The 55,266-nt window shown below is 67.9% G+C and carries 58 protein-coding genes (1 of these 58 only partly in view); 20 read left to right on the top strand and 38 right to left on the bottom strand.

Annotation, left to right across the window (positions count from 1 at the left end; all coding sequences use genetic code 11):
* On the bottom strand, window positions 1–882 hold the 5' portion of the coding sequence (gene hemB / locus ACFWF1_RS18430) for a porphobilinogen synthase (protein WP_379291163.1). The gene continues 96 nt to the left of window position 1, outside the view; the window shows 882 of its 978 coding nt (coding positions 1–882); its start codon is at window positions 880–882; its stop codon lies beyond the left edge, outside the window.
* Between the two features lie 245 nt (window positions 883–1,127).
* On the opposite strand from hemB, the gene ACFWF1_RS18425 reads away from it, so the two are divergent.
* Together ACFWF1_RS18425 and ACFWF1_RS18420 are read left to right on the top strand one after the other, a co-directional pair.
* On the top strand, window positions 1,128–1,937 hold the full coding sequence (locus ACFWF1_RS18425) for a hypothetical protein (RefSeq protein WP_379291164.1): 810 nt from the start codon (window positions 1,128–1,130) through the stop codon (window positions 1,935–1,937).
* 6 nt (window positions 1,938–1,943) lie between these two features.
* Window positions 1,944–3,026, top strand: a complete 1,083-nt coding sequence (locus ACFWF1_RS18420) for a tetratricopeptide repeat protein (protein WP_379291166.1) — start codon at window positions 1,944–1,946, stop codon at window positions 3,024–3,026.
* 34 nt (window positions 3,027–3,060) lie between these two features.
* On the opposite strand, the gene ACFWF1_RS18415 is transcribed toward ACFWF1_RS18420, so the two are convergent.
* Complete coding sequence (locus ACFWF1_RS18415) at window positions 3,061–3,795, bottom strand: 14-3-3 family protein (RefSeq protein ID WP_379291167.1); 735 nt, start codon at window positions 3,793–3,795, stop codon at window positions 3,061–3,063.
* 189 nt (window positions 3,796–3,984) lie between these two features.
* On the opposite strand from ACFWF1_RS18415, the gene ACFWF1_RS18410 reads away from it, so the two are divergent.
* Window positions 3,985–4,869 (top strand): Hsp70 family protein, encoded by an 885-nt coding sequence (locus ACFWF1_RS18410; protein WP_379291169.1) that lies wholly within the window; start codon window positions 3,985–3,987, stop codon window positions 4,867–4,869.
* 116 nt (window positions 4,870–4,985) lie between these two features.
* Window positions 4,986–5,258 carry a hypothetical protein gene (locus ACFWF1_RS18405; RefSeq protein ID WP_379291171.1) on the top strand — a complete coding sequence of 91 codons (273 nt, stop codon included), beginning with the start codon at window positions 4,986–4,988 and terminating at the stop codon, window positions 5,256–5,258.
* Between the two features lie 70 nt (window positions 5,259–5,328).
* On the opposite strand, the gene ACFWF1_RS18400 is transcribed toward ACFWF1_RS18405, so the two are convergent.
* The 6 genes from ACFWF1_RS18400 to ACFWF1_RS18375 all read right to left on the bottom strand — a co-directional run bounded on the left by ACFWF1_RS18400 (window position 5,329) and on the right by ACFWF1_RS18375 (window position 11,281).
* Window positions 5,329–5,571, bottom strand: coding sequence for a hypothetical protein (locus ACFWF1_RS18400; RefSeq protein ID WP_379291173.1), 243 nt, complete (start codon window positions 5,569–5,571; stop codon window positions 5,329–5,331).
* Window positions 5,572–5,780: 209 nt separating this feature from the next.
* A complete protein-coding gene (locus ACFWF1_RS18395; RefSeq protein WP_379291175.1) occupies window positions 5,781–7,346 on the bottom strand; it encodes a uroporphyrinogen-III synthase in 1,566 nt (521 codons plus the stop codon).
* Window positions 7,343–8,422, bottom strand: a complete 1,080-nt coding sequence (hemC, locus tag ACFWF1_RS18390) for a hydroxymethylbilane synthase (protein WP_379291177.1) — start codon at window positions 8,420–8,422, stop codon at window positions 7,343–7,345. The genes ACFWF1_RS18395 and hemC overlap by 4 nt, the downstream gene beginning before the upstream one ends.
* 49 nt (window positions 8,423–8,471) lie before the next feature.
* Window positions 8,472–9,911, bottom strand: coding sequence for a glutamyl-tRNA reductase (locus ACFWF1_RS18385; RefSeq protein WP_379291179.1), 1,440 nt, complete (start codon window positions 9,909–9,911; stop codon window positions 8,472–8,474).
* A complete protein-coding gene (locus ACFWF1_RS18380) occupies window positions 9,908–10,768 on the bottom strand; it encodes a redox-sensing transcriptional repressor Rex (protein ID WP_379291181.1) in 861 nt (286 codons plus the stop codon). Before ACFWF1_RS18380 ends, ACFWF1_RS18385 begins: the two co-directional genes overlap by 4 nt.
* Before the next feature lie 252 nt (window positions 10,769–11,020).
* Window positions 11,021–11,281: a glutaredoxin family protein gene (locus ACFWF1_RS18375; RefSeq protein ID WP_357385432.1), complete on the bottom strand. Its 261-nt coding sequence runs from the start codon at window positions 11,279–11,281 to the stop codon at window positions 11,021–11,023.
* Window positions 11,282–11,467: 186 nt separating this feature from the next.
* On the opposite strand from ACFWF1_RS18375, the gene ACFWF1_RS18370 reads away from it, so the two are divergent.
* The gene (locus tag ACFWF1_RS18370; protein WP_357385888.1) at window positions 11,468–12,421 is read left to right on the top strand and encodes an HAD-IB family hydrolase; all 954 of its coding nucleotides are present in this window, start codon (window positions 11,468–11,470) and stop codon (window positions 12,419–12,421) included.
* Window positions 12,422–12,574: 153 nt separating this feature from the next.
* Here ACFWF1_RS18370 and ACFWF1_RS18365 read toward each other — a convergent pair whose 3' ends face one another.
* The 9 genes from ACFWF1_RS18365 to ACFWF1_RS18325 all read right to left on the bottom strand — a co-directional run bounded on the left by ACFWF1_RS18365 (window position 12,575) and on the right by ACFWF1_RS18325 (window position 21,235).
* Entirely contained in the window at window positions 12,575–13,600 is a 1,026-nt protein-coding gene (locus ACFWF1_RS18365; RefSeq protein WP_379291183.1) for a lysophospholipid acyltransferase family protein, read from the bottom strand.
* Complete coding sequence (locus ACFWF1_RS18360; protein WP_379291185.1) at window positions 13,597–14,670, bottom strand: NAD-dependent epimerase/dehydratase family protein; 1,074 nt, start codon at window positions 14,668–14,670, stop codon at window positions 13,597–13,599. The genes ACFWF1_RS18365 and ACFWF1_RS18360 overlap by 4 nt, the downstream gene beginning before the upstream one ends.
* A gap of 202 nt (window positions 14,671–14,872) precedes the next feature.
* Entirely contained in the window at window positions 14,873–14,974 is a 102-nt protein-coding gene (locus ACFWF1_RS18355) for a 30S ribosomal protein bS22 (RefSeq protein WP_003402602.1), read from the bottom strand.
* Window positions 14,975–15,236: 262 nt separating this feature from the next.
* Window positions 15,237–15,521 carry a helix-turn-helix domain-containing protein gene (locus ACFWF1_RS18350; RefSeq protein ID WP_375911616.1) on the bottom strand — a complete coding sequence of 95 codons (285 nt, stop codon included), beginning with the start codon at window positions 15,519–15,521 and terminating at the stop codon, window positions 15,237–15,239.
* A gap of 236 nt (window positions 15,522–15,757) precedes the next feature.
* Entirely contained in the window at window positions 15,758–16,618 is an 861-nt protein-coding gene (gene proC, locus ACFWF1_RS18345) for a pyrroline-5-carboxylate reductase (RefSeq protein ID WP_379291187.1), read from the bottom strand.
* A 22-nt stretch (window positions 16,619–16,640) separates the two neighbouring features.
* The gene (locus tag ACFWF1_RS18340) at window positions 16,641–17,522 is read right to left on the bottom strand and encodes a thioesterase family protein (protein ID WP_379291189.1); all 882 of its coding nucleotides are present in this window, start codon (window positions 17,520–17,522) and stop codon (window positions 16,641–16,643) included.
* Between the two features lie 161 nt (window positions 17,523–17,683).
* A complete protein-coding gene (locus ACFWF1_RS18335; protein WP_379291191.1) occupies window positions 17,684–18,568 on the bottom strand; it encodes a sugar phosphate isomerase/epimerase family protein in 885 nt (294 codons plus the stop codon).
* 14 nt (window positions 18,569–18,582) lie between these two features.
* Window positions 18,583–20,136 carry a hypothetical protein gene (locus tag ACFWF1_RS18330; protein ID WP_379291193.1) on the bottom strand — a complete coding sequence of 518 codons (1,554 nt, stop codon included), beginning with the start codon at window positions 20,134–20,136 and terminating at the stop codon, window positions 18,583–18,585.
* Between the two features lie 64 nt (window positions 20,137–20,200).
* Window positions 20,201–21,235: a hypothetical protein gene (locus ACFWF1_RS18325; protein WP_379291195.1), complete on the bottom strand. Its 1,035-nt coding sequence runs from the start codon at window positions 21,233–21,235 to the stop codon at window positions 20,201–20,203.
* A gap of 143 nt (window positions 21,236–21,378) precedes the next feature.
* On the opposite strand from ACFWF1_RS18325, the gene ACFWF1_RS18320 reads away from it, so the two are divergent.
* Both ACFWF1_RS18320 and ACFWF1_RS18315 read left to right on the top strand, forming a co-directional pair.
* Window positions 21,379–22,176: a hypothetical protein gene (locus tag ACFWF1_RS18320; RefSeq protein WP_379291254.1), complete on the top strand. Its 798-nt coding sequence runs from the start codon at window positions 21,379–21,381 to the stop codon at window positions 22,174–22,176.
* A 79-nt stretch (window positions 22,177–22,255) separates the two neighbouring features.
* On the top strand, window positions 22,256–22,588 hold the full coding sequence (locus ACFWF1_RS18315) for a hypothetical protein (RefSeq protein ID WP_379291196.1): 333 nt from the start codon (window positions 22,256–22,258) through the stop codon (window positions 22,586–22,588).
* Between the two features lie 139 nt (window positions 22,589–22,727).
* Here ACFWF1_RS18315 and ACFWF1_RS18310 read toward each other — a convergent pair whose 3' ends face one another.
* From ACFWF1_RS18310 to ACFWF1_RS18300, 3 genes are all read right to left on the bottom strand, one after another.
* A complete protein-coding gene (locus ACFWF1_RS18310; RefSeq protein ID WP_069160635.1) occupies window positions 22,728–23,417 on the bottom strand; it encodes a response regulator transcription factor in 690 nt (229 codons plus the stop codon).
* A complete protein-coding gene (locus ACFWF1_RS18305) occupies window positions 23,414–24,649 on the bottom strand; it encodes a cell wall metabolism sensor histidine kinase WalK (RefSeq protein ID WP_135233643.1) in 1,236 nt (411 codons plus the stop codon). The genes ACFWF1_RS18310 and ACFWF1_RS18305 overlap by 4 nt, the downstream gene beginning before the upstream one ends.
* A 114-nt stretch (window positions 24,650–24,763) precedes the next feature.
* The gene (locus ACFWF1_RS18300; RefSeq protein WP_379291198.1) at window positions 24,764–25,237 is read right to left on the bottom strand and encodes a winged helix-turn-helix transcriptional regulator; all 474 of its coding nucleotides are present in this window, start codon (window positions 25,235–25,237) and stop codon (window positions 24,764–24,766) included.
* A 62-nt stretch (window positions 25,238–25,299) separates the two neighbouring features.
* Here ACFWF1_RS18300 and ACFWF1_RS18295 point away from each other — a divergent pair, with 62 nt between their 5' ends.
* Entirely contained in the window at window positions 25,300–25,959 is a 660-nt protein-coding gene (locus ACFWF1_RS18295; protein ID WP_379291200.1) for an NADPH-dependent F420 reductase, read from the top strand.
* 94 nt (window positions 25,960–26,053) lie between these two features.
* Here the strand turns inward: ACFWF1_RS18295 and ACFWF1_RS18290 are convergent, their stop codons facing one another.
* The 7 genes from ACFWF1_RS18290 to ACFWF1_RS18260 form a co-directional block, all read right to left on the bottom strand.
* Complete coding sequence (locus ACFWF1_RS18290) at window positions 26,054–28,084, bottom strand: CocE/NonD family hydrolase (RefSeq protein WP_379291202.1); 2,031 nt, start codon at window positions 28,082–28,084, stop codon at window positions 26,054–26,056.
* A gap of 204 nt (window positions 28,085–28,288) precedes the next feature.
* Window positions 28,289–30,346, bottom strand: coding sequence for a CocE/NonD family hydrolase (locus ACFWF1_RS18285; RefSeq protein ID WP_379291203.1), 2,058 nt, complete (start codon window positions 30,344–30,346; stop codon window positions 28,289–28,291).
* A gap of 511 nt (window positions 30,347–30,857) precedes the next feature.
* Window positions 30,858–31,595: a phosphoglyceromutase gene (locus tag ACFWF1_RS18280; RefSeq protein WP_379291205.1), complete on the bottom strand. Its 738-nt coding sequence runs from the start codon at window positions 31,593–31,595 to the stop codon at window positions 30,858–30,860.
* Window positions 31,596–31,647: 52 nt separating this feature from the next.
* A complete protein-coding gene (locus tag ACFWF1_RS18275) occupies window positions 31,648–32,556 on the bottom strand; it encodes an ROK family protein (protein WP_379291207.1) in 909 nt (302 codons plus the stop codon).
* Between the two features lie 10 nt (window positions 32,557–32,566).
* Complete coding sequence (locus ACFWF1_RS18270) at window positions 32,567–33,043, bottom strand: YbjN domain-containing protein (protein ID WP_379291256.1); 477 nt, start codon at window positions 33,041–33,043, stop codon at window positions 32,567–32,569.
* Between the two features lie 23 nt (window positions 33,044–33,066).
* Window positions 33,067–34,488: a D-inositol-3-phosphate glycosyltransferase gene (gene mshA / locus ACFWF1_RS18265; protein WP_379291209.1), complete on the bottom strand. Its 1,422-nt coding sequence runs from the start codon at window positions 34,486–34,488 to the stop codon at window positions 33,067–33,069.
* A gap of 126 nt (window positions 34,489–34,614) precedes the next feature.
* Complete coding sequence (locus tag ACFWF1_RS18260) at window positions 34,615–35,436, bottom strand: alpha/beta fold hydrolase (protein WP_379291211.1); 822 nt, start codon at window positions 35,434–35,436, stop codon at window positions 34,615–34,617.
* 73 nt (window positions 35,437–35,509) lie between these two features.
* Here ACFWF1_RS18260 and ACFWF1_RS18255 point away from each other — a divergent pair, with 73 nt between their 5' ends.
* Together ACFWF1_RS18255 and mscL are read left to right on the top strand one after the other, a co-directional pair.
* Window positions 35,510–36,244, top strand: a complete 735-nt coding sequence (locus ACFWF1_RS18255; protein WP_379291212.1) for an SDR family NAD(P)-dependent oxidoreductase — start codon at window positions 35,510–35,512, stop codon at window positions 36,242–36,244.
* A 165-nt stretch (window positions 36,245–36,409) separates the two neighbouring features.
* Complete coding sequence (gene mscL, locus ACFWF1_RS18250) at window positions 36,410–36,865, top strand: large conductance mechanosensitive channel protein MscL (protein WP_379291214.1); 456 nt, start codon at window positions 36,410–36,412, stop codon at window positions 36,863–36,865.
* Here mscL and ACFWF1_RS18245 read toward each other — a convergent pair whose 3' ends face one another.
* From ACFWF1_RS18245 to ACFWF1_RS18235, 3 genes are all read right to left on the bottom strand, one after another.
* Window positions 36,866–37,672, bottom strand: coding sequence for a patatin-like phospholipase family protein (locus ACFWF1_RS18245; RefSeq protein WP_379291216.1), 807 nt, complete (start codon window positions 37,670–37,672; stop codon window positions 36,866–36,868).
* A gap of 36 nt (window positions 37,673–37,708) precedes the next feature.
* A complete protein-coding gene (locus ACFWF1_RS18240; protein WP_379291218.1) occupies window positions 37,709–38,941 on the bottom strand; it encodes an Ig-like domain-containing protein in 1,233 nt (410 codons plus the stop codon).
* A gap of 68 nt (window positions 38,942–39,009) precedes the next feature.
* Window positions 39,010–40,104 (bottom strand): UDP-N-acetylmuramate dehydrogenase, encoded by a 1,095-nt coding sequence (locus ACFWF1_RS18235; protein ID WP_379291220.1) that lies wholly within the window; start codon window positions 40,102–40,104, stop codon window positions 39,010–39,012.
* A gap of 24 nt (window positions 40,105–40,128) precedes the next feature.
* Between ACFWF1_RS18235 and ACFWF1_RS18230 the strand changes: the two genes are divergently transcribed.
* From ACFWF1_RS18230 to ACFWF1_RS18220, 3 genes are all read left to right on the top strand, one after another.
* The gene (locus ACFWF1_RS18230) at window positions 40,129–40,614 is read left to right on the top strand and encodes a DUF2505 domain-containing protein (protein WP_379291222.1); all 486 of its coding nucleotides are present in this window, start codon (window positions 40,129–40,131) and stop codon (window positions 40,612–40,614) included.
* A gap of 112 nt (window positions 40,615–40,726) precedes the next feature.
* Entirely contained in the window at window positions 40,727–41,248 is a 522-nt protein-coding gene (locus ACFWF1_RS18225) for a DUF2505 domain-containing protein (RefSeq protein ID WP_379291223.1), read from the top strand.
* The gene (locus tag ACFWF1_RS18220) at window positions 41,218–42,036 is read left to right on the top strand and encodes a class I SAM-dependent methyltransferase (RefSeq protein ID WP_379291224.1); all 819 of its coding nucleotides are present in this window, start codon (window positions 41,218–41,220) and stop codon (window positions 42,034–42,036) included. Before ACFWF1_RS18225 ends, ACFWF1_RS18220 begins: the two co-directional genes overlap by 31 nt.
* Before the next feature lie 43 nt (window positions 42,037–42,079).
* Here ACFWF1_RS18220 and ACFWF1_RS18215 read toward each other — a convergent pair whose 3' ends face one another.
* A complete protein-coding gene (locus tag ACFWF1_RS18215) occupies window positions 42,080–42,688 on the bottom strand; it encodes a hypothetical protein (protein WP_379291225.1) in 609 nt (202 codons plus the stop codon).
* Between the two features lie 99 nt (window positions 42,689–42,787).
* Between ACFWF1_RS18215 and ACFWF1_RS18210 the strand changes: the two genes are divergently transcribed.
* Window positions 42,788–43,519: a DUF2993 domain-containing protein gene (locus tag ACFWF1_RS18210; protein WP_379291227.1), complete on the top strand. Its 732-nt coding sequence runs from the start codon at window positions 42,788–42,790 to the stop codon at window positions 43,517–43,519.
* 81 nt (window positions 43,520–43,600) lie between these two features.
* On the opposite strand, the gene deoC is transcribed toward ACFWF1_RS18210, so the two are convergent.
* Complete coding sequence (deoC, locus tag ACFWF1_RS18205; protein ID WP_379291229.1) at window positions 43,601–44,269, bottom strand: deoxyribose-phosphate aldolase; 669 nt, start codon at window positions 44,267–44,269, stop codon at window positions 43,601–43,603.
* A 158-nt stretch (window positions 44,270–44,427) separates the two neighbouring features.
* On the opposite strand from deoC, the gene ACFWF1_RS18200 reads away from it, so the two are divergent.
* On the top strand, window positions 44,428–44,988 hold the full coding sequence (locus tag ACFWF1_RS18200) for a GNAT family N-acetyltransferase (protein WP_379291231.1): 561 nt from the start codon (window positions 44,428–44,430) through the stop codon (window positions 44,986–44,988).
* Here the strand turns inward: ACFWF1_RS18200 and ACFWF1_RS18195 are convergent.
* A complete protein-coding gene (locus ACFWF1_RS18195; RefSeq protein WP_379291233.1) occupies window positions 44,976–45,257 on the bottom strand; it encodes a hypothetical protein in 282 nt (93 codons plus the stop codon). The two genes, ACFWF1_RS18200 and ACFWF1_RS18195, sit on opposite strands and share 13 nt — an antisense overlap.
* Window positions 45,258–45,412: 155 nt before the next feature.
* On the opposite strand from ACFWF1_RS18195, the gene purU reads away from it, so the two are divergent.
* Window positions 45,413–46,303, top strand: coding sequence for a formyltetrahydrofolate deformylase (gene purU, locus ACFWF1_RS18190; protein ID WP_379291235.1), 891 nt, complete (start codon window positions 45,413–45,415; stop codon window positions 46,301–46,303).
* Window positions 46,304–46,375: 72 nt separating this feature from the next.
* Here the strand turns inward: purU and ACFWF1_RS18185 are convergent, their stop codons facing one another.
* From ACFWF1_RS18185 to ACFWF1_RS18165, 5 genes are all read right to left on the bottom strand, one after another.
* On the bottom strand, window positions 46,376–47,413 hold the full coding sequence (locus ACFWF1_RS18185) for an alpha/beta fold hydrolase (protein WP_379291236.1): 1,038 nt from the start codon (window positions 47,411–47,413) through the stop codon (window positions 46,376–46,378).
* Between the two features lie 138 nt (window positions 47,414–47,551).
* Window positions 47,552–47,842, bottom strand: coding sequence for a DUF2516 family protein (locus ACFWF1_RS18180; protein ID WP_379291257.1), 291 nt, complete (start codon window positions 47,840–47,842; stop codon window positions 47,552–47,554).
* Between the two features lie 129 nt (window positions 47,843–47,971).
* Window positions 47,972–48,637: a heparin-binding hemagglutinin gene (locus ACFWF1_RS18175; protein WP_379291238.1), complete on the bottom strand. Its 666-nt coding sequence runs from the start codon at window positions 48,635–48,637 to the stop codon at window positions 47,972–47,974.
* Window positions 48,634–49,137 (bottom strand): helix-turn-helix domain-containing protein, encoded by a 504-nt coding sequence (locus tag ACFWF1_RS18170; protein ID WP_379291240.1) that lies wholly within the window; start codon window positions 49,135–49,137, stop codon window positions 48,634–48,636. The genes ACFWF1_RS18175 and ACFWF1_RS18170 overlap by 4 nt, the downstream gene beginning before the upstream one ends.
* Window positions 49,138–49,241: 104 nt before the next feature.
* Entirely contained in the window at window positions 49,242–50,579 is a 1,338-nt protein-coding gene (locus tag ACFWF1_RS18165; protein WP_379291241.1) for a DUF445 domain-containing protein, read from the bottom strand.
* A 236-nt stretch (window positions 50,580–50,815) separates the two neighbouring features.
* On the opposite strand from ACFWF1_RS18165, the gene ACFWF1_RS18160 reads away from it, so the two are divergent.
* The 4 genes from ACFWF1_RS18160 (at window position 50,816) to ACFWF1_RS18145 (ending at window position 55,066) form a co-directional block, all read left to right on the top strand.
* Window positions 50,816–51,499, top strand: a complete 684-nt coding sequence (locus ACFWF1_RS18160) for a TetR/AcrR family transcriptional regulator (RefSeq protein ID WP_379291243.1) — start codon at window positions 50,816–50,818, stop codon at window positions 51,497–51,499.
* A gap of 154 nt (window positions 51,500–51,653) precedes the next feature.
* Entirely contained in the window at window positions 51,654–53,090 is a 1,437-nt protein-coding gene (locus ACFWF1_RS18155; RefSeq protein WP_379291245.1) for an ABC1 kinase family protein, read from the top strand.
* Window positions 53,091–53,108: 18 nt separating this feature from the next.
* Window positions 53,109–54,359, top strand: a complete 1,251-nt coding sequence (locus tag ACFWF1_RS18150) for a saccharopine dehydrogenase family protein (protein WP_379291246.1) — start codon at window positions 53,109–53,111, stop codon at window positions 54,357–54,359.
* Between the two features lie 74 nt (window positions 54,360–54,433).
* Entirely contained in the window at window positions 54,434–55,066 is a 633-nt protein-coding gene (locus tag ACFWF1_RS18145; RefSeq protein ID WP_379291248.1) for a class I SAM-dependent methyltransferase, read from the top strand.
* Window positions 55,067–55,266: the final 200 nt, after the last annotated feature.

The raw sequence follows: 55,266 nt of genomic DNA, 5'->3' as shown, positions 1-55,266 counted from the left end.
GCGGCGGTCGATCCAGCCGCGCTCGGCGGCGGCGGTGATCATCGCGTACTCGCCGGAGATCTGATAGGCCGCGACCGGGACGGTCGAGTGGTCGGCGACGTCGCGCAGGATGTCCAGGTAGGACATGGCCGGCTTGACCATGACGATGTCCGCGCCCTCGGCCAGGTCCAGCTCGAGTTCGCGGATCGCCTCCCGGCGGTTCGCCGGATCCTGCTGGTAGCTGCGCCGGTCGCCCTCCAGCGACGAGGCGACGGCCTCGCGGAACGGGCCGTAGAACGCCGAGGCGTACTTGGCGGCGTAGGCGAGGATGCCGGTGTCGGTGCGGCCGACCGCGTCCAGGCCGCGCCGGACCGCGCCGACCTGGCCGTCCATCATGCCGCTGGTGCCGAGCAGGTCGGCGCCCGAGGCGGCCTGGGCCAGCGCCATGTCGACGTAGCGGTGCAGGGTGGCGTCGTTGTCGACGGAACCGTCGGCGGCGAGCACGCCGCAGTGCCCGTGGTCGGTGAATTCGTCGAGACAGGTGTCGGCCATGATCACCGTCGACTCGCCGACCTCGTCGGCCAGCGCGCGCAGGCCGCGGTTGAGGATGCCGTCCGGGTCGCTGGCCTGGCTGCCGGTGGCGTCCTTGTCCTCGTGGCGCGGCACGCCGAACAACATCAGGCCGCCGACACCCGCGGTCACCGCCTCGACGGCCGCTTTGCGTAGCGAGTCCATCGAATGCTGCTGCACGCCGGGCATCGAGCTGATCTCGCGCGGCTCGTCCAGGCCGTCGGCCACGAACATCGGCAACACCAATTGCCGTGGCTCCAGGGTGGTTTCGGCCACGAGACGACGCAGCGCGGGGGTACGGCGCAACCGCCGTGGGCGGTCCAATCCGGTCATAACCGCACGATACGCCCGGCGCCGAGCGGTGTCGCGAGCACCCGTCGGCTCGCGCGGAGGGCGCTTCGGCGCCGACGCGGCAGAGCTGGGCGTTTCGCGACGACAGTAGCTCGATGTGATTGGACAGCATGCACAAAATGGGCCGATCGGCCCTGGATCGACGGTAACGGTGTGTGAAATCACACCTGCCGCGCAGGCCGATGGCGCATACTCCGACAGGAGGGCGAGACCCCCTGGGGGACAGCATGACCGAACCGCACACCGAAATTTCGCTGGCCAGAGCCGCCGACTTCGAGTCGTGGGTCGCGGTACTCCTTTCGGACTGGTGGCCGGTGCTCACCGGTGGACTCACACCACCGGAGACGACCCTGCGCGCGTGGCGGGCCGCCGGCGGCAGCGGGCAGATCTTTCGCGTCGAGTTCATCGCCCGGCAACTGGCCGAGCCCGAGCTGATGGCGGTGGCGCGGCGCGCCTTCGACGACCTCGGCATGGACCCGGACGAGCGCGAGATGACACAGAGCCTGGGCAGGCACCTGGTCGGCCACACCGAGGACGCCACCGTGCAGCTGCGTTTCTCCGATACCGCGCACACCATCTTCCTGCGTCTGCAAAGCAGGCCGTGTCAGGTTTCGGTGGCCGCCGGCCGGCAACTGAGCGCGATGCCCGACGCGACACTTCCGTTCCCGAACACCACGACCGGGCCGATGGACATCCGGGTCGCGCGCAACAGCGCCCGGCACCTGCTCACTCAGCACAGCGCGCGCTTCGCCATTCCGGTCGACCCGTTCCAGCTCGGGCCGCAGGGGCACGTCTCCGATGTGGGCTGGGCGTTCGTCTTCCCCTGGTCGACCACGTCCTGGTACTCCGACGGCACCTCCCCGGTATTGGCACCGGGCACCAAAGGGCCGATCGTGGTGGTGAAGGACACTGGTGACACCTGGTTGCTCGACAGCCTGAGCAGTTACGAATCCCAACTCGCCGCGTACGCCGACACGCACGGTTACCAGCACGGCACGCCCGACCCAGCCGGAAAGGTGCGCGATGACCCGCGCTGATGCCGCATGACCCAGCCCGCTTCGGGTGCCCGCCGGCTGGCCGACGGGCGGCTGCTGATTCCGTGGCAGGGCAAACAGCCGGACGGCACCATCGCCAACGGGATGGTCGAAATCGGGCCGGACGACGACCGATTCGCCGAGTGGAACGCGTCCATCGCCAGCCGGGAACGCGGCGAGCTGCCCGACGACGAGCACCCGGTGGACCCGTTCGGCCTGCAGTTGTTCCGCGACCCGCGCCCCGATCCGGCGCCGACCGCGCACCAGCGCAGGCTCGACACGCTGCGCGCCCTCGCCGAGCGCGGCGACCTCGGCGCCATGGAACAGCTCGCGCAGCTGCTGCGCGACGCGAACGAGCTGACCGAAACCGAGCACTGGTTCCGCCGGGCCGCCGAGCGCGGCAGCGCGACCGCGATGGCCGACCTCGGCCTTTTGCTCGGCACGCACGGCCGGATCGCCGAGGCGGTGCGCTGGCTGGAGTCGGCGATCGCCGCGGGCTGCGCGGGCGCGGACCTGCAACTCGGCCTGCTGCATCTGGAGCGCGGCAAGCTCGACGAGGCCGAGCGGTGGCTGCGGCCCGCGGCCGAGGCGGGCTCGCCGGAGGCGCTGTGCAACATGGGCGTTGTCGCCAATCGGCGCGGCAGCAACGACGAGGCCGAGGAGTGGTACGAGCGCGCGGCCCGCGCCGGAAACCCAACGGCCATGCGCACTTTGGGCCTCTATGTGGCCAGGCGCGGCGACATCCAGCGGGCCGTCGAGCTGCTCACCGAGGCGGTCCGGCGCGGCCGCACCGACGCCATGGCGATCCTCGGCTCGCTGCACCTCGACCACGACGACACCGCGGCGGGTGAGTATTGGCTGCGGCGCGGAGCCGAGGCGGGTGATCCCGACTCGATGTTCCATCTGGCCTTGTTCCTACGCGAGCAAGATGCCTATCCGCTCACCGGCGACCTGACCGAGCCCGGCGTGCTGCGCGCCGCCGCGGCGATCGCGACCGGCCGGACGCCGGCCCAGCAGGAAGCCAGGCACCTACTGGAACGCGCGGCCGCACTGGGCCATCCGCAGTCGCTGAAACTGTTGCACGACCTCTGAGTTCCGACGAGATCAGCGGCGGTCCAATGGCTTATCAACCGAGGGCGGCTTCGTCTCGCCAGCGTTCCGCATTCTCCCGCAGGAGTTGCATGGTCAGGGACGAATACTGGTAGTGATGCTCGGACACGCCGTCCCAATCGGCGACGGCCTTATCGAACGCAGCCGTGGCCATGGCGCACGCCTTCGAGGTGTCCCCGAGTACATCGTGGTAGAAGACAGCGTGATTCAGTGCGATGCCTAGTTTGATCGGATGTGTTGCATCTAGCGATTCGGCGACTTCGGTCGCATTCACGTACCAGTGCGACGCGACGCCCGATGCCTCCTCGCGGGCCGGACCGGTCAGCACCCCGGCTTTGTATCCGCAGTAGTCTCCCTTCATTTTCAGGACGAAAGCCTGCAGCACTTCATCGTCCCTGTAACTCTCCCTGCTGGTGAGGTAGCGATCGATGACCGCCAAGGATTCGTCGCACAGATCGATCAGCTCTCGGCCGATCACGCTGATTTTCTCCTCGATGATGGCAACTTTTTCCGGTGCACCGAGCTGCTTGTGCTTCTCGGCCAGCAGGGTCTGCCAGGAAGTGCGCCTGGCCGCCATCAGCTTGTCGTAGGCGAGCTGGAAAAGCCTTGGCAACTGGGCGTCCAGCGGGAGCCGGTCTTCGTACGCGATCCGTAGGGCGGCCGCCACTTCCGTCACCATGTCGTCGTACCGTTCCGCCCGCTCGCTCAGCTGCGCCCGGTACAACGCATCCTGATACCCCTCGTCCGCCATGTCACTCTTCTCGTCGTGATTGCGGCGTTCCGAATACGAACAGCCACTTGTAACGCCGTCCAGACCCCAATGCCGTTCCGGGACTTGACTATCCAGTGTAGGACCGAGCCCGTGCGACGATCCTGGTTTCGGCGGTCGGGGCCAGCCCCACAGGTCTTATCTGTCACCAGCCGCAGCCACGGGCAGAATGTGTCGTTCGGTGAGTGGAGCGCGGGCTCGAGTCTCAGACTGTTCTATGGCGGATGGCTGTCGATCACCCACACCCAGGAGGACCGTATTATGCCCGAGTCACAAGCTGAGGCCAAAGACCCTGTGCCGGTGTCGATTCCGTCGACCACGCCGTCGGATGACGTCGCGACGCTCTCGATCCGATACACCGAGACCGGCCCCGTGCTGGTGGTGACCGGAGGTAGCCGTATCCCGCGCAGCCTCCCCCTCGTGAACGAAGCAGGGGCCCAGTTGACCCGTCGCGCCGGCCAGGTGTGGCGGTTCGAGGTCCTCGATTTCGACGTGCTGCCGAAGGACGACCCGGCAGGTTTCCTCGACGTCGACGTCGATAGCTTCGTGCTCAGATCTTCTCGGCAATTGCCCGCGGACACGCTGCCGGCACCTCGAGTAACCGTTGCACTCGACAAAGTACCCGCACGCTTGCATCGGGCAGCGGGGCTCATTGTGCGTATTCCCGGATACGTCCACAATCCCGAGGGCGACAACTTGACCTTGTCCTGGGCCGGCGGGACTGAGCAATTCCGAGTGACGTTCGACAGCACCAGGCTGGACGAGGGGGTGACTCTCGGCATTCCGGTCTGGCAGGCGCTTGCCGGGCCGATCGGCTACACCGTTCAGGACGTGGCGGGTGCACGTTCGCCGGCGTCGGCGACGATCGCCGTTCGGACCAAACGAGTCGAAGACCAGGTCGCAATCATCGTTTTCGATCTAGGCGGTGGAACCTTCGACGTCTCCACCCTCGACTTCGAGCACGGCGCATCAGACGGGTTGAACCCGTCCGATGTTGGAAGTTTCCTGGGCGGAGACGATTTCAGCGAAGTCTCCGTCGAATTGGGTCAGCGCTGATCGCGAGCGTCATCAAACCCCTTGCGGCCAGCGGTTTTTGTCGGTGCCCTGCGATATAATCGAAACAGTGTTCGAGGGGATTCGCCGAGTCCCCGATCGCAACGGGAGGGAAGCCTGTGCCCGCGACGAAGACCGTTCTCATCGACCGGCCCTACACACCGCTGGAGAAGCAGCGACTACCCGCGGGGCGTCCGCGGTCGTGGTATGTGCGCCACAATCGGAAACTCAAGGCGATGCGCCTGACCATCGCACTGCTCGACTCGGGGGTCTACAACCCGAGCTCGGCGAACAACAAGTGCATCCGGCACACCGCCGAGGTCATCGGCATTCACCCGCCGTCCGACCTCACCTGCACCATGGTGCGCACGCTGCTGCGTAAGCGGTACTGAGGCACCGCCTTAAACCGGATCGGTGGGGTATCGCATGCGGTACGCCACCGATCCGGAACTACTACTTGCGCTATACGGTGCAAATCTGGCCGGTACCGCCGGACAACGTCTTGAGTAGACAGGCGAAGCCGCGCGCGATCGCGGGCAACCCCTGTAGCGAACCGGTCGAGCTGCCCGTCGACGCGTCGATATCAGCGGGCGCGGCGGCAGGCAGCGCGGGCGCGGGCGCCGCCAATGCCGAAGCGCCGCCGGACAATACGATGACCACGGTGGCGAACGTTGCCGCGCCGATGTGCACTATCGATCGTTTCATCTAAACCAACTCTCTCTTGTGATCGCGCTAACACGCCAGGACAAACTAGCCCGATCCCAGGAGATGAGATGCCCATATTTCCACGGGCATCGCCCAGCAATGGCGTCGAATCCACTGCCGGACAACAGATATCGATACCGCCGGAAAACTACGAACGAAATGCACACTGCCCGTACCGAACTCGGCACGGGCAGTGGGTACAGCGTGGATCAGCGGCTGCGGCGACTCTTCTTGCGCGGCGGCGGCAGCAGGCCCTCGGCGCGCAGCCGGGCGGCGTGCTCGGCGAGCGCCTCGACCAACGGACCGACCTGAGCGACCTCGGGCTGCACATCGACGCGCAGACCGAATTCGATGGCGGTCTCGGCAGTCTTCGGGCCGATGCACGCGACGATGGTGCGCGCGTGCGGCTTGCCCGCGATGCCGACCAGGTTGCGCACCGTGGAGGACGAGGTGAACAGGACCGCGTCGAAACCGCCGGTCTTGATCATCTCGCGGGTCTCCGCGGGCGGCGGCGAGGCGCGCACCGTGCGGTAGGCGGTGACGTCGTCGATCTCCCAGCCACGATCGCGCAGGCCCTCGGCCAGCGTCTCGGTGGCAATGTCGGCGCGCGGCAACAGGACTCGGTTCACCGGGTCGAAAACGTCGTCGTAGGGCGGGAAGTCGGCGAGCAGGCCCTCGGAGGACTGTTCACCGCTGGGCACCAGCTCGGGGTTGATGCCGAACGAACGGACCCGGTCCGCCGTGGCCTCGCCGACGCAGGCGATCTTCACACCGGAGAAAGCCCGTGCGTCCAAACCGAATTCGGCGAACTTCTCCCACACCGCGCGCACCGCGTTGGTGGAGGTGAACACCACCCACTGGTAGCGGCCGTCGACCAGACCCTTGACCGCGCGCTCCATCTGCGCCGGGCTGCGCGGCGGCTCGACCGCGATCGTCGGCACCTCCATCGGAATGGCGCCGTGCGTGACCAGCCGCTCGCTCATCTCGCCCGCCTGATCCTTGGTGCGCGGCACCAGCACGGTCCAGCCGTACAACGCGCGCGACTCCCACCAGGACATCTTCGAGCGCGACGCGACCACCTTGCCGATGGTCACCACCAGCGGGCCGACCAGCTCGGAGGCGGCGCTGTTCAGCGTGGCCAGGGTGGCCTCGATGGTGCGCTGCTGGCGGGTGGTGCCGCGCACGGTCACCGCGACCGGGGTCTGCGGCGCCATGCCGTGTTCCACCAGGGCGCTTGCGGTTTCGGCCAGGTGACCCGAGGTCGCGTGCAGCACCAGCGGTCCGGGGGCGGCGGCCAGCGCGGCCCAGTCGACCTCGCCGCGCACGTCGGCCTCGGTGTGCCCGGAGCCGAGCGCGATGCCCGCGTAGCTGGGCACCGCCGAGCCGTTGGGCAGACCGGGCAGCACCTCGAACACCATGTGCGAGCGGGTCACCGCGTTGACCTCGGCGATCACCGAGTCGGTGGTCAGCGGGTCACCGGCGACGACGCGCACCACGTCGTGGCCGTTGCGGGCCTCGGCGATCAACGTCTTGGCCACCTCGGCGGGTTCACCGAGGGCGGGCCGCACGTCCACCGGACGCTCGCCGTCCTCGGCGGGCTCGACCGCGGTCCCGATCAGGGCGAGCACACCTTTGTCGACATCGGGATCGGTGAACGCGAGCGTCGCGCGACCGATCACCTCACGGGCGCGCACGGTGAGCAACGCCGGGTCGCCGGGTCCTGATCCGACGAAAAGGATCCGACCTGGCTGCTTCTTGGTAGCTCGACCGCTCATTGGTTGTTCTCCATTGGGCTGGGTTGGGTGAAGTCTGAGGCGGGCGCATTCACCGCCTGTGAATTCGAACCGTCGTCCGGTTCGGGGGCATGGGCCCCTGGTTCGGCGACGCTGAGCAATTCGCGCGCGCCCATGTCGAGGAGTTCGCGGGCCAGTGCCCGGCCGAGCTCATCCGCATTCGCCGGTGCTCCGACCACCGAGGCACGGACCACATCCGAACCGTCGACGGCCGCCGCGCAACCGCGCAGCGAGAGCTCGTCGAAGATCCGTCCGTCTTCATCGATGGACTCGACTACCTCCGCGAGCGCGCCGATCGGCGCGGTGCAGCCTGCCTCGAGTTCGGCGAGCAAGGCCCGCTCGGCGATGATCGACGCACGGGTCGCGGCGTCGTCCAGCGCGGTGAGCGCCTCGATGAGTTCGGTGTCGTCGCAGCGACATTCGACGGCCAGCGCACCCTGGCCCGGCGCGGGCAGCATCTGCACCGGCTCCAGGGCCTCGGTCACCGCGTCGAGTCTGCCGATTCGGGCCAGGCCCGCTCTGGCGACCACGACCGCGTCGAGGTGACCGTCGCTGACCTTGCGCAGCCGGGTGTCCAGGTTGCCGCGCAACGGCACGATGTCCAGGCCGAGGCCGAGCGCCCGCAGCTGCGAGGCCCGCCGCGGCGCGGAGGTACCGACCTTGGCGCCCGCGGGGAGTTCGCCGAGCACCAGACCGTCACGAGCGACGAGTGCGTCGCGCGGATCCTGCCGGGGCGGGATGGCGGCGATGGTGAAGCGCGGGTCCTGCGCGGTCGGCAGGTCCTTGTAGGAGTGCACCGCGATGTCGATATTGCCCGCGGCCAGCTCGTCACGCAGGGCGGAGGTGAACACGCCGACGCCGATCTGCTGCACCGGCTCGGACGAGAGATCACCGAGCGTCTTGACGACGACCAGCTCGGCCTCGTGTCCCGCGGCGACCAGCGCGTCGCGGATGGTGCCCGACTGGGTGAGGGCCAGCAGGCTGCCGCGCGTGCCGATCCGCCACGGCGCGCGCGTGCTTGCTGCCGTCACGTTGTCCTCTTCCTGCACGAGTGTCATGCCGGCACCTCGCGGGTGCGTGGCGCGGCCTTACCGATCCGGTGCGCCGTCATGCCGGCTGCCCCTGTTCGTCGCCGCGATGGCCGGTGGTGAAGTCGTCGGCGAGCGCGATGTCGGCGTCGGTGAGCAACATGCCCGCGCGCTCGCCGATCGCGGAGATCTCCATCGGCGCGGCAACCGCCTGCGCCGCACCTGGTTTCAGCTCGAACAGCTCGCGCAGCGCCTCGGCGTAGCTGTCGCCGCCCGGCGTGGAGGCCAGCTGCTTGACCCGCACCGTCGGCGCGTGCAGCAACTTGTCGACCACCCGGCGCACCGTGCGGGCCACCTCGTCACGCTCCGGATCGGCCAGGCTCGGCAGCCGCGAATCCAGCCGCAGCAGTTCGGCTTCCACCACCTCGGCGGCGCGCTGGCGCAGCGCGGCCACGGTCGGGGTGACCTCGGCCATCCGCTGGCCGGTCAGGTACTTGGCGAGCTCGTCGGCCACGATCGCGCGGGCCGCGGCGGTGTCGTCGGCGGCCGCGCCCGCCGCCGGATCGCGTTGCAGCGTCTCGATGTCGATGACCGTCACGCCGGGCAGTCCGGCGACCGCGTGCTCGACGTCGCGGGGCAGGCCGAGGTCGCAGAACACCAACGGCCGTTCCGTGGTGGCGAATTCGGTGCCGCGCTCGCGCTCGGTCAGCGCCCGGTGGGTGTCGGCCAGTGTCACCACGTTGCCGACCGCGCCGGTGCACGTGATGACCACATCGGCGACGGCCATCGCCTCGGTGAGCCGGGAAAGTTCCATCGCCTCGGCGGCGACCCCGTAGCCGCCCGCGGTCTCGGCCAGCCGCGCGGCCCGCCCGATGGTGCGGTTCACCACGATGATCCGGCCGATGCCCGCCCGCGAAAGGTGCGCCACCGCAAGGCTGCCCATCGCGCCGGCGCCCACCACAACCGCGGTCCGTCCGGTCAGCGAGCCGACGACATGCTGCGCCCGATCCAGCGCGACCGACACGACGGACGCGCCGGCCCGGTCGATTCCGGTCTCCGAATGCACCCGCTTGCCGACCCGCAGCGCGTGCTGGGCCAGCTCGTGCAGGGTGCGCCCGACCGCCTGCTGCGCGTCGGCGGAGGCGTAGGCGCCACGGATCTGGCTGAGCACCTGCTGCTCGCCGATCACCATCGAGTCCAGCCCGCTGGCCACCGCGAACAGGTGCTCGGCGGCGGCCTCGCTGTAGCGCACGTAGGCGTGCTTGGTCAGGTCGGGCAGCGGCAGCCCGGAATGCTTGGTGAGCAGGTCGCCCACCTCGGCGAGACCACCGTGGAACGCGTCGACTACGGCGTAGACCTCGACCCGGTTGCAGGTGGAGACGATCATCGCCTCGGAAACATGGCTCGAGGTGAGCATGCGGTCGATCAGCTTGGGACGGTCGGCGTCGGCGATGGCCACCTTCTCCAGCACCGAAACGGGCGCACTCCTGTGCGAAATCCCGACCAGAAGAACACTCATGGACTGACCACCGATCCCTTGCTGCTTGGCTCCGTTGCCGTGTGCGAGGACGCCGTGTGCGCGGCTGCCGAATGCTTGAGGGCCTGATGTACGGCCGAGGTATGTGCGGTGGGGGCGCGGTGGCTGATCCGGCTCGACGCGGGCCGCGGCGGCCCCATCGGCGCGGCCACGGCCGCAGTGGCGTTGTCCGCGTTGCGGACTCGCTCGAACGACAGCATCTGCAGTTCGACCGCGAGGTCGACCCGGCGCAGCTCGACGGTGGCCGGCGCGATCAGCGCACAGGGCGCGAAGCTCAGAATGGATTGCAGCCCGGCCGCGACCAGCCGGTCGCAGGCGTCCTGAGCCGCGTCGTCGGGCACGGTGATGACCGCGATGGTCGGCTCGAGCGCGGCGACCGCCTCGGCCAGCCCGGCGACATCGCACACCACCAGACCGGCGACCGGCAGGCCGATCACCTCGGGATGATTGTCGAAGATGCCGACCACGGTGAAGCCACGCCGCTGGAACCCGCCGTAGCCGACCAGGGCACGGCCGAGATTCCCGGCGCCGACGAGCACCACGCGGTGTCCCTGCGACAGGCCGAGCACATCCTCGATCCTCGTCCTCAGCCTGGCTACGTCATAGCCGACACCCCGTACGCCATTGGGTCCGAGGAAGGAAAGGTCCTTGCGCAATTTGGCCGAATTGACACCCGCCGCGACAGCGAGTTCCTCACTCGATACGATGGCAACACCCTCGTCGGCCAACGTGGCGAGGACCCGGAGATAGGTCGCCAAACGCGCGACGGTGGCCTGCGGGATGTCCTTCTGCAGAGCCCTGCCGGAGACGCCGCCCGGCGCCTCATGCTGCTCTGTCACGTCGTCGGCTCCTCGTTCCGGCCCGCATCGGGTACCGGTTCGTCGCTGGACCTCTGGCCCGGGACGGTCCGGTGCCATGGTCGAAGTGTCGGAATGCTGGGTGTCTTTACGCGGTGGGCCCGCAGCCTCGGCAAGCGGGTCCGCGTGCCACCACCGTAACTGCTTGTGCAGCCCTTCACAAAGTCGGTGAAATTGGCCTCATTTTCCGTTGCGACCAGCGCTGCGGCCGAGGAGAACTATCATCGCTACCCCTCAGCGGCTCAGGTCGGCCCGCAATCTGGCCTCGTCCACGTCGAAATAGCTGTGCTCACGACCGTTGAGCAGCACCACCGGCAACCGGTCGCCGAACTCCGCGCGCAGGCCGGGATCGGTGGCGGCGGCCTCGTCGACATCCAGCGTCGCGGGCTCGATGCCGAAATCGGCGCAGATCACTCGCAGCTGGTCCAGCGCGATTGCGCACATGCCGCAGCCGGATCTGGTCAACAGGGTCACCGAATGTGTGGGATTGGTCATGGCGGATATTAAATCCCCTCGCCACGCCCGAATCGGTCTGCCAGGTACTGCGATGACTGTCGGTCGGCCCAGTTACTGTGGACATGGTTCGCGCGACGGGCGGAGGTATCGGTGCCGGAACGATCGAAGGTGGCAAGGGCCGGATTCATCGCGGGACGATTCGGCGAGTTTCCGGCGCGGTGGAATCTGGGCGCGATCGGTGAGGGCCTGCAGGATCAGCTGGCCCGTATCCCGCGCAGCCCCTTCGGCCCCAGCGAGGAAGAGCTGCGGGCCAACCTGGCCGGCGAGGCAAGTGCGGATGCCGCATTGTCTTTGCACGACGCGGAATTGGCGCTCGCGCAGCGCGATCTCACCGGCCCCGAGGTGCCGCGCGACCTGACCGCGGCGGCGTTCTTCGACGTGGACAACACCATGGTGCAGGGCGCGTCGATCGTGCACTTCGCCCGAGGTCTGGCCGCGCGCAAGTACTTCAAGACCTCCGACCTGGTCGACGTGGCCTGGAAGCAGGTCAAGTTCCGGGTTACCGGGCGGGAGAACAGCTCCGACATGGCCAGCGGCAAGGAGAAGGCGCTGGAGTTCATCGCCGGACGCCCCACCGCCGAGCTGGCCGCGCTCGGCGAGGAGATCTACGACGAGATCATCGCCGACAAGATCTGGCCGGGCACAAGGGCTCTCGCGCAGATGCACCTGGACGCGGGCCAGCAGGTGTGGCTGGTCACCGCGACGCCGGTCGAGCTGGCCCAGGTGATCGCCAAGCGGCTCGGGCTCACCGGCGCGCTCGGCACGGTGGCCGAGAGCGTGGACGGCAAGTTCACCGGGCGGCTGGTCGGCGACATCCTGCACGGGCTCGGCAAGGCGCACGCGGTGCGCACGCTGGCGATCCGAGAAGGGTTGAACCTCAAGCGCTGTACCGCGTACTCGGACAGTCACAACGACGTGCCGATGCTGTCGCTGGTCGGCACCGCGGTCGCGATCAACCCGGATTCGGACCTGCGCGAGGTGGCGAAGAACCGGGGCTGGGAGATCCGCGACTTCCGCACCGGTCGCAAGGCCGCGAAGATCGGCGTGCCAACGGCGCTGGCGCTGGGGGCCGCGGGCGGCGCGGTCGCCGCGGCGGTGACCCGCAAGCGCGATCACTGAGCCGCGACGCGGTCCAGGGAACGATACGAGCACCCGTCGGTCCGGCGAACGCCGGAAACCAGTGCGGCCGAGGGGTTTACCGACTGGTGCCCGGCGTTCGCCGGGTCGACGGGCAGCTGCGGGCGGTACGGCTCAGCCCGTAATTGGTGCGACTCAGCCCGTAAAAGGGTTGCGGCGCTTGGTGAGCAGCTTGTAGAGCGTCGACTGAATGGTTTCGCGGACCTGGTCGGTCACCTCGAACATGGTCATCGGATCGTCGGCCGCCTCCGGCTCGTAACCGGTGGTCGGGATCGGCGCACCGAATTCGATGTACCACTTCGACGGCAGCGGCAGCGCGCCCAGCGGACCGAGCAGCGGGAACAGCGGCGTCACCGGGAAGTACGGCAGGCCGAGCAGTCGCGCGAGCGGCTGCAGGTCGGCGAGCTTCGGGTAGATCTCCTCGGAGCCGACGATGGAGCACGGGATGATCGGCACGCCGGCCCGCACCGCCGCGGCCACGAAACCGCCGCGGCCGAACCGCTGCAGCTTGTAGCGATCGGCGTACTGCTTGCCGACGCCCTTGAAGCCTTCCGGGAAGACACCGGTGAGTTCGCCTGCGCGCAGCAACCGTTCGGCGTCCTCGCGGCAGGCGAGGGTGTGCCCGGCCTTCCGCGCGAGCGCGCCGAGCAGTGGCGTTTCGAAGATCAGGTCGGCGGCCAGCAGGCGCAGCGCCCGCTGCTTCGGGTGCCGGTCGTGCACGGCCAGCTGCAGCATCAGCCCGTCCAGCGGAATGGTGCCCGCGTGGTTGGCCACGATCAGCGCGCCACCCGCCTCCGGGATGTTCTCCATCCCGCTGACCTGTACCCGGAACCACAGTTCCGACATCGGGCGCAGCGCGGGCAGGAGCACCGACTCGAGCAGGTGCTCGTCGAAACCGAACTCGTCCACCTGGTAGTCGCCGGTTATCCGGCGGCGGGCGAAGTCGGCGGTCTTGCCGATCTGCTTGCCGAGCGCGCCGCGCACCAGCTCCGAGAGCGACTGCGGCGCAGGCGGTTCGGTGGCCGCCAGGCGTTCGGTCAGCGAGGTCACCGGGCTGGGCGCTTCGCCCTGCGCATGCTCCGGCCAGCGCCGGGCGGTCGGGCGCGAGCGCGCCTCGTCCTGCATATCGTGGAGTTGAATGACTTTCGCTACGTCGTTCATTGCTGTGCTCCCGTACCGGCCCCGAGCAGGCCGAGCAGTTTGTTTTCTGCGGCATCGATCCACGCGGGATCGATTACGGGCCGCAACGCTGCGCCCCCGATGAAGTCGTCGAAGGCCTGCATGGTCGTCCAGCGCGGCACGAAGCCGAGTTCGGCACGCATCCGGGTGGTATCGAGGCCACAGCCGAAATGGAAATAGTCGAGCTGTTCGCCGGAGAATTCGCGCATCACCGGGCCCATCAGCACCCGGCCCGCGGTCCGGAACAGCGCGAACGGCACCGGCAGTTCGATCCGGCCCGCGCGCCGCACCGCCTGTGACAGCGCGAGCGCGCCGTCACCGGCGATGTTGTAGGTGCCCGCACGGGCGGTCAGCGCGGCGTGCGCGAGCGCGGCGACCGCGTCCTCCTCGTGCAGCAGCTGCAGCCGCGCGTCGCGGCCGAACACCGTCGGCGTGATCGGTGAACGGAGATACTGCATGCCCCGGCTCGCCAGCCGCGGTCCGACAATCGGTGCGAAACGCAGAATAGAGGTGGCGATATCCGGCCGCCGTCGCGCGAGTCCGCGCACAAAACCTTCGATGTCGATCACGTCGCGGGCGAACTCACCGCGCGGCGGCGTGCGCGCGCTCATTTCCTCGGTGAATTTCGCGGGGTCCTTCGCGCTGCAGCCGTACACCGCCGAGGAGGACCGCACGACGACCCGGCGCACCGTCGGCGCCTTCTGACACACCGCGAGCAACTGCATCGCGCCGAGCACGTTGAGGTCCTTCATCACCGCGCGCCCGGCCCCGGCGGGTGACCTGGCCAGCACCGCGGCGTGCACCACGGTATCCACCGCGCCACCATCGATCACCTTACGGATCAACGGATTTCGGATATCGGCGCGCACGAATTCGGCACGGCCCATGCGCCGCTGCAATTCCCGGCTCGGGGTCATCGTGTCGACGGCGATGATGCGGTCGATGTCGGGGTCCTGCGCGAGACGCGCGACCACGTTGCCGCCGAAGAAGCGACTCGCACCGGTCACCAACACGACTTTCGGGGTGTGTCCGTCTCGAGCGTCAGAAGCCACCGCATCCCACCTTGGCAAGCCCCCGTTTCACTTATTCCCCGGTTCCTAGGGTAGCCGCTGCGTTCACGGGTTCTGTTGGTATTTACCAGGTTCTAACGATGACTTCAGTCACCTGAAACACGCCGTGGTTTCAAAATTCGGTATTTCAAACAAAAAGGCCCGTCACCTGAGGGTGACGGGCCTTCGAGCTGACGCGCAGCGCTTACTTGCCGAGTTTGCGCCGCTGCACACGTGTGCGGCGAAGCAGCTTGCGGTGCTTCTTCTTCGACATGCGCTTGCGGCGCTTCTTGATCACAGAACCCATAGGGTTGTTCCTCGCGTTCTCTCTACTCGGCGCGCACGCTACACACGTACGCCAACTGACCGGTCGTTCGGCAAGCCTCACGTCCAGTGTCCGCGCCGCCGGGTACCACCGGACACCACAAGTGATGCCACCGGCGGGCGAACACGAACCGAGGGTCCATCGTACCGGCACGTCCGGTCAGCCTCGAAACCGCCTGATCCAACGCCGCCGGACCAGGTCCGTCGGCGTCCCGCGCTCGGCTGAGCGCGGACGGATCAGGCGTTCATCCGGCGTCGAAGTAGGACGTTTCCAGATAGTCGTGCACCGCTTTGGCGTGCACCCGGAACGAACGACCCACCCGCACCGCGGGCAGCTCACCGGAATGCACCAGCCGGTACACCGTCATCTTGGACACTCGCATCAGGCTCGCCACCTCGGCGACCGTGAGGAACTGAGTGCCGCCGAGCATGGGTTGCCCCTGCGACCCGGAACCACCTTGCGTCCGGGAACCAGCCCGGGCGCCTGAGGGACCTGGGCCACTCGAACTTCCTGAGCTACTTGCAGACATCTTGTTAGACATCATTGCACCATTGACCTCCGGCACGCCCGCGCCGCCGGCTTCCCCACCGGCGGAACAGACACGCACGTGCTGCTTGAAGCTTAGCGGGACCAGTGGTGTTACTGCGACGGGAGTGAGAAATCAGCTTTTCCCATTCGGAACCGACCGGTTGCGTGCTTCCGAACGGCAAGTGTCCGGGAAGCGCATCGGGGCCCCCGAACGCCGAATGCCGGTGACCGCGGTGGTCACATCGCGCTGCCGGCTCCGGAGCCGTCGCTGATGCCGCCCTGCTCGGCGGAGCGTTGCTTCGCGGCATGCAAGGCCTCAAGGAAGGCCGAGCGGACCCCGCCGCGCTCGAGCTCACGCACCGCGGCGGCCGTGGTGCCCGCCGGCGAGGTGACCGCGGCGCGCAGTTCCACCGCGCTCTGATCGGACTCGACGAGCAGGGCCGCCGAGCCGACCATGGTCTGCACCACCAGCTCGGTGGCCACCTCGCGGGTCAGCCCGAGGCCGACGCCCGCGTCCACCATGGCCTCGACGATCAGGAAGAAGTAGGCGGGCCCGGAGCCGGAGACCGCGGTGACCGCGTCCATCTGCGCCTCCGCGACGGTCACCACCTTGCCGACCGCGCCGAGCACCTCGGTCACCAGCTCCAACTGCGGCGGACGCGCGTGCCTGCCCGGCGCGAGCACGCTCATGCCCTGGCCGACCAGCATCGGGGTATTCGGCATCACCCGCACCACCGGGAAACCGGCGGGCAGTTTCGCCTCCAGCCGCGCGGTCGGCACGCCCGCGGCCAGCGAAACCAGGATCTGGTCGCGATCGTTGCCGACGCTCGCGTTGTCGCTGAGCGCGGCCTTGCCGAGCGCGGTCATCACCGCGTCGACGTCGGCGGGCTTGACCGCGACCACCAGCAGATCCGCGCCGACCGCGGCATCGGCCACCGAATCGGTGACCCGCACGCCGAACCGCTCGGCCAGCTGCGCGCCCCGCTCCGGAAAGTTTTCGACGACAACCAGGTCCTTCGCCAGCCGCCCGGACTCGAGCAAGCCCGCGATCAACGCCTCCCCGATGCGTCCGCCACCGATAACCGCAATTCTCGTCATGGGGGAAAAGCCTAGACGGCGGTCATCCCTGCGGAATCAGCGCCAGCTGGCGGCTCTGCGCGACGACCGCGCCGGTGGAATCGAGGATGAGCTGGTCCTCGTCGAACAGGCGGGCGCCGACCTCGTGTGTGGTCGCGATGATGCGCAGCCAGCCGGGAGCGGGCTTGCGGCGCAGGAAGGTGGTCATCTGGACGGTGGGCGACCAGCCGAAATGGCCCAGGTTGTACGGCACCGGCGGGCTCATGTCCGCGCTCATCATCGCGAAGAACATGGCGACCTCCGGGTCCTGCCGGTCGGCGGGGCGCGGCCGCATCCACAGGCGCAGGCGTGGCTCGGCGGTTTCGCCGTCGAGGAAGCGGGCCCACTCCCGATCGAGGTAGAGCTCGGCGGACTGGCCGACGTGCACGACCCGGCCCATCGGCGAGCCCGGCTCATAACCGACCGCGTCGGCGGGTGGTTCGACGGGCATGTCGTCGTGCTCGCGCGCGAAACGCGGCGCGGCGTCGTCGAGGTGGCCGAAGGTCAGCGCGGTGCGCACCAGGGTGCGGCCGTGCTGGATCAGGTTCGCGTCGGCCAGGCAGATCTGGCGGCCGATCTTGCGGATGTGCACCTCGTATTCGACGTCGCCGGGATCGGGCGCGCCGAGGAAGTCGGAGCTCGCGGCGATCGGCGCCATGTCGACCAGGGCCGGGTCGGCGGCGCGCAGCCACTTCAGACCGGCCGCGGCGCTGGCCGCGACCATGGTGCCGCCGTGCACCTTCGTGCCGATCGTCCAGGACTTGCCGATATGGCCGAGGTAGCGACCGGTGTCGGGGGTGGTCGCGGGCAGCTCGGTCAACGCGAGCACCCGGCTGAACGGTGCCTCGGTCTCGCTCAGCTGTCCTAGATCCAGCTCCGTCGTCATCGTCACTCCTGTCGTCCACCGGCCGCGTCGGCGATCAGGGTTGCTGGTACGCGGCGTTCGTACAGCGTAGAACGAGGCCGTTGACCAGGCACATTCCCACCGTTCGGGCAGGCGCGAGATACATCACACCTGCGCGAGGGCCCGGCGCGGCGAAGTAGCCGTCAGGCGTGGTTGGCCGGGGTCGGCGCGGGCGCGGTCTGGCCGTTCAGGTGCAGCCGGGCGAACGCGAGGGTGCGGTGCAGCATGGCCGCGCGGTCCAGGGTGGTCCGGGCATTCTGAGTGTTGATCTCGGCGACGGCCTGACCGGCAAAACCGTTGCGGACCAAGGTCTCACATACCTCGACACACGGCTGGGTGCCCTCACCGGGGACGAGATGCTCGTCGTGCGCGGCACCGCGGCCGTCGGCCAGGTGCAGATGGGCCAGGCCCTGCCCCATCCGGGCGGCCAGCGCCAACGGGTCCGCGCCCGCGGTCGCGGTATGCGACAGATCGAGGGTGTAATGCTCGAAACCGGTGTCGGTCGGGTCGTAGGACGGGCTGAACGCGGTGAGCCCGATGCCCGGCCCGCCGCGGCGCTCGAGCCGTTTCACCGCGCGTTCGCCGCGACCGAACAGGGTGTCGGCGCGCATCGGGAACATGTTCTCCACCGCGACGACGACCGGGCTGTGCTCCTCGAGCTCGGCGACCTGGTCGGCGAAGTTCTCGGCATAGCGGCGCTGCCAGCGGAACGGCGGATGCACCACCACCGTTCGCGCGCCGAGCGCCTCGGCGGTGCGCACGCTGCGCTCCAGCTTGGCGGCCGGATCCGCGCCCCACACCCGCTGCGAGATCAGCAGGCACGGCGCGTGGATCGCGATCACCGGCACGTCGTACTTGCGGGCGTAGCCCTGCACGGTGGCGATGCTCTGGCTGGCCGGCTCGGCCCAGACCATCAATTCGATGCCGTCGTAACCGAGTTCGGCCGCATACCGGAACGCCGCCTCGGTGTTCTGCGGATACACCGACGCCGTGGAGAGTCCGACGAGGATCTGTCCGTTTTTCCCCACTGCCGCTCCCTGCCTCAGTTCGTGCTGAGAAGAAAGGCTAGCGGTCCGAGCGTGACGAAGACGCCAACGACGACCGCGATCACTGTGCTGAGTACGTCGTCGGTCCGGCGCAGAATCCGCACCAGCGCGACCAGGCCGAGAATCACGATCATCGCCAGGGCCAGCGCCACCCAGGGGAGCATCTCCCACATGCGCTCGAAACCCTTGAACAGCAACATGCCCGCGACGGCCGCGCCGGTGCTCTGACCGCCGAGGATCATCCACTGGCGGCGGTTGGCGTCGTACTCGGCCTTCTTGGCCGCCCGGGCCGAGCGGCGCGGCGATACCGTGCGGTCGGACTGCTCGTCCTCGTCGAAGTCGTCGAGCTGGTCGTGCTCGTCGTCGAGGTCGACGGGCTCGAAGAAATCGGTCTTGCCGTCGTACATCTCCAGCTCGTCGACCGCGCCGCGGCCCGAATCACGTTTCCCGCGACCGCGTTTGCCCCGGCCGCCCGCCGCGCGTTCGGCATCGGCGCGTTCCGCCCGCTCGACACCGTCCCGGAGCAGATCGCCCGCCACCGTCTGGCCGGAGACGAGCTGCTGGTCCTGACTGGCCAGCGACCATGCGGCGGTGGAGATGCCCTCGGCTTCGGGGGGCGGATCGTTGCGTTGTGGCGCATCGGGTTTGCGTCTTCGCGCCGACCAGGCGGGCAGGCCACCTTCGGCGGCGCCGTTGCGCTGCGGGGATCTCGGCGGTGGTTCGGGCGTCGGCGCCCAGGGCGCCGTGGCTCTGGATTCCGGTAGCGGCGCCGGTTCGTCGTAGTCCGCGGCGGACGGCGACCAGGCCGCGGTCGACGGCGCGATCTCGTCCGCTTCGGCCTCGGCCGCGCGCCGCCGGGCGGCGCGGCCGCCGGTGGCGCCGTTGCGGTCGGGCGGCACGGCGCCCGCTCCCCCGCGCCCGCCCGGCTCGCGCAGTGGGCGTACCTCGGTGGTGGCGTCGTCGTGCTCGTCGTGCCTGCGGCGTCGTCCGGAACGCGGGGCCTCGTCGGGCACCGGGTCGTTGGCGTACGGATTGGGCGACGGGGCATAGGGATTCGGCGACGGCGCATACGGGTTCGGTGATGGGGCGTACAGGTCGGCGACCGGAGTGCGCGCGGATAGCGGGTCGGCGGGCGGGCTGTACCGCGAGTCCGGCATCTCCCGGCCGGGCATCACCCGGTTCGATCGGCCGGGCAGCGGATCGGCCTGCGGCTCGGGCTGGGCGTACGCGGCGAGCGGGTCGTACATCGAGATCGGGCCGGACATCGGCGAGTACACCGCGGGGTCCGGCGCGGGTGGCGCGTATGAGACAGGTTCCGGTGCGGGCGGTTCGTAGGCCGGTGGTTCGTAGACCGGCTCGTCGGCCACCGCGTCGGGTGCGGCGTGCGAGGACTGACCGCTGCCGATGGCGGGCATGTCGCCGGTCAGCTCGGCCACCGAGATCCCGCGACCGCCGCGGCGGCGTCGGCCACCGCCCGCGGCGGACGCGCCCTGCTGGCCGTTGCGGGCCAGCAGCTCGGCGACCGACAGCTGTTTGGAGTCGTCGCTCATAACCGCACCTCACCGGCGCTGTGTTCCGTCACGCGCGAAACCCGCGGTGACACGATTCGCTCACTCATGACGACACCGTTCCTATCGGCCCCGGTAGCGCGGCCGCGTCGCCGGGCGCCTGGCGGCCACTGCTGGCCGCCGGGCCCGGTAAGCGTGTCGCTCGGGGTCCGCCATTCATGTCGGTATCCAGTTTGCGCAGGATCAGTCCTTCTCGCAGCGCCCACGGACAAATCTCCAGGGATTCCAGCGATAGTGCCCGCATACTCGCCTCCGCGACCAATGCGCCAGCCACCAATTGCTGTGACCGATCGGAACTTACGCCTTCTAATTCTGCACGGTCGGCCGCCGTCATCCGCGAGATGAACGCAATCAGTTGGCGCAGACCTGAGCTGGTGAGTGTACGACGCACCCGAGGGCCCGCCGCCGAGGGTGCCGCTCCGGTCAGCCTGGCCAGCGAGCGGAAGGTCTTCGACGTCCCGACGGCCAGATCCGGTTTACCGGTGTCGAGCAGCTGTTTCGCGGGCAGCGCGAGCTCCGCGTCGAGCCAGTCGCGCAGCACGTTGACGCGGCGCTTGCCCGGCGGATCCTCCTTCAGCCACTCCCTGGTCAACCGTCCGGCACCGAGTTGCAGCGACAGCGCCAGATCGGGTTCCTCGTCGCCGCCGTTGGTCATTTCCAGCGAACCGCCGCCGATGTCGAGATTGAGGATGCGGCCCGCGCTCCAGCCGAACCAGCGGCGCACCGCGAGGAAGGTCAGCCGGGCCTCGTCGACCCCGGACAGCACCTGCAGCGCAACGCCGGTCTGCGCGCGAACACGCGCGAGCACGTCCTCGGAGTTGGTCGCCTCGCGCAGCGCGGAGGTGGCGAACGGCATCAGCTCGACGCACTTGGAAGTCTCGGCGATGCTGGCGAATTCGGCGACGGTGGCGATCAGCCGCTGCGCGCCCGCCTCGGTGATCCTGCCCTCGTCATCGATGTTTTCCGACAGCCGTAAAGTGGCCTTGGTCGAGCTCATCGGCATGGGGTGACCACCCCGATGCGCGTCCACCACCAGCAGGTGGACGGTATTGCTTCCGACATCGAGTACCCCAAGCCGCACATGAACACGGTACTGGGTGATCCGGTCCTATAGGTTAAGCGACCGAACTGTTAGCGTTCCGAGGTGTGACGGTAGGCGCATCAACCAGCGGCCAGACCCGGCCCCGACCAGCGGGGAAGATCGATCCGAGTCCCGAGGTCGATATGGATTTCCCCCGCGAATGGATCGAGTTCGTCGATCCAGCAAACGACGAGCATCTAATCGTCGCCGATCTGACCTGGCTACTGTCGAGCTGGACGTGCGTCTTCGGCACTCCGGCATGCCAGGGCATCATCGCCGAACGACCCGACGACGGCTGCTGCTCGCACGGCGCTTTCCTCTCCGACAAGGACGATCGCAAGCGGCTACAGAACGCTGTGAAAATGCTCACACCCGAGGACTGGCAGCTCATGGGTGAGGCGCAGGACGCGGCGGGCAAGGTGACCAAGAAGGGCTACCTCGAGCTCGACGAGCTGGAGGACGAACCCGCGCTGCGCACCCGCCGCTTCGACGGCGCCTGCATCTTCCTGAACCGGCCCGGCTTCGCGGGCGGCGTCGGCTGTTCGCTGCACAGCATGGCGCTGCGGCGCGGCATCGAGCCCCTAGAGGTGAAGCCGGATGTGTGCTGGCAGTTGCCGATTCGGCGCACCCAGGAGTGGGTGGACCGACCGGACGGCGTGCAGATCCTGCGCACCACGGTCACCGAATACGACCGCCGGGGTTGGGGTCCCGGCGGCGAGGACCTGGACTGGTACTGCTCCGGCTCGCCGGACGCCCACGTCGGCACCCGGCCGGTCTGGCAGTCCTACGGCCCGGAGCTGAAGGAACTGCTCGGCGCACCCGCGTACGAGGAACTCGCCAGGCACTGCAAGCGGCGACAAGGGCTCGGGCTCATCGCGATTCACCCCGCGACGGTGCACGCGGAGCGGATGCGCGACAGCGCCGATCACGCCAGCGCATGAGGCCCTCGGAATGCGTGCTTGCACCTCGTTCACCTCGAAGGCATGCGATCTTCACCTATTTGCGGTTTGATGTGCGGTCATGTCCAAGAAAGTTTTGACCATGGCCGCCGTCGCGCTCGGCGCCGCGCTCTGTCTCCCCGCGATCGCCCATGCCGAGCCGAACGGTGATCCGGCCAAGTACTTCGACTTCACCGCAGACTTCTTGCCCGCCAACACCCCCGACGCCGTCGGCGCCGCGGCGGCAGGAAAGAACCTGATCATGAGCCCGTACGGCACCTCGCGCACCATCGCGTGCCGCGGCACCAACGCTGCGGACGTCTACGACTGCATGCAGGAAGACGACCTGGGCTGGATCTCGTTGCGCAAGATCGACGTTCCGGGCGTCGGTCCGACGTGGACCTACCTCCCGTAAGACGCAGACAACTGAGTTACGGCCGAGGGCATCGCAGCGCCCTCGGCCGTTTCTTTTGTACGACAACGGAAGTCAGGTGAGCGGGCAGCACTCGACTACCGACCAGGTCGGTAGTCGATGACGCGTGGAGAGCTCTAGCTCACGCTTCCAGCTTGTAGCCGAGTCCGCGGACCGTGACGAGATGTTCCGGCTTGGCCGGGTCCGCCTCGATCTTCGAGCGCAGCCGCTTCACGTGCACGTCAAGGGTTTTCGTGTCGCCGACGTAGTCGGCGCCCCAGACGCGATCGATCAGCTGGCCGCGGGTGAGGACCCGGCCGGAGTTGCGCAGCAGGTATTCGAGCAGGTCGAATTCCTTGAGCGGCAACGTCACCGGCTTGCCGTTCACCAGCACGGTGTGCCGGTCCACGTCCATCCGGACGGGGCCCGCTTCCAGCACGCCACTCTCGTTTGTGCCGTCCAACTCGTCGCCCGCGCCGCGGCGCAGCACGGCCCGGATGCGCGCGATCAGCTCGCGCGCCGAGTATGGCTTCGTCACGTAGTCGTCGGCGCCGAGCTCCAGCCCGACCACCTTGTCGATCTCGCTGTCCCTTGCCGTCACCATGATCACCGGCACGCCGCTGCGGGTGCGCAACTGCTTGCACACGTCCGTGCCGCTCATGCCCGGCAGCATGAGATCGAGCAGCACGATGTCCGCACCGGACCGATCGAACTCGGCGAGCGCGGATGGCCCGTCACCGACAACGGTGACTTCGAAACCCTCCTTGCGCAGCAGGAACGCGAGCGGATCGGCCAGCGACTCCTCATCCTCGACGATCAACACACTCGTCATCTGCGTGCCTCCACACCATTGGGTCGGCCCGGCCCCGAGGGGCGCGGGCTTGTTTCTCTCATGCTCACCGTCGGGCCTGCGGAATCCTCTTCTCCGTCGGCCTCGTGGTGGGCAGGTATTCGCAGGGTGAACGTCGAACCGGTGCCCAACTTGCTCCACAGGGTGATCTCACCGTTGTGGTTGGCTGCCACGTGCTTGACGATAGCCAGGCCGAGGCCGGTACCGCCGGTGGCGCGCGAGCGGGCCTTGTCCGATCGGAAGAAGCGTTCGAACACCCGCTCTTGGTCTTCTTTCGCGATGCCGATGCCTCGATCGGTCACGGCCATCGCGACATGGTCGCCACGTAATGACCGGCTGACCGACACATGGGAGCCGGCCGGTGAGTACGCTATCGCGTTCTCCACCAGATTTGATAGGGCTGTGACCAGCAACGTTTCGTCGCCGAGCACTTCGAGCCCGCTTGGCCGGTCGGTACTGACGGTGATTCCGGCGGCCTCGGCGGCGGTGCGCGAACGGTCCACCGCCTGCATGACGACGGTGTCTACGTCGACCACCTCGAGCTCGGGCAGCTTCTCCGCGCCCTGCAACCGGGACAGCGCAATGAGTTCGGTCACCATTTTGCCGAGCCGCCGGGATTCGCCGAGGACGCGCTGTCCGAAATGCCGGACTGCCTCGGGATCTTCGGCGGATTCGAGCATCGCCTCGGCCAGCAGGCTCATCGCGCCGACCGGGGTTTTGAGCTCGTGGCTGACGTTGGCGACGAAGTCGCGCCGGGTGGCCTCCATCCGGGCCTGCTCGGAATCGTCGTCGGCGAAGAGCACGGTGAAGTTGGTGTCTTCGCGCGATAGCTGGCGGGCCACCCCGCGCACCGCGATCCGGCCGCGGCCGGGCACCGGGTTCTTCGCGGTGAGGTCGAACTCGGCGGACTCGCCGGTGGCCAGCACCTTCTCCACCGCGGCCCAGGCGCGCTCGTCGAGCAGCCGGTTGCGGACCAGGCCGAGTTCCTCGGCGCGCGGGTTGACCAGCACCACGTCGCGGTATTCGTCGACCACCGCGATGCCGCTCTCGGAGGCGAGCACGATCAGGTCGAGCACCTGCGACATGGTCAGGCCGGAATCAGCCTGCCTGCGGGCCTGCTGCCTGGCGTTCATATAGGGGATAAGTAGCCCGCCGACTGCCAGACCTACGACAGCCGCAAGGACTGCCAGTAGCACGGCTTGCGGAACACTCACACCTGAATCGTACGGTCGCGTAGGACGTATCCAACTCCGGGTACACGATGTTTCGCGCAGGTCATGGCCACTTCTGGCACTGTTAGCCAGCCGTTTACGCGCTGTTGGGTATGTCTAAGCCGCATCGTTGTGTGTGCTGGTCGAGGCCAGATTTCCGTCGTCTTCGGTGTCGTGGCCCGCCAGGCCCGCGCCCACGGCGCGACCGTGCTTGCCGACCCAGTCGCCGAGCGCATAGATAGGGACGAGCAAATCACGGCCCGCTTCGGTCAGCTCGTATTCGACGCGCGGCGGGGCTTCGGCGTAGCGGTGCCGAGCGATCAGGGTCATCTGTTCCATCCGGCGCAGGGTCTGCGTCAGCATCTTCTGGCTGATGCCGCCGATCGCGGCGCGCAGGTCGCTCGGGCGCATCGGGCCGTCGCGCAACAGATAGACGACGACCGGTAGCCAGGAGTTTCCGAAGACGTCGACGCCGATCCGGGCGGGACAGTCGGATTCGAAAGCGCCGTAGGGCGCGAACTCGACCTGTTCGGCGGTGCTCGGCTCGGGCACGGCGGTCATGTCGTCCAGCATGCCAGCGTCGTTGCGCACCCGCAGGTGCCTATCGATCTTCCTAGCGTTTGTACCGAAGACCTTTCGAGCTAGGAGTCGATATGCGAATCGGAATCATCGGGGCGGGCGCGATGGCGCGGGCACTGGGCGGCGGGTGGGTCGCGGCGGGGCACGAGGTCCTCGTCGGGGCCAGATCGGCCACCGCGGCAGGTGCATTAGCGGCGGTGATCGGGGCCAGGTCCGGAAGTGTCCGGGACGCCGCCGGTTTCGGTGACGTGGTGTTGCTCGCGCTACCGGTGGGTGCCCTCGAGGAGGTGTTGCGGACAACCGGCGGGTTACTCGCCGGGCGGGCGGTGATCGACTGCACCAACGCCTTTGCGCCGGATGACGCGGCGCCCGCAGGCGCGACGGCGTTCGTGCTCTCGGAAGACGCTGTCGCCGAACGCATTGCGGCGGGGGCGCCAGGAGCTCACGTGGTGAAGGCGTTCAACGTGTGCGCTGCCGAGGTGTGGGAGTCGCACACTCGCGTATTCGAGGGACGCAGGCTGGCGGTGCCGCTGTGTGGTGACGACTCGGATGCGCTCCGACAGGTGGCCACACTGGTGGAGGACCTGAAGCTGCAACCGCTTTCCGCTGGCGGGCTGCACCGGGCGAAGTATCTGGAGGCGGTGTCGGTGTTCACCGTCGGGCTGTGGTTCGCCGGACAGGACGCGCGCGCCGTCTTCCCGCCGTTGGCGGCGGCGTTCGCCGTCGCCGACTGACGATGAAAACCGGCCTGAGCATGCACTATTCGCTCATACCCCGCGAGTTCTAGCTTTGATGCGCGATAAGTGCACGCTCAGACCGGGTTACGGTTTACCAGCCCGGGTTCCCGCGTAGCGGGATATTCACGAAACTTGGCTGGTTCTGGTCGAGCAGCAGGTGCTGCGGACGCAGCCCGCTGTCGACGAGCAGCGGCATCGGCGGCAGGCCTCGCGGGAAGTTGCCTGCGTAGACGTCTACGCGCAGCCGGTGTCCCGGTTGCAGCACCGCTTCGATCCCCGGCACCGAAATGTCCAGCGCCGTCGGCTGTCCCGGCACGATGGGCTGCCTGGTGTCCAGCGACAGGTCCGGCACCGGTTCGGTGTAATCACCGTTCGGCAGGCGGGTGCTCCGGCCCTCGTCGATGGCGCGCAGCGAGGAGACCAGCTGGCCGGAGGACAGCACCGACGACTGTCCGTCGGGGGCAACGTCATTCACCGTGACGGTCCAGTAGCCGTCGGTCGCGTCGTGCATCGTGTTGAGCCGCACCGCGATCGGGCCGGAAATGCTGGTCGGCTCGGCGACCGGTGCGCTGGTGAAGGTGAGCCCGCCGAGTTCCTGGATCCGTGCGTCCTTGCTGCAGCCGTCGATGATCGACGTCGCGCCCGCCGATTCCTGCGCCATGTCCCGCGAGCACACCCCGGTCAGGCCGGGCGCGACGGTGAGCTGGTCGAGGGCCGGGCTGGGCGCGCCGAACAGCGAACCGTCGTGCACGCTGGTCGCGGTCCCGCTGGGCGCCGCGGACAGATACATCCGCCGGTAGTCGACGCCGGGCTGCGGGAACGACGGCGAGGTGATCCAGCCGCCGCCCTGCTGGCGCACCGTCACCGGACCGTACTCATCGATGCCGTTGTCGATTCCCTTGAGCCACTTGTCGAACCAGGCGCGCTGCAGCACGTCCATCCGCGGCGGCAGGCCGGGGCGGCCGGACTCGTTGCCGTTGCTGATGTGGTAACCGTCGCCGACGAAGAGCTGTTTCTGGCCGGGCGGCAACGGAATCTGCCGATACACGTCGGCCTGCGAGTTGACGAACACGTCGTGCCAGCCGCCGGTCACGAAGGTGGGCACGGTGATTCGGCTCGGATCGGTCTCCCACGACTGCCGGAACGGGCTGTCCGCCTGCAGCAGCGACTGCACCTTCGGATCGAGCTGGTCGATCTCCGGCGTGACCAGAACATTCAGCAGCGCGTCGACGAAGGTGAACGGATCGGCCAGCCGATCCTTCAGCCACTGCAGGTCGAACTGACCGCGAGCCGCCGACGCGAGGTCCGGCAGCAGCTTGGCGCCGTTGACCGCGAGCAACCAGGCGGGCATGAAGGTGACGCCGATCGCGCCGCCCGGTGCGACCAAGTCGCGGAACGGATTTCGGCTGGGCACCACCGGGAAGATCGCCTTCAGCGCGGGCGGGTTCTTCGCGGCGACCTGTAGTTGATTCAGGCCCGAATAGGAGACGCCGTTCATCCCGATGTTCCCGGTGGACCACGGCTGGTGCGCAGTCCAGTCGATCACCTCGACCGTGTCCTGCTGTTCCCGATAACGCAGCAGATCCCAATCACCTTGGGAGAAGCCGGTTCCCCGGACATCGACGACGACCTGGGTGTACCCGCTCTTGATCAGCTGACGATCCACGGTGAAGTTGCGCAGCAGGCCACCGCCGAGCGCCTTGGTCAGATCGGTGATGCCGGAGAACGGGGTGCCCGACAGGTCCACGTCGCGCGCCACCTGCATCACCGCGTCGGACAGCCACGGGATCGAGATCATGCTGTCGGCGATCATCGAGCCCAATTTGGTGTAGGGCGTCATATTGACGATGGTCGGCGTCGGGGTCGAAATCGGCTGTCCCGCAGCATCGGCCGGGTGATAGACGTTCCCCTTGAGCACGGTGCCGTCGCTCATGGTGATCGGCACGTCCCATTCGATGAAGACGTTCGGATATTGCTGCGGGCCGTCCTCGGCGGCGGCCCATGCGGCACCGGTCGCGCCGCCGTCCGGGCCGACCGGCGTCGCGGCGGCCGAGGGTGAAAGGAAGGGGGACAAGGCCACCGCCGCGACGAGCAACGCCGCGGTTCGGAGCGCATACCTCATTGGATCCACTCTCTTCGGGAACAGATGCTCTCTAACCGTAGGAAGGGAACCAGAAACTGTCTCAGATTGATGGCAGAACAGCGAAAAATCGTGCAGGTTCACAAACATCCAGGTGCGGAACTGAGACAACGCCAGAAACGCGAAAGGGCGCCTTCGCTCGGATCTCTCGAAACGAAGGCGCCCACTCGGGTATTCAGGCTGAAATCACCAACCGGGATTACCGCGCACCGGCACGTTCACGAAGCTCGGCCGGTCCGGATCCAGTTGCACGTGCTGCGGTTTCAGCCCGGTATCGAGCAGCATCGGCAGAATCGGCAGGCCCTTCGGGAAGTTGCCCGCGTAGACGTCGACGCGCAGGCGATGCCCCGGCTGCAGGATCGCCTCGGTGGCAGGCAGGGCGATGTCCAGGGTCGTCGCCTCCCCCGGCACCGTCGGCTGCCGGTGCTCGAGCGAGGTGAACGCCCGCGGATCGGTGTAGTCGCCATTGGCGGACCTGCTGCTGTTGGCCTCGTCGACCTCGCGCAGCGACGCCATCACCTGCCCGGAGGACAGCACGGTGGACTGCCCGTCCGGCGCGACGTCGTTGACCGTGGTCACCCAGTAGCCGTCCGCCGCGTCCTGAACTGTGTTGAGCCGCACCGCGATCCGGCCGGAGACGGTGGTCGGCTCGGTGACCGGGTTACTGGTGAAGGTCAGCCCGTTCGACTCCTCGATCCGCGAGTCCTTCGCGCAGCCGTCGATGATCGACAGGATGCCCGCGCTGCCCTGTGCCGCGTCGTTGGAGCACAGGCTGGTCAGGCCGGGCGCGACGGTGAGCCGCGCGGTGTCGCCGTTGGCGGCCGCGGTCAACGATCCGTCGTACACACTGTTCGCGGTGCCACTGCGGTTGGCGGACAGGTACATTCGCCGATGCGCCGGCTCCTGTGCGCCGGAGTTCTCGGTCGGCTCGGCGAACGAGTCGGTGGTGATCCAGCCACCGCCCTGCTGGCGCAACGTGATCGGGCCGTACTGATCGATGCCGTTGTCGATGCCCTTGAGCCACTTGTCGAACCACGCGCGCTGCAGCACGTCGAGCCGCGGCGGCAGGCCGGGCTTGGCGTACTCGTTGCCGGAATTGACGTGGTAGGTGTTGCCCATCAGCAGCTGCTTCTTACCGGCGGGCAGCGGAATCTCGTTGTAGATCTTCGATTCCGAGTAGGTGAACAGGTCGTGCCAGCCGCCGGTCACGAAAGTCGGCACCTGGATCTTGGACGGATCGCTCAGCCAGCCCGCGCGCGGCGTCGAGCTGCCGGTGAGCAGTTCCTTGGCACGCGGGTCCAGGTCATCGATGCGGGCGGTGGTGTAGACGTTGAGTAGCACGTCCATGAACGTCAACGGATCTCGCACCCGATCGGCCAGCCACTGGGTGTCGAACTGCCCGTTCAGCACCGACGCCAGGTCGGGCACCAGCTTGAGCCCGTTGATCGCGGTCAGCCAGAGCGGGATGAAGTTGAAGCCGAAGCCGCCGCCGGGCGCGAGCACGTCGTTCATCAGGTCGCTGCCCGGCACCACGGGGAAGATCGCCTGCAGCGCGGCCGGATGCTTCTCGGCGGCCTGCACCTGGTTGATGCCGGAGTAGGAGATGCCGTTCATGCCGATGCGGCCGTTGGACCACGGCTGCGCGGCGGCCCAGTCGATCACCTCGACGGTGTCCTGCTGCTCGCGCTGGCGCAGCATGTCCCAGACGCCCTGGGAGAAGCCGGTGCCGCGCACGTCGACGACCACCTGCGAGTAGCCGCTCTTGATGAGCTGGCGGTCCACGGTGAAGTTGCGTAGCTCGCCGCCGGCGAAACCCTTGGTCAGGTCGGTGACGCCGGACAGCGGGGTGCCGCTCATGTCGATCTGGCGGAGCAGGCCGAACAGGGCGTCGGACAGGCCGGGGATGGCCTGCGCGTGATCGGCCAGGTTCGACACCAGCTTGGTGTACGGCGTGAGGTTGACGACCGTCGGCGTCGGCGTATCGATCGGCCTGCCGGAGGCGTCCGCGGGGCGATAGACGTTGCCCTTCAAGACAGTTCCGTCACTCATCGTGATGGGGACGTCCCATTGGATGTTGATGTTCGGGTACTGCTGCGGACCATCCTGGGTTGCTTGCCAGGCGGCGCCCGCGGCGCCGCCGTCGGGGCCGGTCGGTGCGGGCGCGGCGGAAGCGCCGCTGGTGAGGAAGGGGACGAGCATCGCGGCGGCAACTGCCGCGACTGTTGCGCGCAACACGTGCTTCATCAGGCGTGATCTACCTCTCTGACTGGTCGAACGACCAAAGTGTACATACCTACTTGTCGGTAATGACAAGGGGTAACACGTACTGAATTCGAATAGAGGTTCACATACAGCAACCTGAGCGATGATGCCACACCCAAAGCGCTGGTAACGGGCGTTTCGCCGGGAGGCCATCGCGAGAACCAACGCTTACTGTGCAGTCAGCCGAACGCGCCATCGACCACTGGCACTCAGCCCGCTGTTGTGTCGGAGAACACCTCTGACCAGCACGGATTCCACCCGGGCCAGGAAGCATCAGCAAATGTGCAGCGAGACCGCTCGCGCCGGCCGGGCAACTCGCCGAGCGGCGACCGGCACCTGCGTGACGGCGAATCGCGAGAGGAGGCCGCCGCAATTCGCCGCTCGTCGCAGCCGGGCGGCGCGACCGGGAATGCGGTGTACCCGACGCGGTAGCACTGAAATAGCAACGCGCCGCGCCCAATTCAGGACGCAGCGCGTTGGTGGTCGAGAGGTGTTACTTGCCGCCCTGATTGGCGACAGCGGCGGCGCCCGCGGCGGCCGCTTCCGGATCCAGGTACTCGCGGGGACGAACCGGGCGCAGGTTCTCGTCGAGTTCGTACCGCAGCGGGATGCCGGTCGGAATGTTCAGACCGGCGATGTCCTCATCGGAGATCTGATCGAGGTGCTTGACCAGTGCGCGCAGCGAGTTGCCATGTGCGGCGACCAAAACCGTCTTACCGGTGAGCAGGTCCTTGGAGATGGTGTCCTCCCAGTACGGGACCATCCGCTTGACCACATCGAGCAGGCACTCGGACTTCGGGACCTCGATACCGGCGTAGCGCGGGTCGCCCTCCTGGCTGTATTCGTCGCCCGGGTCGATCGCCGGCGGCGGGGTGTCGTAGCTGCGGCGCCAGAGCATGAACTGGTCGTCGCCGTACTTGTCCCGCACCTGGGCCTTGTTCTTGCCCTGCAGCGCGCCGTAGTGCCGCTCGTTGAGCCGCCAGTCCCGCACCACCGGGATCCAGTGCCGATCGGCCGCGTCCAGCGCGAGGTTGGCGGTGCTGATCGCGCGGCGCAGCAGCGAGGTGTAGACGACGTCGGGCAGGATGCCGTGCTCGGCCAGCAACTCCCCCGCGCGCTTGCCCTCGGCGATGCCCTTGTCGGTCAGGTGCACGTCCACCCAGCCGGTGAACAGGTTGAGGGCATTCCATTCGCTCTCGCCGTGGCGCAGCAGCACGAGGGTGTAGGTCATGCGGGCCATCCTTCCATGTGCCGAAAATCGGGTCGCAGTGTTCCCCGCGAGGTCAGGGCCTCGGGTCGATCTCGGCGGCGGCCCCCGCGGCGAGCGCACCCGCGCCGACGAGGGTGGCGCCGTTGGTGATCTGCGAGAGGACCACGCGCAGATCACGGGTGAAGTCGAGGGCGGCGTGCTTGGCCAGCGCCGCGCGCATCGGATCCCACAGCGGCGCACCGGATTGCGCGAAGCCGCCGCCGATGACGCAGATGTCGACGTCGAGCAGCGCGGCGGCCGAGGCGATCGCCTGACCGAGGGCGGTGCCCGCCCGGTGCAGCGCGGCGAGGGCGATCTCGTCGCCCGCGTGCGCGGCCTCGGACAGCTGCTTGCCGGTCGTACCTTGCCAACCCTGCTGCGTCGCCCACCGCACCGAGGACATGCCGCTGGCGACCGCCTCGACACAGCCGACGCCACCGCACAGGCAGGGCGTATCCCAGCCGGGCACCACGATATGACCGATGTGCCCGGCATTGCCGGTGCGTCCGACGACCACCCGGCCGTCCGCGATGATCCCGCCGCCGATCCCGGACGAGACGGTCATCGCCAACCCGTTCGGGATGCCGCGCAGCGCGCCGACGTGCTGCTCGGCCAACGCCAAGCAGGCGCCGTCGATGGCGAAACTGATTGTCGCCGTGGGGAACAGCTTCTGCACGGCGGCGACGATCTCGAAGCCGGACTTCCATTCGGGGATGTTCAGCGGAGCGGTGACGCCGGTGCGGACATCGACCGGTCCGGCCGAGCCGATGCCGACCGCGGTGATGGGTGCGTCCCCGGCGACCTCGAGCACCAGGGCGCGGCAGGCTTCCCAGACCGCCTCGGGCGGCACGGCGATCTGCCGCACGTCGTGCACCGTCGTGCCGTCGTGCACGAGACCAGCCGCGAACTTCGACGCGCCGATGTCCAGCGCAAGAACTGTCATCGCAGTGAATTTACGGCTTGTCGGCCGCGTCTACCAGGTGTTCGAAGGCGCGCAGGTTCTTCAGCGATTCACCGCGCGAGACCCGCCACTTCCACTCCTTGCGAATGGATTCGGCGAAGCCTAATTCGAGCAGCACGTTGAAATCCGCGTCGACGGCCTCGAGGATCTGACCGAAGAGCCGGTCGAGTTCGTCGGCGGTGACGGCATGCGTGGCGGTCTGGCCGACCAGATAGATGTCGCCGACCCGGTCCAGCGTGTAGGCGACGCCGTAAAGCCTGCGGTTGCGCCGCAGCAGGAATTTGTAGACGCCCTCGAAGTTTTCGTCCGGCTTGCGGCAGACGAACGATTCGATGCGCACGCCGTGCTTGCCGACGGTGAGCATCACCGTGGTCTTGAGCTTGCGCTCTCCGGGCAGGATGACGACGAAGATTTCCTCGCCGGAACGGTCGTACTCGATCTCCCGGTCACGCAAAGTCTCATCGATCAGCTGAGCGGTAGCCTGCACTTCGTTCACCGATGTGCTCCCATCCGACGCCGCCACAGCGCCCGCGACCTGGCCTGACTGGATTCCAGGCTAATGCGTTCACCGGGTACCCGATCACGCACGTCGTCACGCAACGCACCGGTGCTCGCGGCCACCCGGCCCGCACCGATCCCGGCCCGCTCGGCCCGGAAATCTTCGAGTGCGGCGGAGTAGCTGGCGAGCAGTCCGTCGGCGGTGTGCTCCCAGGAGAAGTTGGCGGCGTGCTCGACCGCGCGCCCGCTCATCCGGCGCAGGCGGTCGGGGTCGTCGAGCAGATAGCCGAGGGCGCCCGCCCAATCCGGCGTGCGATGACCGGGGACCAGCAGGCCGGTTTCGCCGTGCCGGACGGCGGTGCCGAGGCCGCCGACGTCGGCGGCGAGCACCGGGGTGCCGCTGGCCTGGGCCTCGATCGCGACCAGTCCGAAGGATTCGTTGTAGCTCGGCACCGCGACCAGATCGGCGGCGCGATAAACCAGCACCAGGCGGTCCGGCGGCTGCGGCGGCAAGAAGGTGACGCGGTCGGCGATGCCGAGCGCGGCGGCCAGCTCGATCAGCGCGTCCGGGCGTTCCAGGCCGGTGCCGGACGGGCCACCGACGATCAGCACGCGCAGCTTGTGCGTGGGATCGGTACGCAGCACCTCGGCCGCGGCACGCACCAGCACGTCCGGCGCCTTCAACGGCTGGATCCGCCCGACGAACGCGACGACCTGTTCGTCGGCGGCCAAACCGAGTGCCGCGCGGGCCGCCGCCTTGTCGCCCGGCTGATACCGGGTCAGGTCCGCGCCCGGCGGGACCACGTCGATGCGTTCGGGCTCCGCGCTGTACAACTCCACGAGCTGGCGGGCCTCGTCGGCGGTGTTGGCGACAAGTCGATCCGCTTCGCCGATGACCTGCTTCTCGCCGATCTCGCGGGTCATCGGCTCCGGACAGTCGCCCTCGGCGAGCGCGGCGTTCTTCACCGCGGCCAGCGTGTGCGCGGTGTGCACCAGCGGCACCCGCCAGCGGTCCCTGGCCAGCCAGCCGACCTGGCCGGACAGCCAGTAGTGCGAGTGCACGAGGTCGTAGTAGCCGGGCAGGTGGCGCGCCTCCTGGCGCAGCACTTCCGCGGTGAACGGGCAGAGCTGGGTGGGCAGGTCGTGCTTGTCGAGTCCCTCGAACGGGCCGGCCACCACGTTGCGGACCAGCACGCCGGGGCCCGCTTCTTGCACGGGCGGCAGATTGGAGGCGGTGGCCCTGGTGAAGATCTCCACCTCGGTGCCGCGACGGGCCAGCTGGAGCGCGGTTTGCAGCACATAGACGTTCATGCCGCCCGCGTCGCCGGTGCCCGGTTGAGCCAGTGGTGAGGTGTGCACCGATAGCACGGCGACACGGTTCGGCCGTAGGTCCGGGCGTTGACTCACACTATCCATAGTGCACGTTGGATTCCCGGCCTCCATACCGTCACGCCCCCAAGTGAGAGCTATCACAGGGGTTCGGTGAAACCGATCACATCCTCGCGGCACGCCGACCTGGGACGACGCCGATGGTCGAGGTATTTACAAGCTATCGGCGAACATGCTGATCTCGCCGACGAAGCGGGCCCGATCCTCGATGAACAGACCGTGCTTGGCGCCCTCCCAAAACGACGCGCGCGCGTCCGGCGCGGCCTCGAAGACGTAGCGGCCGTTGTCGATCGGCACCACCGGGTCGTCGGTGCCGTGCAGCACGAGCACCGGAATGTCCAGTGTGCGAAGGGTTTCCGTGTTGTCGACGGTCCGATAGAACAGCGCCTTGCGGACCGAGGGCGCGGTGGCGAGGCTGGCGCCGAACAGCCGCTGGGCGTCGGCGCCCTTGTCCGCGCCGGGGCCGGTGTTGGCGTTGCCGAAAGCGCCGAACGCGCGCACCGCGCGACCCGCGCTCTCCTCGAAGACACCGGGCATCGCGGCAGCCATGGCGGCCCCGGTGGCCGCGCCGGGGACGTCGCGGCCGATATTCGCTTGCGAACTGGTGAAGACAATGCCTGCGATCGCGCCGGTGCCGTAGGCGGTCAGGTAGTCGCTGAGCACGATGCCGCCGTAGGACCAGCCGAGCAGGATCGCCCCGGTCTCGATGCCCTCCGCCGCCAGCACGGCCGCGACGTCGGCGGCCCAGTTCTTCGGGTCGTCGTAGCCCGCGGCGGGCGCGTCGGAGTAGCCGTGGCCGCGCAGATCGACCGCGAGGACCAGGAAGCGCGCCGCGAGGTCGTCGGCCGCCTTACCCCAGCAGCGCAGATTCGCCGACCACCCGTGCAACAACATCAGCGGACGCGCGTCGGCGGGGCCGCTCACTCGGTAGACGATGTTCGTTCCGTCCGCGCTCATCGCGTCCCGAATAGCCATACCGATCAGGCTAACGGTGATCCCCACAACAGCGCCCCTGCCCGCAAACGGCCTGCACCCTAGGATCGGTTTTATGAGCACTCGTACCGCTGTTGTCACCGGAGCCAGCTCCGGCATCGGGGAGGCCACCGCCCGGGAACTGGCCAAACAGGGCTATCACGTCTACGTCGGCGCCCGCAGGCTCGATCGCCTGCAGCGCGTCGCCGACGAAATCGGCGGCACCGCACTGGAACTCGATGTGACCTCGGACGAATCGGTGCGCGCCTTCGCCGACGCGATCGAGCGCGCCGACATCCTGGTCAACAACGCGGGCGGCGCGAAGGGCCTGGCCTCGGTCGCCGAGGCCGACCTGGACGACTGGCGCTGGATGTGGGAGACCAACGTGCTCGGCACGCTGCGGCTCACAAAAGCGTTGCTGCCCAAGCTGATCGCCTCCGGCGACGGCCTCATCGTCACCATCACCTCGGTCGCCGCGTTCGTCGCCTACGACAACGGCGCCGGCTACACCTCGGCCAAGCACGCGCAGGCCGTGCTGCACCGCACGCTGCGCGGCGAGCTGCTCGGCCAGCCGGTGCGCCTCACCGAAATCGCGCCGGGCGCAGTGGAAACCGAGTTCTCGCTGGTCCGGTTCGACGGTGACGAGGAGCGCGCCGCCAAGGTCTACGAGGGCATCGATCCGTTGGTCGCGCAGGACATCGCGGAGATCATCGGCTTCGTCGCGTCGCGGCCGTCGCATGTGAATCTCGACCAGATCATCGTCAAGCCCCGTGACCAGGCCGACGCGGGACGCTTCGCGCGACGTCCCTAAACTGTCGTCAAGTTGTCCCACCGACACGACAACTTATCTCGCGAGTACATGGGTAACTCGCCGGGAACGTCCAAAATCATCAATCACCAGACCGCCGGTCCGGGAGAAAACTCACCACCCTCCTGACGACCGGCAAAAGGCGCGGAGAGGCGGGCTAGCCGACTCATGTTCAAAGGCTTCAAAGAGTTCCTTATGCGCGGGAACGTCATCGACCTGGCGGTTGCTGTCGTGATGGGCACCGCGTTCACCGCAGTGGTCACCTCGGTGACCAAAGGTGTCGTGAATCCTTTGCTCGCGGTGTTCGGCAACCAGAACGAGCTCGGCCTCGGCGTCCAGCTGATCGCGGACAAGCCGGCGACCTTCATCCAGATCGGCCCGATCATCACCGCGTTCATCAACTTCTTCGTGGTCGCCGCCGTGCTGTATTTCGTGCTGATGCTGCCGATGAAGACGATCAAGAACCGCTTCGGCACCACCAAGGCGGCCGAGCCCACCGAGACCGAACTGCTCATCGAGATCCGCGACCTGCTGGCCGAGCGGCACGACGCCGTGCGCGCCGAGCGGGCGGCCGATCGCGAAGTCGAGAACGACCCCGACCTCGATTCGTCGCTGCGGCGCTAGTCACTGCCAGACTGCGCGCACCTCGTCGGCCGCGGCCCTGCCCTGGCGCAGGCCCGCCGCGAACACCGCTGGCCAGCTGGATCGGTCGTCGAGATCCGGGCCGAAGGTTTCGATCGCGAGGGGGTCCGGGACGATCCGGGCGACTCGCCGCACACTCGACGGCACCGTCGTCGGGAAGACATGGGCCAGTGGTTCGATCAGGATCAGCGTCGACATGCCTTCGGCCAGATCGGCATTCGAGCCATTGCGGAGCGCGCCGTCGATGTAGCGGTGCGCGCCGATGGTGACCGGTGCGGCCAACCCCGGCATCGCCGTGCTCGCGGTGACCACCTGGTGCACCGGCACACCGTCGGTGCCGCGCCAGATCTTCGGCTCGCCGGAATCGATGTCGACGGTCGGGATGAGCAGGTTCGGATGCGGCCAATGGCCCACGCCCACCAGGGTTTTCATTCGATCGAGGCGGGCCTGCTCCGGGCTGGTCGTCGCGCTCAACGCGAGTTTGCCGACGCGATGCAGCGCGGCCGATCTGTTCGTGCCCGCGCCGCGAAGCACCTCGAACACCTCCGCTGTCACCGCGGGATCCACGATCAGCGCGGGGGCGGCGTCGGCGGGCAGTTCGGCGTAGGCATTCAGGTCTCGACCGTCGGCCAGACCCGCCGCGGCGATGGCGCCCGCCGAGGTGCCGACCAGGAGGTCGGCGTCGGCCAGCTCGATCCTGTTGCGGCGCAAGCCCTCCACTACGCCGAGTAACCATGCGGTGCCGACGACGCCACCCGGACCGAGTACTACCGCACGACCATTCACCACGTCACCCTCCGAACCTCGATCCAGCTGAGATCGAGACTAGCGGGGCGGGCCGGGCGCGACCGGGGTCGCGGAGACGACCGAGGTGGAACCGTCCTCGGCCGACATGGTCTTCCAGGTGGCCCAGTCGATGGTCCAGTCGTAGAGGTCGCCGTCGGCGGCCGACAGCGGGATGGAGGTACCGGTGACCTCCACCGGGTCGCCGTAGAGCGCGGTCGGGAAGTACGCCTGGGCATCGCCCGGCGACAGGTTGATACAGCCGTTGGTGACGTTCGAAGATCCTTGGGCGGACACCGATTCCGGGTTGGCGTGGATGAATTCGCCGTTGTTGGAGATGCGTACGGCCCAGCGCTCGCGAACGTTGGTGTAGAACGGCGGATTCGACATCATGAAGTCTTCGTACTTCTCGGTGACCACGTGCAGCCCGGAGCGGGTGACGTTGCGCGGCTCGTTGCCCTCGCCGTAGCTCACCGCGAAATCGAAGATCGTCTTGCCGTTCTGGACCACCTGCATGCGGTGGCTCGGCGCGTTGGCCTTCACGATCTGGCTGCGGCCGATGCGGAAATCCGTTGTCAGATCGGTGTATCCGTAGTTACCGCCGCCGAGATCGAGCCCGTAGAGCTTGGCCGAGACGTGCACGGTGGTGCCGGGTACCCAGTAATCCTTGGGGCGCCAATGCAATCGGGAGCCGTTGTCGTCGGGGAACCAGGCCCACGCGCCCTCGGTGGGCGGGTCGGTTGTGAGAGTGAGCGCCTTCTCCACCTGCGCCTTGTTCTGCACGGAAGCCTTGAACTGCAGGATGATCGGCGCGGCGATGCCGACCTCCTGGTTGTCGGCGATATTGATGGTCGCCGGGACGGTGTTCTTCGGCGCGAGCGTGCTGAACTTGCCCTCGATCGGGACGGGCTTGTGATCGGTGCCGATCGCGGTGCCCGACCAGGTGTAGGTGGCGTCGTAACCGAGCGGCTCGGTGATCTTGTAACTGCGCTTGTCCGGGGCGAATTCGCCCGCCACCTGTTTGCCGGCGGCGTTCGTCAGCGCGACCTGATCGATGGTGCCGTCGGCGACGGTGACCGAGGCGGCGGCGGTCGGGTTGACCTTCTTCGCATCGTTGTCCGGTGCCAAGGTGACCTTGGCGACGGGGCCCGGATCGCGGGCCGGGTTGGCGTTGCCGCCACTGCCGCTGCTACATCCGGCCACCAAGGCGACCACGACGAACAGCACGGCCGACACGGCGGCAACCGGTCTACGGATCCCTGGACGGTTGCTCACCTCATCGAATTTACGCGGGCAAAATCGTTCGGTCGGCTAGCGAACGGTGTGGTGTCCGTTTCACCCGGTTAGAGCGAGACATCAACCGTGACGGGTTCGGGCTCGAGCCGGATGCCGAATCGCTCGGCCACCCCATCGCGCACCGTCCTGGCCAGATCCACCAGATCCGCGGCGGTCGCGCCACCGCGATTCGTCAGCGCAAGCGTGTGTTTCGTGGACAAACGGGCCGGGGCATCCGGGCCGGGGAAACCCTTGGCGAACCCGGCCCGTTCGATGAGCCAGCCCGCGGAGAATTTGACGCCGTCCGGCGCCGGATAGGTCGGCACCGTGACATCACCCACATGCGCCGAGATCGCGGCGCGCACCTCCGGCACCCGATCCTCGGGTACCACCGGGTTGGTGAAGAAGGAACCGGCGCTCCAGGTGTCGTGATCGGCCGGGTCGAGGACCATGCCCTTGCCCGCGCGCAGCCGCAGCACGGCATCGCGCACCTCTGCGGCCGGGCGGGATTCGCCGTTATCGGCACCGAGCGTCGTGGCGAGCTCGCCGTAGCGCAGCGGTGCGCTCGCGCCGCTCGGGTCGAGGGCGAAGTCGACGGCGAGCACCAGGGCGTCATCACGGTGCTTGAGCACGCTGGTGCGGTAGCCGAAACCGAGCTCGCCGGGCTCGACCCAGCGGATCGCACCGCTGCGCCGATCGAACAGCCGCACCCGGCGCAACAGGTTCGCCACCTCCGCGCCGTACGCGCCGACGTTCTGCACCGGCGTCGCCCCGGCCGAACCCGGAATTCCGGACAGGCATTCGAGGCCGCCGAGCCCCGCCGCGACGGTTGCGGCGACCACCGCGTCCCAGTTCGCGCCCGCCTCGGCCAGCACACCGTCCGCGCTCAGCTCGACGCCCTCGTTCCGCACCCGGACCACCACGCCGTCGAAACCGTCGTCGCTGATCAACAGGTTGGAACCGCCCGCGATGAGCAGCACCGGAATGCCCGCGGCGTCCAGCGCGCGCACCGTCGCGACCAGCGTTTCGGTGGTGTCACATTCGGCGACCGTGGCGGGACCGCCGACCCGCAGCGTGGTCAGCTCGGCCAGCGGCACCGATTCGCGGATCCGGGCGCCGGTGGCGGCCAGCACATCCGACGGCACCACACGTGAAGTTCGCACAGGCAGACGGTAGCGTGTCCGACCATGGCTACACCGCTGGCGTACACGGCCCGCTACTCGCATCCCGCTGCCGCCGTGCGCGCGGCGTTCGCGAACGACCAGTACTGGAAAGACCGCGTTGCCGAGGTCGGTGGGCCGAACGCCCGGCTCGACTCGGTGAGCGTCAACGGCAACCAGATCCGGGTGCAGCTGGTGCAGGCCATCGCCGCCGACCTGCTGCCCGCCGCGATCACCGCGGTGCGCCCCGGCGACCTGATCATCCCCCGCGTCGAGAACTGGGACGGCGATTCGGCCACCTTCCAGGCGACCGTGGAGGGCGCGCCCGCCGAGGTGCGCGGCACCATCACGCTGAAGGAAGACGGCGCGGGCTCGACCGGCGCCGCCAACGGCACCATCGAGGTGAAGATCCCGCTGTTCGGCGGCAAGATCGAAGCCGCGATCGCCGAGCACCTGACCGAGGTGCTGAAGAACGAGGAAGAGTTCACCAACACCTGGCTCGACACGCACTGACATTTCCCGCCGGGCGGGAAGTTGTTGCGGCAGCACACTTCCCGCTCTCACTTTTTGTGGACCGCACCGCCAAGCGCGGCCGGGGCGACACCACCCAGTAATCTCTCGACTCATGGCCCGTCGACTTGATTACTCCGCGCGCTACCCGCTGCACACCACCAAAGAGCTGTACGCGGCGCTGTCGAACCGCGACTATTGGGACGCGCGGATGGCCGAGATGCGGAAGTACTCGCCGGGGAACGAAGTGGCGCACTTAGAGGCTGGGGACGGCGGCATCGAGGTCGAGCTGCACCATGTCCTGCCGCGCGAGATGCTGCCGGAGATCGCACAGGCCGTGATGCGCAAGGACATGATCATCACCCGCAAGGAGACCTACGGGCCGTTCGGCGCCGAGGAGGTCACCGGCAAGTACTCGGCCGCGATCCCGGCCGGGCCGGGCAGCCTGGGCGGCACCATCCGCCTGTTCCCCACCGACACCGGTTGCACCATGCGCTTCTCCTCGGAGGCCAAGGTGTTCATCCCGATGGTCGGCCCGCGGCTGGAGCAGCTGATGCTGGTGAACCTGGTCGACCTGTTCCGGGCCGAAGCGGAATTCACGGTGCAGTGGCTCGACGAACACCACCCGACCAACTGACCAAGCCGGTCGGCAGCATCACCCGCGGCACCACCGGGGTCAATCGACTACGGCGCAGTGACCGCTGGCTGATGCACGACGACCTGGTGGCCGGGCGGTTGCGGGCGGCGGGCGACCCGCTGGTCGTCGACCTCGGGTACGGGGCGAGTCCGTGGACGACGCTGGAGTTGGCGGCGCGGCTGCGCACGGTGCGATCGGACGTACGCGTCGTCGGGTTGGAGATCGATCCGGAACGCGTGGTGCCCGGCCGTGACGGGGTCACCTTCGCCCGTGGCGGGTTCGAATTGGCCGGTCTCCGACCGGTTTTGGTGCGTGCCTTCAACGTCCTGCGCCAGTACCCGGAGTCGGCGGTGCCCGCGGCGTGGTCGACCATCCGGTCCGGGCTCGCGCCGGACGGCCTGCTGATCGACGGCACCTGCGACGAGCTCGGCCGCCGCTGCGCCTGGGTCCTGCTGGACCGCTCCGGCCCGCGATCGCTCACCCTCGCCTGGGACCCGTTCACCGTCGGCCAACCCTCCGACATCGCCGAGCGACTACCGAAAGCCCTGATCCACCGCAACATTCCGGGCGAGCCGATCCACGCGCTGCTCACCGCCGCCGACCGGGCCTGGGCCCGCGCCGCGCCACTGGCCCCCTACGGCCCCCGCATCCGCTGGCGCGCCGCCGCCGAATCCCTACGCCTGGAAGGCTTCCCGCTCCGCGCCTACCGGCGGCGGATGCGCGACTGCGTGCTGTCGGTGCCGTGGGACACCGTCGCGCCGAATCCCGAACTGCCCCGCACGGATTGAGCCGGCGACGACTTTTCCTGCGGTGCTTCGATATTCGCCCCGGCTACGCGCCGGTCAATGCCCGATACACCCGGGACGCCCCGCGCGGCGTCAGACTGCCACCGGCCGAACGGATTTCGTCGCTGGTACAGCGGTTGATGGCGATCGCGTCGGCGACCACCTCGTCCAAAGCGGACTGGCCGATGTCCGCCTCGGCCAGGTCGAGCACCGTGCGCAGCGGGGTGGTCACCAGGAACGGCCCGGCCGACTCGATCTCGGTGCCGATCAGCGAGCGCCGCAGCACCACTAGTCGCGGCGTGACCGGCGGACGGCCCGAACCCACCGATAGGTGCAGGAAGCGAGGACGTAGCCGCCCGATGCCGTGTAGTTCCGCCGCGCTGTGATGCGAAACCGCCGCGGCGCCGTCGAACCAGGCCGCCCACATGGCGTATTCGTCGAGCGGACCGGCGGGCCACTCGGATAGTCGCAGCAGGCCGACCCCGGCCCTGGTCACCGAGCCGTCGCCGAGCGCGATGCGGACCCTGACCTCACATCGGGTGCGCAAGACCTGACGGGTGGTGAAGAAACCCGCGTGGCGACCGGCCAATCGGCGCAGCACCCGCCATCCGTGGTCCGCGGAACCGAGTGCGCGGCCCGCCGCATCGCCAGCCATGTGCATCAGGCTACGCCCGATTCTTGTGTCACATGTCACATTCGATCCCCTCAATGCCCCCTCAGAGACGGCACAGAAACGTGGGGAAGAATCAGCCGCATGAGTACGAAGCCACCGTCCACCATGACGATCAACCGGCGGGCCCTGCTGATCGCCCTGATCGTGGTAGCGATATTGCTCGCCACGGCTCTGGTCGGCGGCGAGGCGTATTACCGGCACACCGTGTCTCGCTGCATCAGTACGCAATTCGAGAAGGAAATGGGTTCGAAGATCGATGTGAGCTTCGGCGTCAGGCCGATCCTGATCACCGCGATCGACGGCAAGGTGCCGACGGTGAAGGTGGACAGCGACGACACCAAGTTCGGCCCCGCGGTCGGCATGGTGGTGCACGCCGAGTTCCACGATGTCGAGATCACCGACCGCGGCCGCGGCGGCGGGGTGATCGGCAGTTCCTCGGCGAATGTCACCTGGAACAACGACGGCATCCGGCAGACGCTCGGCGGTCTGGTCAGCGGCGTGAAATCGTCCGCGAGCTCGAACATGCTGACCCTGGACGTGCTCGGCGGGCTGGCCCAGCTACAGGTGCAGCCGGTCATCAAGGGCGGCGTGATCGAGGTGGACACGATGTCGGCGCAGCTGCTCGGCGTTGGCCTGCCCACCGACCTGGTGCAGGGCATCGTCGAGGTGTTCACCAAGAGCCTGCAGAGCTACCCGTACAACATGCGGCCGACCGAGGTGAAGGTCACCGACGACGGCCTCGCCGTCAAGCTCGCGGGCACCCGCGCCGAGCTGCCCGCCGCCGAGAGCAACGCCAGCGCCACCTGCTCCTGACCCGCCCGCGACCGCCTGGCGAATTCGCCAGGCGGCCAGGGTGGTTCGCCGATCATCCGAGAGCCCTTGCGGCCCAACCGGTCAGGCCGGGAATCCGTCGAGTACTTCGCGCGACTTGGACAACCCGAGCCGCGTCGCGCCCGCCGCGATCAGCTCCGCTGCGGCCTCGGCGGTGCGGATGCCACCGCTCGCCTTGACGCCGAGCCGGCCGCCGACGGTCGCGGCCATCAGCTGCACCGCGTGCACGCTGGCCCCACCCGCGGGATGAAAACCGGTGGAGGTCTTCACGAAATTCGCGCCCGCCCGTTCGGCGACCCGGCAGACCTCGACGATCGCCTCGTCCGGTAGCGCGGCCGCCTCGATGATCACCTTGAGCACCGCCCGATCGCCGATCGCCTCGCGCACCGTCACGATGTCGGCGAGCAGCGCGTTGTAGTCGCCGGCCAGTGCCGCGCCGACGTCGATGACCATGTCCACCTCGGCCGCGCCCTGGTCGACCGCGAGCCGCGCCTCGGCGCCCTTGACGAGCGAATGATGTTTGCCGGACGGGAATCCGGCGACGGTCGCGACCACGAGGCCGGGCGCGCGCACCGGCAGCATGGACGGTGATACGCAGATCGCCAGCACCCCCAGTTCGCGGGCTTCGTAGATCAACTTGGCGACGTCGTCGGGGGTCGCCCCCGGCGCCAGCAGTGTGTGATCGATCATGGCGGCCACTTCGGCCCTGGTCGGTGACGCGGAACTTGCCATGAGCTGAGAGTCTGGCATACCTGTGGCGAATTCCGTTGCGCGCCTGGTGACACTTCCCGCACACTCGTACCGGGTGACAGGTCGCCGGTAGTGACTCAGCGGTCGACTGGTTAACGTGTGCGGATGGGCCCCTACTTGGTTCGGGAGGAGACGACACCGTGCTGATCCGTCGCGAACGCGCCGACGACATCGCCGGGATCGCTGCCGTACATCGCAGCGCGTTCGGCCCGCACCACGCGGATGGCGACCTGACCGAACTCACCGGCGAACCGCCCGACGACGACGGCGCCGATCCGCCCGAGGTCGATCTGGTCGCCCGGCTGCGCAGCGACCCCGGCTGGATCCCGACCCTGTCGATGGTGGCGGTGGAGTACCAGACGGTGATCGGTCACGTGTGCCTGACCAGGGCCAGCATCGGCCCGTTCCCGGTACTGGCGCTCGGCCCGATCGGCGTGCTCGGCGAGCATCAGGGCACCGGTGTCGGCTCGGCCCTCATGCACGCGGTACTCGGCGCGGCCGACGCCCTCGACGAGCCGCTGGTCTGCCTGCTCGGTCATCTCGACTACTACCCGCAATTCGGCTTCGTCCCCGCCGCTCGCCTCGGCATCACACCCGACGACCCGTCCTGGGTATCGCACTTCCAGGTCCGGGCGCTCAGCGCCTACGACTCCCGGATCGCCGGCGAATTCCGTTACCCCGAACCGTTTTACGAGCTGTAAACGCGCACTAGGTCATACACGTAGGAGCGATCGGCCTTGCGGCTCACCCATGTCCCCTCGGGCGGCCGGTCGCCGTGGCCCGCGTCATCGAACGGCCGGCTCGACACCGTCCCTGATTCGGTGACAACGCACCAACCGAAGTCCGGCAGCCGCCGACACCACAGGTCGAGATCGACGCGTTTGAAGGACGGGTAGCCGTGGGCTGAACCGTCCGGCACGAATTCGTATGTCAGTCCGTCGATCTGCCGCACGAACTTCAGACCATCCACAGCTCCGCCTCTCCGGGACTTCAGGCCAGACTCGGGTAGCACGATAGTTAGCGTTGGCGGCCGACGGCGCCGCTCGGGTATGAGTTAGCCGGTACCCGACGAGTTACCCATGTGCTTACGAAATCAGTCGTCCGGCGACCTGCGAAGATGTGCGTATGAGTTCCGCTCTACCCGCCCCGGACGACCGCCGCTTCGTGCTGGCGCTCGGCTGTCCCGACCGTCCGGGCATCATCGCCAGGATCACCTCGTTCATCGCCGACTTCGGCGGCTCGATCGTGGAGGCGGGTTACCACTCCGACGCCGACAGCGGCTGGTTCTTCACCCGCCAGGCGATCAAGACCTCGACGGTCCCGTTCGGGCTCGCGGAACTGCGCGACCGATTCGCCGAGGTGGCCGCCGAGCTGGGTCCGGAGACGGAATGGCAGTTGCTCGATTCCGGCGCACGCCGCAAGGCGGTGCTGCTGGTCAGCAAGGACGGGCACTGCCTGCACGATCTGCTCGGGCGGGCCGCCGGCGGCGAGTTGCCCGCGACCATCGAGGCGGTGATCGGCAATCACCCGGACCTGGCCGAGATGACCGAGGCGCACGGCGTGAAGTTCCATCACGTGCGGTTCCCGAAGGATCCGGCCGAGCGCGGGCCCGCCTTCGCCGAGGTCCGCTCGCTGGTCGACTCGCACAACCCGGATGCGGTGGTGCTCGCCCGATTCATGCAGGTGCTGCCACCGGAGCTGTGCGCGCACTGGACCGGCCGGGCGATCAACATCCACCACAGCTTCCTGCCGTCGTTCGTCGGCGCCCGCCCGTATCACCAGGCCTTCGCGCGCGGCGTGAAACTGATCGGCGCCACCTGCCACTACGTCACGGCGGAACTGGACGCCGGCCCGATCATCGAGCAGGACGTGAGCCGCATCGACCACGCCGACGACGTACGCGACATGGTCCGCCAGGGCCGCGACATCGAACGCGTAGTCCTCGCCCGCGGCCTCCGCTGGCACCTGGAAGGCCGCGTCCTCGTACACGGCCGCCGCACCGTCGTGTTCAGCTGACCCAATCGAGTCGAGTCATATGGATGCTAGTTGATCTTCAACAGCGACCATCTGACTCGACTCGATGACGCTTCAGCCTGCGATTTCGGCGCGCAGGCGTACCGATTCGAGGACGTGGGCTAGTTCCTCGTTGAACTGCTCGTATGCCTCGGTGTTGCCGAGGTGGCCGGTCGGCAGCTTGACGAAGCGTGCCAGACTGCCTGTCTCTCTGAGCATCTCCACGATCCGTTCGGAATGCACCACGGGGGTCATGTCATCGAACGATCCGGCGATGACCGTGGTGGGTACCACCAGGTTTCGTGCCGCCTCGCCGACGTTCATGTCGGCTAGCAGCCTGCCGAACCTGGCTCGCACCACCGCCGGACACGACCGCACGATGGCCATGCTGAAGTCGAGCAGGTCGCCCTTGGCCTTGGTGGTCATGATCGAGCGCGCGAACAGCCAACGCATCGGCGTGACGGGCGGGAAGACCAGCGGCGCGCCAAGTCCGAGGCGGCCGAACAGGAACGGTAGCGGGACCTTCAGCTCCAACAGGCGCATCGGCCGGTTCAGCAGCGGCACCACGGTGGTCTCGAAGACCAGTCGATCGGGCGCGGTGTTGGTCAGCAGCACCGCGCGGGCCTGCTGGGCGACCCGGTCGGGGTAGCGGCCGGCCCAGGCCTGCAAGGTCATGCCGCCGAGGCTGTGGCCGACGAGGACGGCCCGCTGGCGGGGACGCAGTGCCGCGTCGAGCACGGCGGCCAGATCGTCGGCGAGCAGATCCATGCTCAGCGGGCTGTCGCCACGCTCGCTCTCGCCGTGGCCGCGCTGGTCGTAAGCGACCACGCGATACTCGCCGGCGAAGGCGTTGATCTGGGCGTTCCAGTATTCGATGCAACAGCTCCAGCCGTGCACCAGCACGATCACCGGCCGGTCGGCGGGTCCGTAGGCGTGCACGCGGAGCCGGGCGCCGTCGCGGGTGACCACCGGGATCACCTCGGGCACGAGGGTGGGCGGGTTGAATGCCGCGGTCGCGTAGGTACGGGACCGCAGGTTCGCGCGGTGTGCGTCGAGCAACCCCCGAACCTGACCCGGGACGTTCACCAACGCAGTCGGCAGCATGGCACGCATCGGACACTCCTTTGTGTTACTGCTCGATACAGTAACTCCGATACACCCCGCTAGCTAGTGCTAGCACTCGAAAAGTTATCGAGTATTCGTCATCCGAATTCTACCGCCGGACCGCGACCGCACCCGGCCGCAACGCTTCTACCAGCGCGGACCGCGCTGAACCTCGTCCACCTTCGGCCGCACATCGGCCAGATAAATTCCCGTCGCGATGATGGCGGCGAACGAGAGCAGTCCGAGACCCGCGGGCGAGAGCAGCAGCAGGAGCACCGCGACGCCGAGGATCGCCAGCCAGATCGGCTTGGTCAGCTTGTCCACCGCGGTGAACGCGTCCGGACGCTGCCGCACGGCATGGATCAACGCGAAGATCGTCGCGCCGAGCGCAGCCAGCCACAGCACGAGCAGGATCATCCCGGTCAATCCGTGCACCATATTCACCTGTCCCATCATACGAGCAACGCCCCCGCACACCAGAGTGTGCGGGGGCGTTACCTCGACTGGCTCCAATAGCCGTGCGGCCCTTATGAATCAGCGCTCAGGACCGGCGGCGAATCGGTCGAATCAGGCCTTCTTCGGCGCGGCCTTCTTGGCGGGCGCCTTCTTGGCCGGAGCCTTCTTGGCGACGGGCTCGACTGCCTCGACAGGCGCGCCGTTGGCCTCGGGGGCCGGGGTGGTCTCGGTGGTCACCGTGACGACCTCGGCGTCGACGACCGGCTCGGCCGCCTCGTCCTCGACCTTGGCCGGACGACCGAGCAGGCCGTTGACCCGGCCCAGCACGTCCTCGGCGCGGGTGGCGGCGTCCTTGTACAGCGACTCGACGCGCTCGAGCTGCCCCTCAACCAGGTGGTTGGCGCGCAGCCGCTCCACGGTCTCCTCGCCGCGCACGGCGAGATCGGCGTAGATGTCGAGCACCTGGTGGTAGTACTTGTCGGCCAGCGTGCGCAGTTCCTCGGGGGTGAACTTCTCGCGCAGCTCGGCGAGGTCCTCCGGCAGTTCCGAGGGCAGTCCGGCGAGCCGCTCGCGCAGCGTCTCGAACTGGGCCTGCACGTCGGCGGGCACGTTGGCGAAGCGCTCACGGGCCTCTTCGACGCGGGCGGAGACGTCGGTCGCGGCGGCGCGCTCACGCACCTGGGTGACCACATCGGTCACGGCGGCGTAGATGGCGTCGCCCGCACCGACGGTCGCGAGGATCGGCTTGGTCACGGTCGGGGTTGTCTTCTCGGTCATGGTATTTCGTTCTCCTGGCGTGGCGGAGTTTCGGTTGTTGTGCGCGGAACGACGCTGTCCCCATCCCCCCCTGGCTCGTTCCCTCCGTTTTCCCGGCGAAACGATTCATAGATTTCGAGCAGCACCTGCTTCTGCCGTTCGCTGACAGACGTATCGGCAAGCAGGGCATCCCGGACCGGGCTGTGTGGCCGCTGTTCGAGATAACCGGCCCGGACGTACAACACCTCCGACGACACCCGCAGCGCCTTGGCGATCTGCGCGAGTACCTCGGCGGATGGATTGCGCAATCCGCGCTCGATCTGGCTGAGGTACGGATTGCTCACTCCCGCAAGGGTGGCGAGTTGACGCAGCGAGACTTGCGCGGCCTCTCGCTGTGCCCTGATGAAGCCGCCGATGTCGTGCGCCGCGTTTACCACGCGGGCCGCTTTTTCTCCGACGCCGGCCGATTGCTCGGCCGAACTTTCGGTGTACTCGGCGGAAACCTCGGGCTGGTCTGCCATCACTCACCTTCTGGCGGTTGTACGAGTTCAATTCTAGGGCAGGGTGCTAACTATTGCAAGCAGTCTGCTAGCACCCTCTCGGCAAACATCCGGCGCGCTATGTCTCAGCCACCGAACATCAGCTGCGAAACTGTGTAAATCGCCAGGCCCGCAAGCGAACCGACGACCGTGCCATTGATGCGGATGAATTGCAGATCACGCCCAACCTGCAATTCGATCTTCTTGCTCGCCTCGTCCGCATCCCACCTGGCAACCGTATCGGTGACCAGCGTGCTGATCTCCCCGGCGTAGTTGCCGACGAGATACCTTGCCCCCCGGTCGATCCAGCCGTCCACCTTCGCGCGCATATCGGCGTCGTCGCGCAACCGCTCACCGAGTTGCTGCACGTTCTCGCCGACCTTACGCCGCAATGTGCTGTTCGGATCGTCCGCCGATTCCAGGATCAATCGCTTGGCCGCCCGCCAGGTCGCCTCGGCCATCCCGGTGATTTCGTCGCGGCCCATGATCTGGGCCTTGATCCGCTCGGCCTTCTTGATCATCGCGTCGTCGTGCTGCAGATCGTCGGCGAATTCCTCCAGAAAGCGATTCGCGGCCAGCCGCACCTCGTGCTCGGGGTTGGACCGCACCTTCCAGGTGAACTCGACCAGCTCGCGATAGATCCGTTCGGAAAGCAAAATGTTGACGAATTTCGGGGCCCATTGCGGTGCATCACGCAAGACGATTCGGTCGATCGTCTCCTGCGAACCCAACGCCCACTGATGCGCTCGCTCGGCGAGCAGGTCCAGCAGCACGAGTTGCCGGTTGTCGGCGAGCAGTTCCGAGAGCACCCGGCCGATCGGCGGACCCCAGAGCGGTTCGGCGATCCGCTTGACGATCGTCTGGTCGATGATCTGCTCGACGTCCTCGTCGCGCAGCACGTCGACCACCGCGCGCAGCAGCGTCGAACTCTCCTCGGCCACCCGCGCGGCATGACCGGGATCGGCCATCCACTTACCGACCCGCCAGGAGATCTGCGCCGACGTCACCTTCGCCGAAACCACCTCGGGAGCAAGGAAGTTGGTGCCGACGAAGGTGCCGAGACTCTCGCCGAGCTGATCTTTCTTCTTGCGGATGATCGCGGTGTGCGGAATGGGCAGGCCGAGCGGATGCCGGAACAGCGCGGTGACGGCGAACCAGTCGGCCAGCGCGCCGACCATGCCCGCCTCCGACGCCGCGCGCACATAGTCCACCCAGCCGCCGCCGCTGCCGCGCGATTCCAGCCAGCGACAGAACAGATAGATCGCCGTTGCCACCGCGAGCAGCCCGGTGGCCAGCGCCTTCATCCGCCAGAGGTCGCGTCGCTTGCTCTCCTCGTCGAGGACGGCGGCGAAGCCGAACGGCGCGGCCGCACCGGGCGCCGGGGGCGTTTCCAGGACCGCGATGGTGCCGGGGGCTTTCTCCATGTCTCCCATTCTGCTGTGCCGGGCGCTCGGTCCGCCGCAGGGCGGCCTCGCGCCTTCGCGCTCGCAAGCGCTCCAGCGGAAGATGTGCAACCCGTCGCATCCCTGCCCAAACGCGCATATCACCAGTGGCAGGGACCTAAGCTGGGGGTCCGAGGAGAAACCGACGAACAAGGGAGCCCACGCTGTCCACCGATGACCTTGTCGATGTCGGCGAACTCGCCGACCGACCGGCGGCGGTGCGCACCGGCCGACAGGATGGCCGCAAACGCCGTTGGCGCCAGCACAAGATCGACCGCCGCGAGGAACTCGTCGACGGCACTCTTGCCGCTGTCCGAGTCCGCGGCTCCAACGCCGGGATGGATGAGATCGCCGCCGAGATCGGCGTCTCCAAAACCGTCCTCTACCGGTACTTCTCCGATAAGAACGACCTGGTCCACGCGACCATGCAGCGGTTCATCGAGACCACCCTGATGCCGCGGGTCTACGGCGCGATCAGCCTGGACGCGGACGAGTATCAGCTGGTCCGTTCCGCGCTCGCCGAGTATGTCGGCACGGTCGACGAGGACCCCGAGGTCTATCGCTTCATCATGGGCAACGGCTCGGCCGATCAGTCCTCGCTCGCCGAATTCGAGAAGCTCTTCGCCGAGGTGGTGGCCGCGGTCATCATCGACCGCGCGACGGCGAAGGGCATCCAGACCGACGGCGCGATGCTGTGGTCTTACGTCCTGGTCGGCGGCATCCAGCTCGCCACGCACTGGTGGACCACCAACAAGACGATGTCGCGCGAAGAAGTCATCGACTACCTGACCATGATGACCTGGAGCGCGATCGACGGGATGGCGCGTGCAAACGGCTCCGCCGAGGTGTTCAACGCACAGCCGCACGTGCTGCCGTCACCCGGTGCGAACTCGGCGAACTGATCAATCGCCCGACTCCAAGGGTGCTAGCTGGGGTGCTAGCAAAAGTGTGATGAGGGGCTCGACTTTGCCGCGAGGTTGGCTACTCTGAACCCGAGCGGTGCGCCCAGTGGGCTGCGTCACCGCCCCGCGCACTGGCACCAATGGAGGTACCTCGATGGCGAAGCAAGTACCGACCTCTCGGCTTGCTCGTGGCACCAAGCTCGGTGCCGTCGCAGCCGGCTCGGTTATCCGCACGCAACGCGCCCGGCTGTCGATGCGGGGCCGCTCCGAGGCCGTCCGCGCGAAAATGGCCGAGGAGTCCATGATTCGCACCACCGAGCAGGTGGTGATGGTGCTCGGCACCATGAAGGGCGTGGCCATGAAGCTCGGGCAGATGATGTCCGTGCTGGACATGGACCTGGTGCCGGAGGCCCATCGGGAACGCTTCCAGAAGCGACTCGCCGTGTTGCGCAACGCCGCACCGTCGGTGTCGTTCGAGTCGATGCGCCAGGTGATCGAGGACGATTTCGGCCAGCCGCTCAGCGCGATCTTCGCCGAGTTCGAGGCCGAGCCGATCGCGGCCGCCTCCATCGGGCAGGTCTATCGGGCCACGCTGCACGACGGCAGGCGGGTCGCGGTCAAGGTGCAGTACCCGGGCATCGACGCCGCGGTACGCGCGGACCTGAAGAACCTGGCCATGTTTCGCCGGGTGCTGCAATCGGCGATGCCGTGGGTGACGCCCGCCGTGCTCGACGAACTGCGGCTCAATATGGAAAGCGAACTCGACTACCAGGCCGAGGCGAACACCCAGCTACAGATCGCCGAGCTCTACGCCGGGCACCCGTTCATCGTGGTGCCGCGGTCGATGCCGGAGCTCAGCACCACCCGGGTGCTCGTCAGCGAATACGTGGCGGGCAAGGGATTCGAGGAAATCCGGCAGCTGCCCGATGCCGAGCGTGACCGGATCGGCGAAATCATCTACCGCTTCTACGTCGGTTCGCTGTTCACCTTCAACGAATTCTGCGGCGACCCGCATCCGGGAAATGTGCTGCTGGCCGACGACGGCAAGGTCGCCTTCCTCGACTTCGGACTGTTCAACCGGATGGATCCCGACCACGTCCAGTTCGAGCTGACCTGCCTGCGCGCGGCCGCCGAGGACCGGGCCGAGGACCTGCGGGACTTGATGATCCAGCGCGGCGTGATCGACTCGCCGGAGGAGATCGGCGCCGAGGAATGCCTGGAATACGTGCTCGCCGCGTCCGAATGGTGTTTGATCGACGAGGATTTGACGATCACCCCGGAGCTGGCCAGCGGCGCGTTCCTGCTCGCGGTGGACCCGAGGGCCAGCGAGTTCGCCGGCATGAAACAGCAGAATCTGCCGCCGGAGCACCTGTTCTCCCGCCGCGCCGACTTCCTCACCTTCGGCATGCTCGGTCAGCTCGGCTGCACCGCGAACTGGCATCAGATCTCCCGCGAATGGCTCTACAGCGAGCCGCCCGTCACCGGACTCGGTAAAACGCACCACGCGTGGCTGGCCGAGCATCCGCCGGTCGCGCCGAAGAAGCCGCGCACCCGGGCCAAGAAAGTCCCCAGATCAAGCCCCGATGCATAATCGCAGAAACGGAAGACCATGGCAGACAATCGCGAATTCGACCTCATACTTTTCGGCGCAACGGGTTTCGTCGGCAAGCTGACCGCGCAGTACCTGCTCACCGCCGCCCCGGAGTCGGCGCGGATCGCGCTGGCCGGGCGCTCGCTGGACAAGCTCACCGCGGTGCGCGCCGAGCTCGGTCCGGCGGCCGCGAAGTGGGGACTGGTGGTGGCCGATTCCACCGACGATGCCGCGCTCGCCGCGCTGGCCGCGCGGACCAAGGTCGTGGTCACCACGGTCGGCCCGTACCTGCGCTACGGGTTGCCGCTGGTCGCCGCCTGTGCGAAGGCGGGTACGCACTACGCCGACCTCACCGGTGAGCCGCTGTTCATCCGCGACGCGATCGACCAGTACCACGAGCAGGCCGTGGCGACCGGCGCCAAGATCGTGAATTCCGCTGGGTACGACTCGATTCCGTCGGATCTGAGCGTGTACCAGCTGTACAAGCGTTCGCTCGAGGACAACACCGGCGAGCTGGAGGAGACCACGCTGGTCGCGTCGCTCAAGGGCGGCGTCAGCGGCGGCACCATCGACTCGGGCCGGGCGATGATGGAGGCGATCGCCGCCGATCCGAGCCGGGGATCGGTGCTGTCGCACCCGTATTCGCTGAGCCCGGACCGGTCGATGGACCCGGACGTCGGCAGGCAGTCGGATCAGGCGTTGTCGCGCGCCAACACCATCGACCCGAGCCTGGACGGCTGGGTGAGCACGTTCGTCATGGCGCAGCACAACACCAAGATCGTGCGCCGGACCAACGGCCTGCTCGGCTGGGTGTACGGCAAGAACTTCCGCTACCGCGAGGTGATGAGCGCGGGCAAGTCGCCCGCCGCGCCGCTGGTGGCCGCGGGTATCGCGGGCGGTCTCGTCGCGGGGATGGCGACGGGTGCGGTGCTGTCCCGGGTGGCTGTCGGCCGCAAGCTGCTCGACCGGGTACTGCCGAAGCCGGGTACCGGACCGAGCGAAAAGGCCCGCGACAGTGGGTGGTTCGCCATGAAGACGTTCACCCGCACCTCGTCGGGCGCCAAGTACGTGGCGACCTTCTCGGGCCAGGGCGACCCCGGCTACAAGGCGACCGCGGTGCTGCTCGGCGAGAGCGGGCTGTCGCTGGCCTTCGATACCGACAAGCAGCCCGAGCTGGCCGGCATCCTCACACCCGGCGCGGCGATGGGCGATGCGCTCACCGACCGGCTGCGGGCGGCCGGGATGACCATCGAGGTCGCGCGGGCCTGAAAGACGATGCGGCGAGCGGGTTTCGGGGTGAGTCACCGAACCCGCCCGCTCGCGGTGAACGACGAGGAGCCTCGATGAACCTGGCGCGACGCACCATGAACCATCCCGCGCTGGCCGCAGTATACGAGCGGGCGTGGCGGCCCGCGCTGTTCTACCTCGCCAGCGGGCGCACCACGGAGTCGGATCGCCGCGACGCCGTCCGCACGCTGCACCTCGGCGGCGCCCAGAAGGTGCTCGACATCGCTTGCGGCCCCGGCAATTTCACCCGCCACCTGAGCACCGCACTGACCGGCGACGGCTTCGCCATCGGCCTCGACTACTCCGAACCGATGCTCGCCCGCGCCGTCGCCGACAACGCGGGCCCGCGCGTCGGCTACCTGCGCGGCGACGCCCGCGTCCTCCCGTTCGCCGACGCCACCTTCGACGCCGTCTGCTGCTTCGGCGCCCTCTACCTAATCCCCGACCCCCTGGCCGCCACCCGCGAAATGCTCCGAGTACTCGCCCCCGGCGGCCGCATCGCAATAACCACCAGCCACCGCGCCGCCACCCCCTTCGGCGACCTCAGCCGAGTCGTCGCCAGCTGGAGCGGCCTACGAGTCTTCGACACCACCACCTTCCCCACCCTCTTCACCGAAGCAGGCCTGATCAACATCGAACAAAACGTCCACCGCCTACTCCAATACATCAGCGCCACCCGCCCGGAATAGGCTCACCCACCTCCCCGGCCCCCAACATCGAGTCGAGAGTCATATGGTCGCTAAACGATCTTCACCAGCAACCATATGACTCTGCTCGATGACGCCAACAACCATTGACTCTGCTCGATCACGCCAACAACCATTTGACTCTGCTCGACTCGATGACGCCAGCACCCACCTGACTCGCCTCGCTTTTCCCGAGCATCTTT

The sequence above is a fragment of the Nocardia sp. NPDC060255 genome, assembly GCF_042727395.1.
Lineage (GTDB): Bacteria > Actinomycetota > Actinomycetes > Mycobacteriales > Mycobacteriaceae > Nocardia.
This window is presented reverse-complemented; position numbering and strand designations above follow the sequence as displayed.

Coding starts and splice junctions, on each gene's coding strand:
- ACFWF1_RS18170 (WP_379291240.1), bottom strand. CDS start 49,137: ATGGCAGACCAGCCCGAGGTTTCCGCCGAGTACACCGAAAGTTCGGCC.
- ACFWF1_RS18415 (WP_379291167.1), bottom strand. CDS start 3,795: ATGGCGGACGAGGGGTATCAGGATGCGTTGTACCGGGCGCAGCTGAGC.
- ACFWF1_RS18215 (WP_379291225.1), bottom strand. CDS start 42,688: ATGGCTGGCGATGCGGCGGGCCGCGCACTCGGTTCCGCGGACCACGGA.
- ACFWF1_RS18400 (WP_379291173.1), bottom strand. CDS start 5,571: ATGAAACGATCGATAGTGCACATCGGCGCGGCAACGTTCGCCACCGTG.
- ACFWF1_RS18420 (WP_379291166.1), top strand. CDS start 1,944: ATGACCCAGCCCGCTTCGGGTGCCCGCCGGCTGGCCGACGGGCGGCTG.
- ACFWF1_RS18290 (WP_379291202.1), bottom strand. CDS start 28,084: ATGAGGTATGCGCTCCGAACCGCGGCGTTGCTCGTCGCGGCGGTGGCC.
- ACFWF1_RS18365 (WP_379291183.1), bottom strand. CDS start 13,600: ATGAACGACGTAGCGAAAGTCATTCAACTCCACGATATGCAGGACGAG.
- ACFWF1_RS18275 (WP_379291207.1), bottom strand. CDS start 32,556: ATGACAGTTCTTGCGCTGGACATCGGCGCGTCGAAGTTCGCGGCTGGT.
- ACFWF1_RS18295 (WP_379291200.1), top strand. CDS start 25,300: ATGCGAATCGGAATCATCGGGGCGGGCGCGATGGCGCGGGCACTGGGC.
- ACFWF1_RS18225 (WP_379291223.1), top strand. CDS start 40,727: ATGGCCCGTCGACTTGATTACTCCGCGCGCTACCCGCTGCACACCACC.
- proC (WP_379291187.1), bottom strand. CDS start 16,618: ATGACGAGAATTGCGGTTATCGGTGGCGGACGCATCGGGGAGGCGTTG.
- ACFWF1_RS18350 (WP_375911616.1), bottom strand. CDS start 15,521: ATGTCTGCAAGTAGCTCAGGAAGTTCGAGTGGCCCAGGTCCCTCAGGC.
- ACFWF1_RS18230 (WP_379291222.1), top strand. CDS start 40,129: ATGGCTACACCGCTGGCGTACACGGCCCGCTACTCGCATCCCGCTGCC.
- ACFWF1_RS18155 (WP_379291245.1), top strand. CDS start 51,654: ATGGCGAAGCAAGTACCGACCTCTCGGCTTGCTCGTGGCACCAAGCTC.
- ACFWF1_RS18395 (WP_379291175.1), bottom strand. CDS start 7,346: ATGAGCGGTCGAGCTACCAAGAAGCAGCCAGGTCGGATCCTTTTCGTC.
- ACFWF1_RS18255 (WP_379291212.1), top strand. CDS start 35,510: ATGAGCACTCGTACCGCTGTTGTCACCGGAGCCAGCTCCGGCATCGGG.
- ACFWF1_RS18280 (WP_379291205.1), bottom strand. CDS start 31,595: ATGACCTACACCCTCGTGCTGCTGCGCCACGGCGAGAGCGAATGGAAT.
- purU (WP_379291235.1), top strand. CDS start 45,413: ATGAGTTCCGCTCTACCCGCCCCGGACGACCGCCGCTTCGTGCTGGCG.
- deoC (WP_379291229.1), bottom strand. CDS start 44,269: ATGGCAAGTTCCGCGTCACCGACCAGGGCCGAAGTGGCCGCCATGATC.
- ACFWF1_RS18330 (WP_379291193.1), bottom strand. CDS start 20,136: ATGAGCGACGACTCCAAACAGCTGTCGGTCGCCGAGCTGCTGGCCCGC.
- ACFWF1_RS18210 (WP_379291227.1), top strand. CDS start 42,788: ATGAGTACGAAGCCACCGTCCACCATGACGATCAACCGGCGGGCCCTG.
- ACFWF1_RS18165 (WP_379291241.1), bottom strand. CDS start 50,579: ATGGAGAAAGCCCCCGGCACCATCGCGGTCCTGGAAACGCCCCCGGCG.
- hemC (WP_379291177.1), bottom strand. CDS start 8,422: ATGACACTCGTGCAGGAAGAGGACAACGTGACGGCAGCAAGCACGCGC.
- ACFWF1_RS18385 (WP_379291179.1), bottom strand. CDS start 9,911: ATGAGTGTTCTTCTGGTCGGGATTTCGCACAGGAGTGCGCCCGTTTCG.
- ACFWF1_RS18425 (WP_379291164.1), top strand. CDS start 1,128: ATGACCGAACCGCACACCGAAATTTCGCTGGCCAGAGCCGCCGACTTC.
- ACFWF1_RS18375 (WP_357385432.1), bottom strand. CDS start 11,281: ATGACCAATCCCACACATTCGGTGACCCTGTTGACCAGATCCGGCTGC.
- ACFWF1_RS18320 (WP_379291254.1), top strand. CDS start 21,379: ATGGATTTCCCCCGCGAATGGATCGAGTTCGTCGATCCAGCAAACGAC.
- mscL (WP_379291214.1), top strand. CDS start 36,410: ATGTTCAAAGGCTTCAAAGAGTTCCTTATGCGCGGGAACGTCATCGAC.
- ACFWF1_RS18315 (WP_379291196.1), top strand. CDS start 22,256: ATGTCCAAGAAAGTTTTGACCATGGCCGCCGTCGCGCTCGGCGCCGCG.
- ACFWF1_RS18180 (WP_379291257.1), bottom strand. CDS start 47,842: ATGGTGCACGGATTGACCGGGATGATCCTGCTCGTGCTGTGGCTGGCT.
- ACFWF1_RS18285 (WP_379291203.1), bottom strand. CDS start 30,346: ATGAAGCACGTGTTGCGCGCAACAGTCGCGGCAGTTGCCGCCGCGATG.
- mshA (WP_379291209.1), bottom strand. CDS start 34,488: ATGGATAGTGTGAGTCAACGCCCGGACCTACGGCCGAACCGTGTCGCC.
- ACFWF1_RS18145 (WP_379291248.1), top strand. CDS start 54,434: ATGAACCTGGCGCGACGCACCATGAACCATCCCGCGCTGGCCGCAGTA.
- ACFWF1_RS18175 (WP_379291238.1), bottom strand. CDS start 48,637: ATGACCGAGAAGACAACCCCGACCGTGACCAAGCCGATCCTCGCGACC.
- ACFWF1_RS18150 (WP_379291246.1), top strand. CDS start 53,109: ATGGCAGACAATCGCGAATTCGACCTCATACTTTTCGGCGCAACGGGT.
- ACFWF1_RS18185 (WP_379291236.1), bottom strand. CDS start 47,413: ATGCGTGCCATGCTGCCGACTGCGTTGGTGAACGTCCCGGGTCAGGTT.
- ACFWF1_RS18340 (WP_379291189.1), bottom strand. CDS start 17,522: ATGACGACGGAGCTGGATCTAGGACAGCTGAGCGAGACCGAGGCACCG.
- ACFWF1_RS18355 (WP_003402602.1), bottom strand. CDS start 14,974: ATGGGTTCTGTGATCAAGAAGCGCCGCAAGCGCATGTCGAAGAAGAAG.
- ACFWF1_RS18310 (WP_069160635.1), bottom strand. CDS start 23,417: ATGACGAGTGTGTTGATCGTCGAGGATGAGGAGTCGCTGGCCGATCCG.
- ACFWF1_RS18260 (WP_379291211.1), bottom strand. CDS start 35,436: ATGGCTATTCGGGACGCGATGAGCGCGGACGGAACGAACATCGTCTAC.